The following is a 57,671-nucleotide window of genomic DNA, read 5'->3' as shown; positions in this document are numbered from 1 at the left end:
ACCCTTGACCCATTCCCTATGCGTGTTTTTCGTTCTACTTGCAAAAGGGGAAAAATCATCCCCTTTTGGGGAAGTAGTTCGCTTCGCAAGGCAAAAGAAAAAATGAAAGAAAAAATGAAAGAAAAAATCAAAACAAAAGGGAGTTTTGAAAAATGGAATTCATGTCAATCTTTGAAGTCGTTCGTATCAAACAAGAAATTAAGGAAACATCTGAACCATTTGCACAGTATGCTGTTCGTTCACCAGAAGATGCCCAAAAATTAGCGGCCTCTTACATTGCGGATGAAGACCGGGAAGTGCTTCTTGTGATGATGCTCAATACAAAAAATCAGGTGGTTGGGCTACATAGAGCTCATGTAGGAAGCTTGAACGCAAGTATAGTTCATCCTAGAGAGGTAATGAAATGCGCTATTCTCAATAATGCTGCATCCATTATTGTCAGCCACCAGCACCCAAGCGGAGACCCCACACCGAGCCGTGAAGATATCGACATCACCAAGCGACTTGCAGATGCAGGGAGAATTTTAGGCATCGAAGTCCTTGACCATGTCATCGTTACCCATACCGGGAAGCATGTCAGCCTAAAGGAGAAAGGCTATCTATAAAAATACCAAAACAGCAAGGAGGATATTTCCTCCTTGCTTGAAAGGAGAAATCAGACTTGATTATTATCGTAACTGATTTTTACCAAGATGAGGCGGAAGCAATTGAAAAGGCAAGTCTAAAAGATGAAATTGAATACCATGTAATGGAATACGGTTGCAAGCCAAAGAAAATTTATATCCTTCCATTTATTGAGGCAATGAGTGACAAATATAAACCCACAAAACATCAAATGATCTTATCAGTCTAAAAATTGAATCAAAAAACATCGGCCGTATCAGAGCCGATGTTGGTTCACGAATGGATAAAAAACATTCGTTTTTTCTTGATTATATGACGCAGGCATCGAGCCTGCTTGAAGGTTGCCGAAGCAACCTTTTGAAAGATGATTCGGAGAAGAAAGGAAACCATTTGTTAGGCAAATGGTCTTTTCAATAAATTATATGATTTGTACATAAGGTAGCTCTGAAGATGCACCGGCTATAGTCAATAATTGAATTAAACCATACCGTTATTTCCTATTTTACCATTCAGTTTGTTTTATCCAGCCTTAAAGCTGCTGTCTTTCTTTAGAAATCATGACTAAAAAAGAAATCCTTCAAAAATACATAGAACCTGCTTCTGGCGGCAGCACTACGGACTGATCAGTATCGCATTATATAAGGTAATGAATAGATTGAATAAAAAAGAAGCGGTGCTTAAATATGAAATAAAACGGAATTAGTAAATGCTGTTGCAGCGCAAGCTGAACTAACAAAGAAAGATGCCACAAAAGCGGTGGATGTTTTGTTTGAAACCATCTCAAATACACTTGCAAAGGAAGAGAAAATCCAGTTAATTGGATTTGGAACATTTGAAGTACGTGAACGTGCAGCTCGGACCGGTCGTAATCCACAAACAGGGGAGGAAATTCAGATCCAAGCTTCTAAAATTCCAGCTTTTAAACCAGGCAGGGAATTAAAGGAAGCTGTTAAATAATAGTTCGCTTATCTATAAACGGCTCTAGGGAATATTCCCTAGGGTCTTTTATTATCGTCAAATGGGAAGGCTATCAACCATATTCTGAACAAGTCTGTTTGAACAAATTAATACATTGATTTTACTACATTTCTACTTGTTCTTGCAGAGTGTACCCTCATTGAACACAAATGTGATTATTTAGTGAAAGTGTGAGGAAAGTCGGATTTAGTTTAGAAGTATTGGTATTTAACAATAGGGAAATAAACGTAAATTACGATGGAATGGGAAAGGCGCAAGCTTGCTTAAGCAACACTGCAGGTTTAAGCCTGCCTTATAGCCTTTAAGGTTATACCCGTCTAAAAGATATATAACTTCCTGTACTTTTATTTTAGACCAACTTTCAGACGGAAAATGAGAAAGAAAAGAAAGGAAAAATACGATATTTTTACAGTGTACCAAACTATAACTTTTAGATTGTTTTGCTGTTAATACTGTATATAACTGAGACTTGTCTTGAATAAGATTTAGGGAATATCTTCAACAATCGGGCTCTATTGTTAAAGAAGGATAAATAAAAAAAGGCGATTCCATTTTTTCTAAAAATATGAAATTATAAATGTTATAATAAATCTATGAATAACCAAATTTAGTTAAAAAGTGGTGACTTTATGCACATTGAAGATTTTATAAAGAAGTTTAAAAATCATCCTGTTCTTTTTATAGGTACAGGAATAAGTCTAAGATATTTAGAAAATTCTTTTACATGGGACGGTTTACTTTCGTATATCTCTCAACAAATGAAAGGTTCCGATGAGTATTACTACGATTTGAAATTTAAATATGAAAGAGAAGGGGAATACGATTTCCCTAATATTGCGAGAGATTTAGAAAATGAATTTAATGAAACATTAAAGAATGATAGGGATGGAAAATTTAAAGAAATAAATGATCAATTTTATGCAAATATGAAATCAAATATCAGCATAAGTCGTTTTAAACTTTATATATCCAACTTATTAAAGGATTTTAAAATAAAAAAAGATAAGCACTTCGAAATTTCTGAGTTAAAAAAAGTTCGTAAAAACATCGGGTCAGTAATTACTACAAATTATGATTCATTTATTGAGGATATTTTTGAATTTCAGCCTTTAATTGGAAATGCCATTTTGTTAAGTAACCCTTATGGCTCTACATATAAAATCCATGGGTGTGTTAATGATCCTGGAAAAATCATTATTACTGAACCGGATTACTGTATATTTAATGAGAAATACGAATTAATCAGAGCTCAGTTGCTTTCGTTATTTATTCATAATCCTATAATATTTTTAGGATATAATCTTGGTGATGATAATATAAAAAGTATTCTTAAAACTGTTTTTACCTATGTAAATCCAAATACAAAGGAAGCAGAGCAAATCAGGGAAAACTTTTTACTGGTTGAGTTTGATAAAGGTTCAGCAAATACAGAGGTAGTAGATCATGATATCGATATTAACGGATTTGCTACTATTCGAATAAATAAAATAAAAACTGATAATTTTTTAGAGATATATACACACCTTAGTAATTTGAGTCTGCCTGTCTCAGCTATGGATATTAGAAAAGTACAAACTGTTGTTAAAGAAATATACGCTGGTGGAGAAATTAACGTTAGCATTACGGAAGATATAGATAGTCTTAGGAACGGTGAAAAAATCCTAGCAATTGGCTCTTTAAAGACCATTAAATACGAATACCAAACCGCATCAGAGATGATGGAAAATTATTTTAAAATAATCGATGAGTCTAATCATCAATTATTAAAACTCATTGAGAAACATAAGATTCAAAAGAATCAATACTTTCCTATATTTGGTTTCGCTAACATACAACCAGATTTATCAAATCTGGAAGAACTAAAAGAAAGACAAAAAGAAAAAATTGAAAGTTTAGAGAAGGGATTAACTGATTCCAAAATAAATCATCGAAATATACAAGGACTTTTAGAGGATGAAGAAATATCTCAAAGTAAAAAGAATTTAGCTATAGTTTCAGGGGTTTTAAATAACGGAATAGACCTAACTGATGTGGAACAATATTTAAGGGATTATCCAGATAAAAAAACTACAGATTATAGAAAATTACTTTGTGTATATGATTATAAAAAATATGCTGTAGATAGAGCACCTCAAGTCGTTTCGAGAGAATCCTTAAAACTAAACTTATCTACATCACAGAAGACCGTATCATAATGTTAAGAAACATGGAGCATACCTTTTATGGGTTTGCTCTTTTAATTGTTGCTGCCTATGACATGAATCCTGCCAATACAGGTATTTGGTATAATTTGTCGAAATTGATTATGTAAATTTCTATTTGAAGGAGAAATTGTAATGAGTAATAATGTCCTTTTATTATTTGAAAAATACAAGCTTAATACTGATGCTATAGCAACTAATAGAGGATTCCTATATCAGTACCTAAAAACCTTAAAAACATGGGTAGGTGATGCTATAAATAATACAGAAAATGAAATTTTTTGTGAAACAGAAGATGATATAAAAGAAGTAAATTCTGATGTTAAAAGTTTAAAATTCACACAAGTAAAATGTTACTCTAGAAACTTAGGAACCCAAGACGAAGAGATTGAAAAAACCCTCTACAATTTCTTTATTCTTTACAATCTCTACCCAGATTACAATGGTCAGTTTCATTTTGAAACTAATACAAAGATAAAAGGCAATGACGAAATACTAAAAGACTGGTTTAAAGATCAAGAAAATATGAGTAATGACCTTATCATTAAATGTAAATTAAGAGTTCAAGAAATATTGAAAGGTATGACAGAGAAAAAAAAGAAATCAGAAATTCAGAAAATAGAAAATAGGATTGCTAAGCTAGATCCTGATTTGCTCGAAGAAATAGACTTAATTGAAAAGGAAAAGGATACTGTAATCAAAGAATTTAAACAATTATTTGATCGAATTAACGAAGACCACTGTCTAGAATCTTTTGTGAAAAGTATTAAGTGGAATTTTGAACAAGTAGAAGGAGAAGAAGCTGTCCGAATTATAAAACAGGAGTGTGAAGATAGTTTAAAAGGATATACAGATAAATATACTTATTTATTATTAACTCGATTGTTATCTGAAATATATCTTCGTTCTTCAAATACTAAAGTTGATGATAGAAAATTGAATAAAAGTTTACTTGACGAAATAATTAAAGAATCCGAACAAGAAATGTCGGTTAAAAGTAATAAAGTCATAACAGATTCTTTAAACCAAATAACCGGAAAAATTGATGAAGTTAAAGTTTTAGTTAGTGACGGATTTCAGTCTGTGAATGAAAAGCTGGATACATTAATAACTGAAACGCCAAGTTACGATTTTGAAAAAATGATTAAGATGTATTTAATTAGGATTGAGTCTTTTCTCAAAAATAATATGGCTCTACCTTTTCCATCTGAATTAGATAATGATTTGATAAATAACTCCTATTTTAATAATTTTTTTAAAGATCCAACTTGGAAAACAAAAATTATATTACATATTAGTGAATTTGCAAGGGCTTACGGTGATAATAGCTTGGTAAGAGAGAAAGGAATAATTGATAAACTTTTGGAATTTAATGGTTTCGATATTTCCTACGACGAATATCGGACTAGTATGCGTAAGAAGATCAATTTAATATTGGCGGAATTACCAGATAATGAAATCACAAAAAGTTTTAAACCATCATTATTCCAGATATTTACACTTTTAAACGAGAGATTTAACAAAGTCCTTATGATTACCGGTGAATCTGGAGCAGGGAAGACCCATTTATTAAAAACTATCTTATCATCTCATAGTATAGAAAAAGAAATAAATAGCTATTCGATTAGAATCCCTTTAACCGTTAGTGACATAAGAGAGAAAGGATTTGAAGAAGCAGTATTATTTAATCTTAACCATTTTTTAGATTGCAAATTTACTAGTTTGTCTGAAATTAATAGTTATGTAATTAATCTTGAAAGAAAGGGATTTAGCTTTAGGGTCATTTTTATTATTGATGATCTACACGTTTTATGTATTTCAAATCCAACGAATTATGATTATATAAAAGAAACAATAAAGAGTTATACGAACAATGATTGGTTAAGCTGGTGTATATCAATAAATGAACTAGATCAATATTTGATAATGGACAATAGTGATTTCTTGAAAGTTTATTGTTTTTCAAATAATTCCGAAAATGACGCTCTTAATTTATTTGTTAATATGAGTACAGTTAACAATAAAAATAAAGTGTGTTACAAAATACTAGGCAATCATGATATAGATACAAATGTTATTGATGAACTTCCTGATAATATAAATATTAATAATAATATTAAAATGTTAATGCAAAATCCTTTGATTTGCTATGTTTACGCAAATACTGTTAGTGATAACGAAAAAGAATTGTATAATATTTGTTATTTCGATTTTATAACAAGGTACTCTAAAGTGAAGAAAAATCAAATGATTCAATACTCTACAAGGGTTCTGTCGTTTAATGAAAAAGATGCTAAAATCGATAATGAAATTGATCAAGTTGTAAGTTTTTTAATTGATAATAAGAAGTTGACATATATTGAAGAAGAAACAAATAGCTTATTTCAAAACTTAAATCATAGTTATGAAGAATTGCGTTCAGTACACCTTGCAAGTAAAAGAATTATAGAAAGAAAAGGTTTATTTCAGGACCGTAAAGATATAGTCATTGAATTCGTTTTTCCATTATATTGGGCTTTTAAAATATTATTGCATTTTATAGGGGAAAATGATTGGTCGGCATTTTCACTATTAAGAAAATCATTTATTGAGTTAAAAGATGAGTTATTTATTTATGAATTACTTTACTTAGACACAGATATTGAAAATAATATTGAAATGTTAACTCAAGAGATTTCAAACGGTTTAAACAGCGATAATGGAAAAGAACAATTATTCTTTGTTGCAATAAAGACAAGCGTTAAATGTCAAGGGATAATATTCCGTAAATTGTTAGAAAGTGAGGAACTCAACTTAAATAAAAAAGAAACTTTCGGTTTATTGTACTTTCTTTTGCATATTAATGCTAGGACTGATAAAAAGTGTAAAGTTCTAGGAAGAAATTTAGAAAGAATTTCAGAGTATGAATTAGGTGTATACCTTGAGAGTTTATGTAAAGTAATGTTTAATGACTTGAAAGATTTTAAAAAATTTAAAAAGTGCATATCTGAGTTTATAAGTACAGAAGATACAAGGATTAGTGAAACAATTGGAAAAATTGCAGCAAACTACTTTGCTAGACTTGTTGAGGGGATGCCTATGGAAGATGTTATTCATACTCACCTTATAAACTTCCTATCTGACAATCTAGAAAAAATAAGTGAAAGTAAAATTGGAAAAAATAATACTTATATAGATTACTTTTTGCGCTATTTATTCAGAACTCTAATTGAGAATAGTACAAACAATAGATTTTTATTACACGAAATATTGTTAAGCAATAATTTTTATCACTTAGAAGATAGAGATGAAAAGTTCAAACCTATTGAACATATTTTAAGAAGTAACAGCGCTATTGCTTATGGGTCTTATTATAAAGATCTGAATTATCCTAAAAAAGAAATCTTCAAGAAATTATATATTGATTGCATCACAAATCTTTTAAAATCAGATCTAACTAGACTGAGAATCTTAGCGTATCATTTTATATCTAATACTTTAATTGATCCTGAGGACCGGAACTCAACTCTGGAAAGTGAATTTATCCCATTATTGAAAATAATTTATGAAGATAATCAACTTAATAAATTTAATAAAGGGCGAGAGTGGTTTTATTATAAGAATCTTAATCCAAGTTCCAAATAACTCGAACACTCACAAAGAGCGTACTGCCTCCTTGCGTTTAGCATGGAGGCAGTAGTTTTTTTACTAGATAATAATACTCACCAATACTAAGAAACTTTTTTTTAAAAGTTCATCACTATAAATTTTATTTTTAAAAATATTGTATAATTATTAATAATTAGTCTAAAAAAGGAGGGTGGTTTAACTTGATAAGCGTTTCACTTTGGGAAAATGCCTACGATTCGTTACAGCATGGTTTGGAACATTTAGAGCGGGCAGAAAAAAATGATAATTTAACAACTGCAATTTATGATTATAAAAGGGCAGTTATGGATTTTTGTCATGCAGCAGAGATACTACTTAAGGAAATGTTGTTTAGAATTGATCCAATATACGCATTTGATAAAAATAATCTATTTGAAAAATGTATTAATCCACTTAAACCCACGATGGAGGAATTATATAATTGTAAGTCTTTAGAAGTATCAGCTTTGTGTAAAGCCGTAAAGAAGTACGTTCCAAACTTTAAAGGTAATACAAAAATATACTCCGAACAGGCTGCTCGATTAAGAAATAAAATTCAACATTTCTGTTTTGAAGTAAACAGAAGAGAAGTTCGTGAGATTCTTTTACGGTTGAGCCATCATTTGTTAACTCCTGCGTTTTATTATCTTAAAACTGACAGAAGTTACTCTCCTATTGATCGTAAATTGAGAGAAATATTTACAATAGATATGGGGTTAGAACAGTATCTGAAAAGCATTAATTCTGAATATAAGAGGGGTGTTTGTTACTCATGTGGCACATACAGTTTTTATATAGAATACAACAATCTTCCTTATCCCCAGAGGTGTTACTGTACAAGCTGTAATTATGAAAAATATAATATTCAAAAAGAAATTTATTATAAATGTCCCGAGTGCGGGTATGGTTCATTGCTATTTTGTGAGGAGCTAGATGGCGGAATATGTTTAAACTATAAATGCGCCAACCAGAGAGATGGTGGAATATTGACAGCTATGGAGTATTGCAATTCATGTCATGTCATGATTACAAGATTGAGGAAATCTGTAATTGTGTGGGGGAAATTGAAGTTTAGTATCCAATATTCGGAATAAATTAGAGCCTAATAACAATCTATCTCCAATAAAAAAGGCATACGACTTCCATTTCTGTAAGCCTTTTTTTCTGGGAAAACTTATTCTAAATCATAAATCAGTAATAGCTAATTGTTTACAACTCATTTTTTTAAGAGTTATAAACAGCGTAATTAACTCATAGGGTGATTAAATGGTGGAATACATTGACCATGATCACGAAACTAAACTATGAAATCTTGAATAATTCGTATAATATCGAATAGTTTGTTGTAGAATGAATTAACTCTCCCTTCCGTTTTTCATGCTTACACTTGTTCATTATATTCCATTAAAAAAAATCTGCCTGTTGGTCCGCAGCAACCCACCATCAAAGTAAGACTTACTTTCTCCTTGTGCTACGAAATTCTGATTAACATTCACAATAACTTCACTCACTCTGTTTTCCCCCTACTTTTTGTTTATCTAGTCCATTTTCTTTGGTCCAATTATTTTGGGGCCCATATAGTATATGATAACCGCTTCTTTAACCCATGGTATATTGGCGCAGACCAATTTTTAAAAACTTTAATTACTTTTGAAAATTGATTTTTACTAATCGTAAGAAAAAAGACTGTCAACTAATTCGAATTTGTTGACAGTCTGATGCAACCAAATTGGTTGTTTTATTTTTGTTGTTTTAATTAAAGTGTAACGAATATAAATTCAAAAATAACGAAAAAAGACTTTACTACTACAAGAGCGCTCCCACCCTTACAGTAACAAAGTCTTTCCTCGGTTAGCTTAAAAAGCCGTTGTTAAAGTTTGAGTTCCTTCATTGTAGGATTCAATGCTGTACCTTCGAGCATAAGCTCTGGGTGACGTACAACTTCAATCTCAACAAAAGGTCGTAACTCCTGCCTTAGAAAAACTTTTTTACGCTTACGCTTACGGTTCCGTGCCCTCATAGTACAAGTCTCCTTTCGGAAGTCCCTTTCCTATCTGTCACGATTCGTAAGTTTCATGTCATGGGCTTTATGTCGGCAGAGCCCACCCATGACTGGTCCTTGTCACCTGGACCTCGAACTCCGTTACTTTCTTTATCCCATCGGCTGCGCTCATTCAATTGAACCATCTCCTTTGGTTAGGAAAATTGTACAAGGCTAGAAGCCCTGCTAATCTATATATACCCCCAAAGCTCCCATCAAAACCTCTCTTTGAGTTCTTACTGAGCAAAAATACAGTTGCTTTTTATTTATTTCAGATTTTATATTTCAAAAGCGAACACGCAGTTCATTTTCTTCTTTTTTGTTGTACAGAAAATCCTCTAACTTTTAATTCTCTTATCTCATATTCTGCTAAATATGTACGTAATCCAGAAACGGATTTTAAGACCTTACATATTTCTTTATCGTCCAATACCTGACCGGCGTTTTCATGGCAAGGATCAATTCACCTTCGGTATAGTAATTCGGGGGGTTAGTTGTTTAACGGTTACTTGCTCCAATGCTGCGAGATAGGACATTTCCTTTTGTATTTGTTTCCACCAGTGATAAGCAACAAATTCCGGCCGCTTACCTCTTAGTGGAAGACTTGCTCTCTGCATTAACTTGCTGCTAGCCTTGTAGTGTATTTCAATTGTCACATTCATTACGTATCCTTTTTTCTTATAATTTTTGAATGGGACGAGTCTAGAATCATGTTAAAAAAATGCATCCATCTTAATTAAGCGACAAAAAGGATCGCCGCAGCAATCCCGTGTACAAATTAGTTGCATATGTAACTAATACTTTTTGCTGGGAGTAGCTCCTAGCAGCCTTAAAAATAGACCTTAAAGACTAAAAGAAGAGCAAACTGTTATATCTTTTTCCCTTACGTTGAGATTGCTTTGTATTTTACAGATTTTATCCCTGTTAGGCTATAATCCTATTACTTTATTAAAACAATAGCCAACTTAAGACAAACTTAAAGCGAAATAATTAAAGTACAATCACCCTTTTCTTTTACAAGCTGTTTAAAAGACACAAAACAAAAACCATCCCATGGGATGGCCTCAGATTGTAGACAAAAGGCATCCGGAAGATCTAATCCGGGTGCCTTTTTACTGTTTTTTTGCTGGAAAGAGCAAAAGTTAGACCTATTCTATATCTATTATTAGGCCATTTCTGGACTTTTCCATGTCCAGGTGGCCATCTTTTTTAAATTCATTGCAGCAAAAGTAAGCATCGCCTGCATGGACAATTTTTTTAGGCCTCTTAAGGTTGTCCAACGCATACCATGCTTTTCCTTAGCATCTGCAAAAACACGTTCAATTGTTTCTTTGCGTCTTGCGTAAATGCTTTTATTCTCTTGTGTAGAACGAAGGTATTCGGCTTCTTCTATATAGTGTTCCCAGACATGACGCTGAATGAGTTTTTTATGTTCTTTACTTTGCGTACATTTTGAAAGCAATGGACATTTTTCACATTTAATCGGATTAGAGAAGTATTGACGATATCCTTCTTTCGTCGTAGTTGCATATTTTAATACTTGTCCTTGCGGACAGATATAACAATCATAGTATTCATCATAAACATATTCATATTTTTTCATGTAACCCTCTTTCGTACGAGGGCGAGTATAAGGTAAGGCTGGCGTCATATCATTTTCAAATATGTATTGGGCAATAGCAGGTGTTTTATATCCGGCATCAGCAGCAACCGCAGAAGGTTTCCCTTGTTTCTCGATAACCTTTTCCAACAGTGGTTCGAAAATGACACTATCATGGACATTCCCTGGTGTTACAATTGCCCCTAATACAAAACCATTTCGCTCAGAGGCTGCATGGAATGAGTACGCGAACTGTTTCGTACGCTCGTCTTTTACGTAATAACCACTATCAGGATCAGTAGTACTTTGTTTTATTTCCTTAAATTCCTCTTTCTCAAATTTATCAGGTGGAAATGGTTTTTTATCATGTTCTTCACGATCTTTGTTAATCTCTACTTGAAGTCTCGCTTCATATGCCTTCGTTTCTTTTTTAACTAATTTCTTCTCGAATTTATGTTTATTTGCACTTGCTTTAACATGTGTTGAATCAATAAATACATGCTCGCTATTAATCAAATTCTTATCTGAGGCTTCCTTCAAAATCCGATAGAATATCTGTTCAAATAAATCTGTATCTTTAAAACGTCGTTCGTAATTTTTACCGAAGGTAGAAAAGTGAGGTACTTTATCATAAAATCCAAAGCCTAAGAATCAACGATAAGCCATATTTGTTTCAATTTCTTCAATAGTTTTGCGCATAGAGCGAATACCGAAGGTATATTGGATGAAAGCCATTTTAATTAATATCACAGGGTCAATGCTTGGACGTCCTCTTTTAGTGGAGTACATTTCTTGGACCAGTGGATAGATAAATGAAAAATCAATAGAAGCTTCTAACTTGCGTACCAAATGGGTTGGAGGTACAAGTTGTTCTAAAGCTATCATTTCTAATTGGTCACGATTTATCTGTGTATTCTTACTTAGCATTTCATCCACCTCAAATACTTATCTATACCTCAATTATACAAAAAGACTGCCAGCAAACCCATAATTTTCTGGATTTGTCGACAGTCTGAAACCATCCCATGGGAGTTAACAGAGATGATGTTTTTTTTATGTTTTAATTTTAAGCTGTTTTACTTTCTTCTAAGGCATGTTGCCAACTTGGGTAGTAATACAAAGCACTCCGCATTAAATCAGGATATAGTTGTTTTACCTCTTTTTTCTTTAGAGATTGCCCTTCGCTCTGTAACTTCTGGATGTGAGTAATGACTTCCTTTGATGTTAATGGAACATTCATTTTTCATTCCTCCTTTTCCAAGTTCTCATGATTATCTTCCCCATTGGCTAACAACTGTAAACATATTATAGACATATTCGTCGCCCTTATGTTTCAGCAAAGCTTAATTATCCGGCTATGCCGGATCATCCAAGAATGGGAGTAAAGATATCTTAGCACCAAGTAATGAACAAAGTATGAATGAATTGTTAAGGTAGTGTTTAACTTGAATTTAACATATTTCTAACAAATAAGAGAGTGTTGATAAACCATTTGCCTGCCTGATATTTAGTACAGGTTTGTAGGGGCAAATGACATAGACATGTTAAGACCTTGGGCTCCTCGCCCAAACCCAGCCAACGGAGCCCGTTGGATCGCATTATACGCTCGGGCCCTAGTAATCTCCTTCTTTGTTCTCTTTATTTTAATCGTTTGCTCATAAGGGCAGTCAAGGGTGCTACGCTAACGCTTCGCAAACTTTGTGAACTTTTTTAAGAAGAGCGCTTAAAAAACTTCACAAACTTCAAGCCCGTTGCTATTGCAATTTGAATCAATTCTTCTCTTAATTGATTGATTCGGTCGTCTAATTTCTCGATCTCGCTAACCATCATCCAATCCCCTATTTTTCTTTAACTGTTAAATTCGATAAAATCGATTTTCTACGCAATTATTATTATGCGAAAAATTTTACACAATTGGAATACATATGACAAAACAACCTAAAAAGTTACAAAAAATGAAGAACTAAGGACTAAAAAGAAGGAAACGAGAGCCCTTTTTAGTTGGTACGTGTCGGGTTCTAGCGGTTTCCACCTGCGAAAATACTGCATGTAAGTCTGTTTGCTGTTTAGCGGTACATGTCATTCTATTTCGTGCTTTCCAATGATTATGTAATGCCAATGCTGAGTTATTTCAGCATGAAAGCAGAAGGTAAAATGTAGCTTCAAAGGAGAAGGAATTCTCTTTTTTGTTTTTTATATTTTGTATGGTTTCCTCTTATTTAGGGCATGGATACCCATTAAGACGGTTTCATCATGCTGGGCATGAACGCCGCTTAAAAAACAATATATTCACTGTTTTGATGTTGACTAAGTCAATATTTTATTTTATGATTGTGTTGACTAAGTCAACAGGAGGAGATTGGGTGAAGCGCTCCACTAAACGAATCGTTGAAAAGTTCCCGAAATTTAAAGGTAAATTAAAAGCTTATGAGAACATCTTATTGATGGAAGAAGCCATGAAAGGATTAACAGACGTTGAAGCTGTATTTTTAAAATTAGCCTGGTTCTTTGAAGCACCCGAAAAGGAAAGCTTTAATATCGGATTAATATATCACCATTTAGAGAATGAATGGCTTGAATTTGCGTTAGAAATAATGAGTCAGTTCTTTAGAGAGGATACGTATTTAATTCAAAAACCGACCCACTCCATTCTCCAAGAAACACCTGCTGATTATTTTAATCAGAAGCAGTTTGCTGATTTTTTATCGGAGCATGGGCTAAATTATGATAGACGAAAATTAAATGTGTATTATACTCGAGGTAAATTGCCAAAAGCGGATGTTAAACTTGCAGGTATCCCTTATTGGAGTAAATCAACAGTTCAAAAGTTTTGTGAACAGGAGAAGGAACGATTGAAAGAGGATTAAGGTGAAGTTGTTAACGTTTGTAGCTTGGATTTCCAAGCTATTTTTCTATCTTTAGTGTGAATGAATAGGTGAAGTTCTTGGATATTCTAAGGATTTCCAAGCGGTTTACTATTTGGCAGGATAGGAATTAACAGGATAAAAAGTAAAAAGACGAGATAATCCACACATGACTTAAAAATATTTCGTAATACAAAATAAAAATTACTAGTTATCTATCCTAATATTCATAATTTTGTTAAAATACTAATAAAAGTTAGTTAAATAGAATCTTAACATCATAATGGATGCTTTATCTTTGATGGTTGCAATAGGAGGTATTTTCTGAAAGGGGGTTAATACATGTGGATTTGGATTATTGTTTTTTCTCTATTTATCGTTCTTGAGGAGGCAGGCTATTATCTTTTTAATCAATATTTATACGGGTTTAAATATGAAAAAGAACTGAAATGGAGGAAAGAAAGTTGCCCCTTTTAACTTTAATTAAGAAAAAATTACAAATCAACATACATCAAGCGAAGAAGGAATAGAGTTCATAAGGAAAGCCATCTAGGAAGGAAAGGGCACTAACTGTACTTCCCTGTGGAGGGGAAAATGATGTTCAAGGCAAAAGAAATAGCTGAAATGGGAGATTGTATTCTTTTTAAGATAGCAATCAAAGGGATTGTTCAGAAGGTAAATGAAAATTCAGTCATTGTAAATATAACAGAAAATAAGACTCATTTTAAATTTGAAGGTAATAGAACTGTGGTGGCACATAAGAATTACAAGGTTTTGATTGTGCATGATGTGAAAGCAAACGTCATTTATACTAATTTTAAATAAATGGATCCCTTTGTGATGTAAAAGTGTTTGACCTGGGGGGACAGAGGTTGGACTTTGCCCACTTATTCATAAAATAACAACAAATATAAAACTATAAGTTTATTTCTGAAAATTCAATTAAAATTTGAAAATGTAAGCGTTTTCCGTTATAATTGATAATGGGTTGGATGGCATGCGTGGCCGTCAGCGTATCTGGCGTAGGTGGGGCCAATACAAGGGGCAGATGTAGATTGTCCTTATAATAAAATACTTACATGCGTTAAATAGGTGAAAAATGGTGAAGGAAATCCATATTAATCATACGCACTGGAACGATTACAGCGATATCCAGTTTTTTATTGTGAATAGGTAATACTTCGATTTTTCGGATGTCTATTACGACACCGTTTATTCTCTAAAAATTTAAGATATGAAATGGGAAACGCTGGGAAGGATTATCCTTGTGGTTAATCCTGTTTGGTTTGCACTCAACCATATAACAGCCCTTCTCAACTAAGTGTCTAATGTTTACATTTTGCTAGAAGGGCTAAATGATTTAACTAGCGGAAACACTAAAAACTGTTCACCGTTATATTCATTATTTTATATTCATTATCTTCATTTTCCATTTGATCTAATGTACTCCTTGTGAATTTATTGGAGAAAAGTAACACTAGGATGAAAAAAATCAAGCATCCGCCCATTACGAACAAGAAACATTGCAACCCTAAAATAAGAACCGAAAAATCCATTCAAATCCCCCTCGTTTAATGACTTTTCTCCCAAGTATTTCTATAAAATGCAAATAAATTCCTCCTATTCTAGCGAGATAATGTAAATTTCCATAATAGTCATTCTATCTCTTCTATTTTCGTTGTTCCTGGCAATTAAATGATGTAGGTTTTGGCAGTATGTATATTAATCATTTTGAATTATTACTTAAGGGAAATCTATATAGATGCTTATATTTATGCATAATTATCAAGCAGGGCTTATTGTATTAAAGGGAGTCTAGTTAAATAAAAGTTATTCTTCTATTGGACAAATATGGTAAAATTGAGGTGACTACGGAGGGAATGAAATGAGGAAATTATTACGGTTTCTTTTAGTCTATTGGTAGTTATCCTTGTGGCATGTCAGCAAACAAAAGAACCATTAATTTTATTGGGGAAAGTGAAAACTGGATAGCTAAAATAGATTTAGAAACCAGAATGGTGAAAGTGAAATGAAAAATTTCGAATTAAAGTATAAAGGAAAAGATAGTAAGGCTGCAAAAAAACTTGAGTTTAAATTAAAGCGCCAAATTATTCTTGTGGTATGGGGTGTATTGAATTACAAAAAAATGGTTCATTCAAAGAAAATGAAATCCACCAATAAAAGAATCAACCACAAGTTCAGATATAATGAATATTGAAGTCAAATGGAACGGAAAAGTAGAAAATTTCACACTTGAAAATAACAAGTAATAACTATTCTTTAATGTTCTTTTCTTATTCAACAGGGTGCATTACTGGAACATCGGTAATGTTTTTTCTTATTGAACTGGCAGTTTAGTTCCAGAAGGACAAATATATAGCAATAGATTACGTGAGGGGTGTATGCCATAATTTAGGCATTAAAGGAGAGGGATTTATTTATTTGAAACAGAAAGATGTTTTGTTAATATCTTCCATAATTTGGATTATGTTGATGTAAAAAAATTATATGTAAATCAAGAAGTAAGAAAGTTTCTTGGTGGCATACGTCAGGAAGATTCGATAAAAGATGTATTAGACGAAATGCTTATTTCAAGTGATGACTCTTTTTATTGGGTTGTTAGAGAAAAACAAACAGATAATTTTATTGGTTTAGTTTCTCTTGACCCTCACCACGAAGGCGCTTACCTCGAAAATTCATATCAATTTCGACCTTTTTGGTGGGGGAAAGGTTATGCAACTGAAGTGGTTCAAGTGTTAATTAATTTTGCTTTAAATGAACTAAATCTTTCAAAAGTAGTTGCTGAAACACGAACTGCAAATAAGTCTTCTTGTAAGCTCTTGGAGAGAATAGGTATGGAATTAGAAAGAACAATAATTAGATTTGGAGCCGAACAAGCTATGTATTCCATTAAATCATCATTATTACTAAAGAAGTTCTTCTACAACGAATTTGGCAGTTTAGTAAAAGAAGAAGTATGAAACTGAAGTGTCAGATTTTTAATTAGATCTCCTTTTGGGCAGCATTATTGACATATATTTTATGTATTGGTCGAGCTCTTGGCTCAAATCGAGTGCTTATTTGCTATTTAACCCGTATTGTTGTCCTCCTTTTAGTTTTAGCTAACTTATTAAATTTTGGTAATATTGAGTAAAAAGGAGGATAGTCATTTCAACAAAAGAAGATTTTGATAAGAATCCTCTTCCTGAAGAGTGGATTGAATTAGTAAAGGAAGCAATGAAGTCAAGTATAACGAAAGAAGAATTTAGGGAATTTTTAGAAGACAAGAAGAGAGAAAGGAATTAGATGATTGAACATCTAATTCCTTTTTTATTTTGACATAAGGGATTGTATATACAAAAGGGCACAACTGGAACGACATAAATTTATTTTAAACCGTAATAAAAATAGGATAGCTGCCGAATTGTTTAAAATATATATATCGTTAAGACATATAAAGGCGGTCTCCAATGGAAAAGTATATCGTAAATATTGCAGGAGCGTACATTTACAAGGATATTAACAAGCATAAAGAATTACCTATCGCAACTTCACAGCATGCAAGCAGAGTAATATACGAGGTACTTACTGTAGGTATGCACTGGGGAGGAAGAACGCCATTAGCTACTGTAAAAGAAGGTGATAACGCAGTAGCGTATATTTTACCTATGGACCTTTACGGTTGGGTTGAGAACATTCTATTAATGAGTATAAACGGTCTTATGGTACCACTTCCAGAAAAGATTGCATTCGGTGTCCTTAATGGCAGACCTTACGCAGAGGCTCTAATAGAGTATTCTGAGCGCAGATACGGTTAATGCGTAGGGACTCTTTGTATTTCTCTAAATTCAATTCTTTCTCTAAATCTTTTATCGCTAGCGAAATAGCACTATTATCATCATTACTTGAAGCAAACCCTACTATTTTTTCATTACCATTTGGAAAATAAGAAGAAAATGCTTTATAAAAGTTATTTTCTAATCTGAATACAACTGTTCTTATCACTCGATCGGACTTGTCCTTTGTTTCTATATAATAAAAAGTATCAGAAATCTGTTTTTTATTCATCATTACAGCCACTCCCTGTAATAAATCATATAATAAATAAAATTTGATTTCATTAATAAAGTAACTAAACAGTACAGATTAAATTTCCATTTTCATTATGTATGCAATAATGATCTTTTACCTAAACCTAATGAAAATTTTATCATCTATTGTTGTCATTAATTTACGAAAGTTTTTGATTTATTAGTCTGGTAAAGCAGGCGGTATATACTTTTAGTATATTTTCATTTTGAGGTGAATTATGAAATTATTTCAAAAACAAAAGAGAAAAAGATTTATTGTAACCATGTAAGGTAATGCCCTTGAAGAGCAAGCTGTAATAATAGCAGCAAGCAGTGAAGAAATGAAAATAATGGTAAAAATATTGTATAGACATGTAGTATTTGACAATATCGGAGTATTTTCTGGAGAAATTATTTATATAGAAAGTGAACTACTGTAATAGTTAGAAAACATTCTATTTAGTACTATGGATGCCGTTAGAAATAAGACTAGTTTTCCAAACTAGGCTCTAATAAAAGCACATATAAGTCTCTCCTTAAAAATTATTGTTCTTAAGCTTACTGATGCAATACCTGTACAATGGGGGTAGTAACAACCCTTTTTTTGTTGAACTAAGGGGGCCATTTTTAACTTTTGCACCCGGTCAGGTAAAACAAGGGATCGAATTTATGAGCCTATTGACAAAATAAAAGGTCGGTTAATGACTAACCGGCCTTTTATGGCATTTTCAAAGGGTTTAGGTCTTTTTTATTTTTTTAGCGGATTGTTTACTTAATTATTGCGAAAGAAGAACCAGTGGATACACTTGCACTGGAATTCTCAAAACTATCGGTTCTCTTACCATCTACGATTCCGGAGACCGAGACATTATTATAATCTTTGAATGTACCCTTAGAAAGCTTGATGTACTGGTCGAAATCGATCTGTACATTTTTCTCAGAGTATTTTGAGGTAGAATAACTCTTTGGATTGAATGCCCAGGTAAGATTGATAGACTTACTACCAGCAGGAGTTTCATCGCCAGTGCAATTTCCTTCTTCATCGCAAATAAAATCAACTTTATTTACATCTACTATCGTATTAACCTTGGCCGTACCTTTGTTAACATCAAAAATCACATTAGTTGCTGGTACTACAGCGCTGCCATAATAGTATTCTTCTTTTTCATTATCGTAGGTTTGGAAATAGAGGATGTAAGAATCCTTTTCTTCAAAGTTAGTAGAAAGGTCTACATAGGTATCGACAGTACCCTCTGAACCGTAGAATGAAGCACCTTTAAAAGAGCTTTTGTTTAAAGAGGAATTGCTTTGCGCCATTGCTGGCAGAGCCATAGTCAAAAGAAACACAACCGTCAGAATCAATACTTTCATTTTCCTCATAAAAAACCTCCAGATTTTGGAAACCTAAACCTTGTCCTAATTGTACAATATGGAAGACAAAGTGTACTCAGTAACCGTTCGACAATTTTCACAATTTGGAGAAAATTTTTATCTATATTGACGCTCTTATTCGACTAACTGGGCAGCATTCCTGAAAGGATATAGTCTGAAAAGATAGCTTTGTGAAGACAGCCTTTTCCTTCTTCAACAAACGGGGAAATTAGTTCAATAAAAAAATCACTGATTAAGCCTCAGTGATTTTTTTAATAGATTTTCTATTTAATACTTTACTAATTAATAGTTTTCTAACTAATATTCCTGCTGAAACCATTACAAACAATATTCCTAATGTGCGGAAAATATAAGCAGCAATAAAAATGTTGGTAATATCAATATCAAACAAACGTATCCCTAAAAACTTAATGTCAACCAAACTATTACCATTCACCAAAAGTCCGTTTCTTTCCAGAGATATGTACCGTTCATATCTCATAAGTTCATTGTACTTATAAATACAATGAATACCAATGACTAAAATCAAATTTTGAAATAAAACGGATTTAATAGAAATTTAACCCACCCCATATTCATAATTTTTCCAAATCATAACACATAAAAGGACAAAATAAGAATGGATTTACATAAATTTTACATATCAATTTCTTCTGCTGGGGTATGTGATTATACTGCCGTTTATAGCATTTTTAATTGCCAAATACATTTCGTTTCATCAAGATTAGGTCTTGGAGTTTTATGAGGATCCTCCTAAAGATCCTTCAACATTTTTATGGATTCCGGCATGAAGGCCATTCCATTGCCTCATACCATGAATTTAATGAACTTTATTCATTATTTCCCCCTCTTCTACATACTTTAGAAACGTTTGTTCCCGTAATTTAGGGAGTATGTTACAAAAACCTTTGATATCACTTTGTCCCTCTACAGCCTTTTCCAATCGTGCAGCCTTAAGGCTGTGTTTTTTCATCAGAAATAAGAAATTTATCATCTTAGGTAAACAGTAAACCGAAGACTTTGGGCGGCAGCACTACGGACTGATCAGAAAGGAAAAAGCACCCTTTCTGTCATTCCGTACGTGTCGCTTCGGTATTAAATGGACCGATAACCACGGTCTGTACGGCTCACGCCTACATTCCGTAGGTTCCTGTTCCCTTTACGGCTGACGCCGCCATACCGAACGAGCCGAAGTTCGGAAAATCAAAAGATTAAAAGATCAAGAGAATAAAAGACAAAAGGAGAGCAGCCGGAACGGCTGCTTTTATTGTTGATTTTTCCTTTTGCCTTCCGAATCGTAAAACAGCGCAAGTCTTCTAACCTTCCAGCCGGCAGGACACCCGAACCTCACCGGCTGGAAGCTAAGAAGGCTAGTCAATCGGTCAAGGGGCAAAAAAGTTTTTTGCTTAAGGGCACTATCGCAACAGCAAAAAACTTTTTGTGCCAAGAGCACCCTTGACCCATTGCCTATGCGTGTTTTTCGTTCTACTTGCAAAAGGGGAAAAATCATCCCCCTTTGGGGAACTCACTCGCTTCGCAAGTCAAAAGGAAAAAGAAAAATTAAAAGCAAACATCTAAACCCATTAAAAATCAAAGGAGGAAAAGCAAAATGACAAAAGGCGTTTATGAAATCATTACGGAAAAAATCATCGAAAAATTAGAAAAGGGCGTCGTACCATGGCGCCAGCCATGGACCAATTCCAATGCGGTTAACTGGAAAACACAGAAACCATACCGGGGAATCAATGTTTTTCTGGTGGATCCAGGGGAATATGCTTCCAAAAAACAAATTTTAGAAGCGGGTGGAAGAATTAAAAAAGAGGAATTAAAAAATTCCCATGTCATTGTCTATTGGCTTTGGAAAGAGAAGGAAGACGAGGAAACAGGGGAGAAAAAGACTTTTGCCAAGCCTTTCTATTATCGAGTTTGGGAGATAAATAGACAGTGTACCGGCTTAGAAAGTAAAAGAAGGATTGAAACTTTTGACCATAACCCTATCGAAAAAGCCGAGGGAATTTTTAAAGGATATATCAACGCACCAGACTACACATTTAATTCGGGTAAGGCAGTCTATTACCCGACATGGGATAAAATTAATTGTCCCCCTATCAAAGATTTTAAGGTTCCGGAGGAACATTATTGCACCCTTTTTCATGAAATGGTGCATTCTACCGGACATCAAAACCGTTTAGCTCGTCCAGGCATCACGACACAAGGTGTTGCATTCGGGGATGAGGTTTATTCTAAAGAAGAGTTAGTCGCTGAGATGGGTGCGGCAATGTTGTGTGGTATGGCCGGAATTGATAACAGCACTATCGAGAATAGCGCTAGCTATATCGATTCATGGCTGAGAGCTCTAAAAAAAGAAAGTCGATTGGTTTTACAAGCAGCTGCTCAAGCACAGAAAGCAGCCGATTATATTTTAGGGGACACCAAGGGAAAGTCAGAAGACGAAAACTAAAAGGAAATACTCACTCATTAAATCAAAATCCCACCTTTCACCGGCTGATCTGCAGCCGGTGAAAGGATAAATCTAAAATCTTATTACACTAACAAAAGGAATGAAAAAATATGAAGGTTTTTCAGCTTGTTTTTTGCAAAAGGCTTCCAAGGATATCATTTTTCGTGCGCCAAAAACGAAGAACAAGCAAAAAAAATGGTTTCTAAAGACTTTAATATTGAAGATCATTATAAATTAAATCGTTTCAAGAATGTGAACTATTCGTCGAAATATCCATACGGAAGTGATTGAAGTTGTTTGATACAAGTAATAAGAATCCAGATACCTAGAGTACTTTTCATTTTAATAATATAAGAGAACAACACAGGCTATATTGTAGCCGGTGATGCTCTCGGATGGTGGAATTAAACATTGGTTTTTTTCTTGATGAAAGCAGGCATAAAGTTTGCTGGATGGTTGCCACAGCAAACTAAAACCCTTCATAGATGATTCGAGGAAGAAGGTGATGTTTGTTGGACATATGCTGAGCTGAAAACCTTTAAGAGTATGAGATTTAAAGAATTAAAGATAGAGAAAAATCAACCAATATTTTCCCTGATGCACCTATTCGTATCAGGAATAGGGAAGGGGATTTCCCGATTGAGTAGAGAGTTCAAAAAAACAGGATCAAGGAGAGGATTGGAATTGAAAACTTGTCCATATTGCGGCAGTCATGCCGAAAGAATAGATCATCAGTATTACTATTGTGATTTTTGTTGCATGAATATTGATATCAGGATTGTGAAAGAAAATCACGAAAGGTTATACGTTCGATTTCGTGATTTTGCATTAGATGGCTTTATTGATAAGACCACACCTGAAATGATGAAATTCTCTACCTTTGAGCTGTTGAATTTGCTGAAAATGATCCGAAAAGAACGAAATAATATGTACCATCTTATGAACGTTTTTCACCAGGCAGGGAAGGAAGGAATTACAGAATATATAGAGGTGGAAAAAGAAACAGGCCGTGATTATATGTATTACACAAAAAAAGCATTTGTGGTAGAAAATATTATTCGGACCCGTTTAGGGTATGTACCTGAAAGGATTACGGAAAGTTATCTTGTAAGGTATCTGCAAAACATCAAAAACGGCAAAAAAACAGGTCCTATGATTATTCGGAGACAGCGGAAGGAAACAAAAGTCAATGAAAAGGGGTAATGTTCCATTAAAAACATATGGAAGTCGATATACCTATTTTATTAAATCATGTACTTGAGTTTTGTATGTTCTCTATTGCTCCGACTAGTTCAGTTTTTTTCTTTTTTTGCCTTTTGTAAATTAAGAGTTTTTATGTGTAAATTTATACTTTTATATAATTTTAATAGTTCTTTATAAGGTTTTATGTGGCTTCACCCTTGAGTTGTCTTTATGGAGGCTCGTCATTACATTTCACCTTAAAAGTTCTATTTGATAGGAAAATGAGGTTAATGAAGAAAAGAGGGAGAGATATAGGACAACCTGGAGAATGAAAATTTTATGTAATTCGAAGTATCCTAAGGGGTGCTTTTTTTGTTCCAAACAACACAATTATAATTGAAAAACTCCATCAAATTTTGAACCTATTTAATACATCAATTCATCTTCACTTTCAATGAAAAAAGTGGGGTATTAGTAAATAGGGAGATAAGTGTGCAATTGACCGGGAAAAGTGGTAGGATTCTTATCAAACAAAGACAACCGATATTAGTTAATGTTTAATATTTGATCACCTAACATCATGATTATAATTACTGTTGATGGAGAAGGTTATTTAAATATCATCAATGAATTACAGAAAGCATCAGAAATCTCCGTATAATTTAAGTGAATTCATAAATTTAAACGCTTTTTAAAAAATTAGATTATAGATCAAAATATTTTGCTAGACGTAATTCATATTTAATAAATGAAATACGTCTAAAAAGATAATGATAAACCAATCAAATGCTTAATAAAATTAAACCTATCAGATTAATCTCTATTAATAGATGATATTAATCAAGAATAAAAGGGAGTAGTAAAAGAAGAAAAGCGTACTAACAACTATAGAGATTCAATTAATACGCTTCTCGATCTTCCTTCATTTTTTGAATTTGTCTTAAAATATAATCGGTATTTCTATTTTTAAAATCAGCTAAAACCTTTAACAAATCTTCAGTGTCTGTGAGAGAGTCCTTTTCATTTTCCATGTATTGTTCGAAAAGTGCTCCTTTTTGAATCAACCTTCTTGTTCTTTCCCGGCGATCTTCATTAGAGATTTTATATTCTAAGGCTTTCTTTTTTTGCTCCAAAGCTTTTATTTTGTTCTCAAGTTTATGTAACTCATCATTTGACATTTTATCACCCAAAGGTTTAATTGTTCGTTTCATCTGTTTCTGGCTCTTCGTTAGAGGAAGCAACCTCGTAATAAACCTTTACTTGGTCTTTAAATAAATCAATTAATATTTTGGCTTCACTAACATCTTGAATTCTCCAATTATCCATTAAGTACTTACCAATTTCCCTTTGGGAATTGATAAGTATTCGTTTTTGTTTTTCTTTTAATTTTTTGATTTGCTCTTCGATGTCAGTTATTTTATTCGTTATATTTTGTTTTGGCATTTTAGCACCTCTTTTTAGATAGTTTACTATATTATAGCATTTGAACCAAATGATGGGAAATGATATAATGGTCCCAATAAGGGAGATAAGAGCGCACTTATATACCATATTCATGGTATCGTGCGTTGTCTCCTTCTTCGAAGGCGACAAGTTCGTGAAGCGTCTGGAAAATTCGCTATGCTCATGTGATTAATAATTTGAGGTGATGATTACTATGGCCATCTATCATTTCTCCAATCAGATCATTTCAAGAAAAAAACAACAAAATACGATTGCAGCTGCAGCCTATCGTTCTGGTGATAGATTGATAGATGAAAGAACGAATGAGGAAAAGTATTATAAAAGAAAAGTGAAACCGATTACACATATTCTTGCGCCTAGTCATGCACCTCAGTGGGTTTATAATCGTCAACAGTTATGGAATGAAGTCGAGAAAAAAGAAAAACAATGGAACGCTCAACTGGCCCGTGAAATCAATGTAGCGTTACCAAAAGAATTATCTCATGTGGAACAAGAGCAATTAGCCATCCAATTTTGTACTGACATTTTTGTAAATGATGGGATGGTGGCCGATTTATCGATCCATCGTGATGATGAAGAAAATCCTCACTTTCATGTAATGTTAACGATCCGTCCATTCAACGAGAATGGATCATGGGGAAATAAACAATTGAAAGTGAAAGAATTAATTGATGGAAAGCAACAAGTGAAAGCTGTCCATTTAACAGATTGGAATACAAAAGAAAAACTCATGTATTGGAGAGAACAATGGGCTCAGTATGCCAATCATTTTCTAGAGAAGAATGGATTAGCTGAAAGAATCACACATTTATCAAATAAAGATAGAGGGTTAGAAACACTACCAACAATTCATGAGGGATTTGTTGCAAGGCAGATGCAACGTGAAGGCAAAGAATCAGATAGAATAAAAATTAATTCTGACCGTAGAATATACAACAAAACAGTCATTGAACTTGGAGAGGCTAGGAGAGAAAAACAAAGAAAAGAAAGAACAGAAAAGTTTGTGCGTCGATTTACTCCTTTAGAGAAAAAACAATTAAGTGAATCTGCAAAGTCCTTAAGAATGTTTGTAAACTTTGAAAATATTAACATTCGAAAAATACAATTAGAAAAATGGCAATCTCGACTTGAGTTTCATCAAGATTCAATTGGTAAATATAAAAAATTAAATCGAATTGATAAAGAAATAGAGCTGATATACCGGGCAGAAGAAATTTTAGAAAAAGAAGCGAATCGATTTTTAGATCAATATTATCCTAATTTAAATAAAGAGGAATTATCTAAAGATCAAAAAATTGAACTTGTTGAAGTAACTGTTTCTCAAAATAAAATGGTAAGCAACAACGAAATTGAAACCGTGCTGAGGGAACTTGAGAAAAAGCAAATTGAAAGAAATCTTCAGGGTTTATTAAATAATCGTTCCTATTTTATTTTGGCTCTTCACAAGAAAATGAAAAGTTCAGAAGATGAGTTTAGACAATTGAGAATTACTAATGGTATTAACTTTTCGGATGAATCAACAATCAGAAATGTTTCTGACGAAGTTTTAAATAGAATGCGATTGTTATTAAATCAAAAAAATAACATGGAAAAATCCTTGGAGTTAATGGGGCGCCTTTACGATCATCAACTTGAAGAAATGTATCCTCATTGGGAAGGCCGTCATTATTTGAATCTAGAACAAAAAGAATATTTTGTTATGGCTAAAGAGTATTATGGAAAAAGCATCATGACAGAAGATTTTTCAACTCCACCAAGAAAATATTCAAAAGAAGATCAGCAAAAAATAATTTTTTCTTTGTATAGCATGAATAATAGAGATGAGAATTCTACTGTTCAAAATCAACACAGAGAGTTTTTGATAAATAACTATCCTGATTTTCAATTGGATAATGAATCCTACATGAATATGTTTTATCATGAATGTAGAAAGTTTTCTGATGAAATTGGATTTGAAAGAATGGATCAACTTAATTGTGTATTCGATATTAAATCATTTGATAAAGTGGAAGAATCACAGTTTGAAACTGATAACACCAATGCACCTCATGCCAATAATTATCAAAGTTACCTCCTACCGGATGGCTCCGATTTCTTTTCAATCCTTGAAAGTGCCATTCGTGAAGCTGATCGCAAATGGAGGGAAGATGAATTTGAACAACAACATAAAAACAAGAAGAATAAGCGACAAAAAGGTATGGATCGTTAGTTAAACCACCCACTGATTATTTACCTAATAATCTATTTGCGTTACGGGATATTCCCTTTGAACAGTTCATGAACTATTATTACAAAAGCCAGAAAAAAGTGGTCATCATATAGATAGATATTCTTACCTATAGAAGATAGATTATTTGTTCCATGTATACCGTAATGAGGTCTGGAACATCCAGTCCAAAGCACTCAAAATGGTTTACCAGAAATAGGATTCTTGTTAATAAACGTGTATGTTCCTGTAGGTGTTGGTGACACAATTTTTCCAACTGCAATTGGGGAAGTTTTTAAAATCCTGTTACGATTTCAAAAAGTTTTAACTGGTGTTTTGATGTTGATACATCAATTCATTTCGCCATGAAAATATACTCCATTTTTTGAAACTGTATGAAGTAAATCAGGCATGTGTTAAATATCAACAATTGGTCGATAATTAATAAGAAAAGAAAACCAAGCTAAATAATGTTTTAAGGCTCATGGTTGCTAGGTAGAGAAATCAACGCAGTGTTGCGCTTCAACGTTTTGAAGTGAAAATCTGACTTTTCCATTCGCCTGAACTTGCTTCAGCAAGATGTAATCCCACGTGACATAATGGAGAGTTTCCATGAGAAAGACCGTCTGCTGGGGAGCAAGTGCTTTTTAAATTTTAGTGAATGGAAAAAATACATCTTATTTAGTAATATAGCCAAAACTTGCATTAATCTTACTGAAAAAGCGATAATTCCCTTTTCCTTTATCTAATTTAATTAAGTGACAAACATGTAGAACGTATGTTATGTTTTTATCCCTACATAATTTAAAAATAAAAAGAAGAGGTGTTTGATTATGAATAAAACAGAATTAGTGAATGCTGTTGTAACCCAAACAGAATTAACAAAGAAAGATGCTGCAAATGCGGTCGATGCATTATTTGAAACCATCTCTAATACTCTTGCTAAAGAAGAGAAAATCCAGTTGATTGGATTTGGCACATTTGAAGTGCGTGAGCGTGCAGCTCGAACAGGTCGTAACCCACAAACTGGTGAAGAAATTCAGATTTCAGCTTCTAAAGTTCCAGCTTTTAAACCAGGCAAGGAATTAAAAGAAGCTGTTAAATAAGTTTGATAGTTCTAAAAAATTTGGCTCTAAGGAATAATCCCTAGAGCCTTTTTGTGTTTGAAATAGAGTGGTCTAACGAAGGAAGGCATTCTTTTCCATACGGCAATATTATTAAAGAGATCAGGGTGAATTAGAAAACTAATCAAAGTAGATTGTGAGGAATTTCAATTATACTAAAGGAGAAGTTGAAGAAGCATTACTAATTTAGCTAAATTTACGCTTTAAATCAACATAAAAATATAGGGTAAGCAGTAGATTATACATATCGTTACAAACACGATTATAAAAGTAATTTTTGGTGAGTTAACTTGTTATAGAACTTAATAAGGACAATACCAACAAAGATTAATATTAAGACAAAAAGGAATGGTGACATAATAACATCCCCCAGCGATTGTAGTTATTTTAACATATATTGGGTTTTCCCCCTTAACTTTATCGATGGTTATGCAACTAAACCAGCAAATAGTTTGTCAACATTTTTCAATAAAAAGTTTATTAGACTCATGATATTCTAAAAAAGTCCATGCCAAATAACCTTCCGATGATTGTAATTGGAAGGTTTTGTTGTATTTAGTTAGCCGTTGATCCTTTTAAATAGTCTAAAGAAGTAGTAAGAATCATCTATACCCAGTGAACTTGATATTTCCATTATTGTATAATCCGTCAAATCGAGTAATTGGCCAGCGCGTTGGATTTTCATGCGTAGGAAATAATCAATTGGAGGAAAGCCTGTTTCATGCTTTTTAGATGAGTCAAATGTTGGATGGATAATCCGGCCAACTTTGCAAGCTCCGAAAGCCTGATGGAAGAATCTATCTTATCGTTCATAAAGTGAATTGTATTTCCAAATAAAGTTCTTTCTTTCCTTTCCGCTTGTCGGGTACGTATACTTGCTAAACCGAGTGAGCTAAGTAGATATCGCATGGTTTGTGAAATTTTAATATGATGAAGCTGTGAATAATGCTTGTCACATAGTGATAAATATAAATAACTTAATAAGTTTTACATAGTTGCTTATTGGTATTTGTAAGGGTCCCTCACTTAAACTATTGATAAAAGTATAACCTCCCGGTGAAACCAATAAATGCTCCACGGATTTTGTTATCAGCACCATACCGATAACCCAGCTTATGGTTCGTCGCGTAACACAAGAATTAAAAAATCGTGGATGGAAGGTTAACCACAAAAGAAGTACAACGTGTTATGCAGGAGCACCACTTACAGGCATTTACAAAGAAAAAAAGTAAATACAACTCTTATAAGGGGAAAGTTGGGAAATTTGTACCTAATCGGCTGAATCGTCGGCTTAAAACAGATAGATCTTATCAAAAGCTTACAGTAGATGTTACAGAATTACGCTGGGGAGATAAATCCACTGAGCACCGCTGTTATCTTGAACCAGTATACCCCTTTTTACTACTGTGAGATCCTTGCCTTTAACATTCGTCTACATCTTACTGTGGAATCTGCCTTTAAACCGTTATATGAAGCCTTGGAAGCAATTCTTGAACTTCCTTACCGGACAACTGTTCATTCGGATCAAGGATTTCAATTTCAACACCATAGCTGGGTCAAAGAGCTTAAAAAACATCGTGTTTTCAAAGTATGTCACGCAAAGCCACTTGTCTGCATAACTCAGCAATGGAAAGTTACTTCCACCTATTGAAATGTGAAACAGTTTATTCCCATGAATATCAATCTTATGAGGAGGTAGCTCAGGCTGCATCAGATTGGATAATTTACTACAATAACTATCGGATTAAAGAAAAGCTCGGTGGAAAGAGCCCTGTAAAGTACAGGCTTCTTACCACCAAGCAAGCATCCTAATATTTTAGTCCAGCTTTTCGGGTTTAGATCATTTTTATAAACTACTTGCATTTTTTTACTTTTTAAATTCATTAAAGATACTGTTATAAACATAAACAGCATTTGTTAATTGCAAATACACAGAAAACAGGCATAACACCGCTATGCCTGTTTTAATAATATATGCTCTCCCTAATGAAGGAGCTTCTATTAGTTTTTTATTCCATTTTCTTGCTGTTCTGTCGTGCTTTGTATAGGAAAGTTTTCTCTAAATCGACTGAATAAACTAATAAGATACTCATTAAGTGTAAATCTTTCTTCCTTAACAAATTCGCTGAACAGAATTTCACTTTTTTTCAATTTTCTCTCCCCTTTATTAATAGGACACTTCTATGGATTTTGCTCGTTATTAAAGTAAATTTATTTGAATGTACTGGCCCATCTTCGCTGTATACAATGATGGCCACTTATGTCATCCGCTTGTATTAATCATATCAGAAAACGTTTTCATTTTCAAAGATTACCAATATTCAAGTTTCGACAGCAAGTTATTTCAATATTTAGCATGATTTTTAATTTTATAAGATTAAAATTTCATATTCGAGTGGCGTTACATGACCACTGTAAAATTAAATTGCAGCCAGCTTCCTTTATTACTTAAGAGTTTTTAATGGCCCAAAAGATGTTCAAGGAGCATGAGCCCAAACCAAAGCCGATAGTTTACTAACGTAAGAGGTAGAAAATTGACGATTTTTAAAACTATGTCAGGGTTGGGTTCATTTAATCACGGTGGCAAGGGTAAAATCCAGCTGCCAATAATGGAAGCATTTTTCTTGGGTGTGCAGGTGTGCGGACGAGCATAGGTCGTTTCATATAGCCTCCGAGTAATAACTAGCCATTCACTTGATACGAGTCTTGGTGGACTAAAGGTGACTTGAGTCTTTAAGCTTAGACCGTTAGGTGGCGGGCGGAAAGCCTAAGGGTTGAAGGGATTGGGATCCATAATGTTTAATTAGGCCGAGAATTGATTTGTAGGAACAAAAAAAATTTAGATCAATAAACTCCATTTTACTTTGATACCCATCATTACGCCCCATCATAAGAATTCACAAGAATCAATGGAGAAAAAAACCTTTGCCAAACCTTTTTATTACCGAGTTTGGAGATTAATATACAGTGTACAGGCTTAGAAACTAAAAGAAGCAGCGAAACCTTTAATCATGATCCTATTGAAAAGGCGGAGGAAATTTTTAAAAGGATATATCAACGCACCAGATTACACGTTTCATTCAGGTAAGGCAGTTTTTGCACTCCGATGAATGATTTTCAGATTCCTGAAGAATATTATTGCACCCTGTTGCATGAAATGGTGCACAGTACTGGACATAAAAGCCGATTTGTACGCCAAGGTATTATGAACTTAAGGTGTTGCGTTTGGGGATGAGATTTATTCAAAAGAGTAATTAGTCGCAGAAATGGGTGCCGCGATGTTGTGCGGAGTGGCTGGAATTGATAATAGTACAATCGAAAATAGCGCAAGATATATCAATTCGTGGTTACGAGCTTTGTAGAAAGATAGTCGATTAATTTTACAAGCAGTTGATCAGGCACAGAAAGCAGCAGTTATATTTTAGGGGAATTAAAGGATCAGTCTATAGACGAAAACTAAAAGGAAAAAATCCCTCGATAAATGACAAGAACAAATCCTTTCACCGGCTGATAGATCAGCCGGTGAAGATGAATGGAGGAATAAAACATACTTTTTTTCTTGATAAAAGTAGTTATCGAGACTACTTGAGGGTTACTGCACCGCCTTAAAACTTTTGTGGATAATAATGGAGGGAAAGGAGATATTAGGATGCAGGTTGGGCTTAAATCCTTTAAAATTAAGAGATTAAAAGAAAAAGAAATAAAAGGAAAACTGAATTTTTCGTACTGTTACACTTGGACGTAATTGGAGCAATGTATTTTCCCTTGGGGAGTATATTCAAAAAACAGGAACAAAGGAGAGGAACAGAATTGAAAACGTGTCCATATTGCGGAAGCAAAATCGAAAAAATAAATTATGACTATTACTTTTGTGATTTTTGTAGTATGAAGCTTGATGCAAGGATTGTTAAAGAGAATCACGAACGCCTAGACGTTCGATTTCGTGATTATGCTATGGCATCTCAGATTGAAATGACGACACCAGAAATCATGACATTATCCACCTTTGAGTTGTTGTATTTGCTTAAATTGATCCGGAAAGACCGCCATGACGTTTATCATTATATGCATGTGTTTCGACGTGCTTGTGAAGAAAGCAATGATTTTAAAGAAGCGGAAAAGGAATCAGGCCGGGAATATTTGTATTTCACAAAAAAGGCGTTTGTCGTGGAAAATATCATACGGACCCGTTTAGGATATGTACCGGAACGGATTACGGAAAGTTATCTGGTAAAGTATCTGCAAAACATAGAAAATGATAAAAAAACCGGTTCTATGTTGATTCGGACAAACCAGAAGGAGTTAAATAAAGACGCCTTAATTAAGAATAAATCTAAATGAAAATAATGTAGGAAAAGGATTATATATATATAACTTTGTTATAACTTTCTAATAGGGAGTTTTTTTATGAGCATTATGTCAATTTTTGTAGCGAAATTTATATCAAATATCAAATTGCAAAAGCATGGCTGAATCTATTGTAGATGACATTAATATTAATAATTTCCAGGAGCGTGTTTATACTAAGACTTTGCGTAAAGTAATATAATAGTCACGAAGGGGGAAGTAAACATGATGACTTATGATGAAATTGAAATAGGGATGTTGTTGAGAATAGAGAAAACCCATAAATATGAACCGAGTTATATTGTACAAGTTATCGGTAAATCAGTTGAAAACATCAACGGATTTGAAGCACAATTTATAGTGATAGAAGATCCGGAACGCCCGAATAGATTAATTAGAAAATCGCCTTGTCTCTTCTATCCATATTCTGAACATACTGATGCAACTTCTCAATTAAAAGAATTCGAATCTCATACTAAGATGACCTATTAATTAGACATGCGACTATATTAATATTGTTAATTTTATTTTGTCAAAAGCGAAAACAGAAATATAGAACGTATCTACTCAAATAAAATACAAAAAATTACATAATATCCATTAGCCTTAAGGAGTAACTCCTAAGGCTTTTTTTATTAATGTTAAATAAAATGAATATTTTATTAGTTATAAATTTCAAAACGAGTACTTTAATACTTACTTGAGGTGATCTTTAATAAAAGGTATTGAAATAGACAACCATCATTCTGATTGCATTTAGGATTATTTTTTTCTCTGATAAGCATTCTTCCTATTCTTCTCCGTGATTTACATCCGAACAGTTCAAACATAAAACACTCTTTCTTATAAATCGTATCTATTTGTATGAATAAGAATTTGAAAGTTAGATATCTGTATTAACCACAAAGGTTATTTAAACGTATCCCAATCTCGACAATTTTTTTGCTTCAAGAATGGAAAAGCCTTTATAAGTAAGGGTTCATACTAAAACTAAACAAACGTTTGATTAACAAAGGAAAAGAGAAAAAAGGTCGAAGAATGTAAGAATACGATGTTTTTTTCTAATTTTTAAGAATTAAGCAGAAAACTCCAAATATCGCGTGACAATCTTTTTATTTGCTAGGATGGAAAAGTCTCTTATAAGCAAGGATTCACAACAAATTTAAACAAACGTTTGATTAACAAAAGAAAAGAGAAAAAAGGTCGAAGAATGTAAGAATACGATGTTTTTTAATTTTTTAAGATTAAGAAAATAATTCTAAATAAATACACAGATAAATTGTGACAAAATAGAAATTAGCTCAAGAACAACTTGGCTGCAAAACAACTTTCTAATTTCAATATGTGCTAAATTCACATTAATTATTATATATACGCCCGGACAACGTTTGGTTTATAATTCAAGCAACACCACCAAACGGTCAGCAAGGAGGGTTTATTTTGAAGGATAATATAATAAAAGAAAAAGAGGTAAAGTCACGCAACCGAGATAACTTTTTAATCAAGCAGCGTGCGTTTGTGAAGCTGTATTTGCTCTCTTGGATCGAGCAGGGGAGACCATACGGCCAAGAGATGTTGGATGATTTTTATAAAACATTTAAGCACTTTAATTATAGGCCCAACCATTCTGAGGTTTACAAAGGATTACACGAACTCCTGGATGAAGGAATTATCACAAGGTCTCGCATTATAAAAGAGGGGTCAAAGCGCCAAGAGCTTAAGGTATATGAAATCGCCAATAAGGATGAGGCTAGACGGTATAAGAAGCAAGTCAAAGAAGATTTAGACCGCAGCATAGGCCTTTTAAATAAAGCAGTTAGAGATAATTATGCATAAACGAGTATATGGTAAATGTCTCCATATAATTAGACGCTCCTTACGATACCTTATCTAAGAACAAGTTGATAAGAGTCCGGATGAAGTCGTAGTTACAGACAACCGAGAAACGTTTTACATCGTTCGTATCTAGCGACGGTGCCCTTTGCTCCATGGCAATTGAACGGGACCCTGGATATGGGGAAACCGTGATTGATGATTACAATTTACGGGAAGATGATTTGCTAATTATTGTTAATGCTTATGTTATAAATGCTGGAACCATTGATGCCCCTCTTGAAGCTAAACGACGAGATGGAAGAACAATTGCTGTTACTTCCTTAGAGCATGCCCAAAACATACCACAGGACCATCCTGCCAGACATCCAAGTAAAAAAAATTATATGAGCTTACAGATGTATTGGTAGATCGTAAAGTGAATTTTGGTGATGCGGTGATCGATATTCCTCGTTTAGACCTGCCCGTTGCCGCCATGTCTATGTTTGCTAATGCCTACATACTGAATTGCATTGCCGTTGAAGCCGTCAGAATCCTTGTGAATCAAAGGATCAATCCTCTAGGGTTGCTGCCATGTTGCTGCAGCAGTGGCAGACGCTTCAATGGAAACAGGGGTTGCCCAACGAATCATCAATCCTGAGGATATCAAGCAACGTTTATTAGCATTACCTGAAGAAAAACAACCAACTCTCATATAGTTTTGTCTAACAAATTGCTAACCGTTAAGAAAGACTATCTCATTCGAATGGGATAGGTTTTTCTTTACAAGGGTCCTATCTTTATTGTTGATTTTGTTCATATGTTTATTGTATTAGAAGGAACGAGACTCCCTGAAAATGCGATCGCGGACTGAATTCCAGCTTGCTATCAATCTTCTGAGGGAAAAACAGTTAAATGGAGGCCCCGTAGGCGCATCGCGCAGAGGAGAATCTCGAACTGCCCACAAGGCAATTTGGAACTTCTTAAAGAAGGTACAAGGTACAATAGATTATTTCACTTTTAGTTACCATATGTCCCAAAGGACAAAACACTAAAGAAGTAGATCAAGGTAGGTTAACCTAAGGAAACCTCCTTTTCCGTCCGCTGGCACCTATTTTTCTTTTTCCCTTCGTTTATCTAATGCTTCCGCAGCTAATCTTGCTTTTTCTCTAGTTGTATTAATGTACAGCAATGAAACATCTGAAGAAGTATGACCGAGTTGCGACATAATTAATGGAATATCCCCATTTGTTTGTTCCGCAAGGTTGGTAGCGTATGTGTGTCTCAGTTTATGAGGGGACATCCTTTTATCAAACGCTTTTGTATATTTGTAAACAATATCTTCAATGGCTCGATTAGTTAGTGGTTTAGGTTCATTATTGTATAATTTAACATATACAAACTCATTATCCCCGTTTCGAACTTTATATCTTTCATTTCTAATGGAAAGATAGTTTTGTAGGTCGTGCATGCTAGAAGGGGTGACTGATACCGTATCTTTTTTATTTCCTTTTCGAATAACACTAATCTCTTTAGAGGTAAAATCGATATCTTTAATCCTTAAGTTTGATAATTCATTTACCCGTATTCCGGTACCTAGAAAAAGTGAAAGAATACTAATATTCCGTTCTCGATCGCGTTTAAAGTACTTCAGTTGAGAAGGGGAGAGGGAGCTCTCATATTCACCCTTAATATAATCTAAGAACTCTAAATCCTTATCTCCAATAAAAATCTTATCCGTTAATTGCTTCGCTCTCTCATTAAAAGTCTGCTTTACTTTGGTTACTTCAATTTTTTGCATAACATTCCTGTGGAAATAGGGTTCATTATTTTCTATTTCCGCTTCAATTGTCAGGTATTTAAACAAGGAGCGAAGGGAGGACTTATGCCGATTTACAGTCTTAGCACCAATTTGTTTGGTTTCATCATCAATTTGAGATACCTTAAATTTTTTCCTCGCCAAAAATTTAAAATAACTTCTTGCTTCATCCAGACTTAGATCTGCTAGTGTATCAGGAGGGATATCCATAATTTGTTCACACTTAGCAATTCCTTCGGATATTAACCAATTAAAGAAATCACGGAAATCTCTAACGTAATTAAAGAGCGTAAGGGGGGAGCGGATGTCCTGTTTAGCATCCACGTATTCCACCACGTAATTAGGCATTTCTTTTAGCAAGATTTCTAATTGGTTTTCGTATTGTTCATGTTGTTTGGAAATTGCCATAAAACACCTCAGTAAAATATATTATACTTTCATTATAGAACAAATGTTCGTATAATACAATTCTTACGAATAGTAGTTTACATAATTTTATTATGGTTACTCACTAATATAAAATTATGGTTTTAGTGAACTGCATAAAGTCCACTAAGTGATCTTCAAGTATCTTTTGTAAAATTGTTAAGTTAATTTCTTGATAATCATGAACTGCTATATTTCGAAAGCCAATCATGGCCTTCATCTTCTTGGAGAGTGAAGAGGGTATAATACCGTGTTCTTCTATTAATGAAAAGGCATCACGACTATTTTGGGGAAGCCCTAATTTTTTCTCTGCTACAATATGCATCGCAAGATCAATACTAGCTTCACATGCTCTCTGAAGGTTAAGAATAATAGAATCTTGTTTTGTGAAATTTTGTAAATTGCTTGGATTACTATCATACTCTTCATGAATTCGCTTAATGCAACGTTCAATAATACTTACCTTGTTCAATATAATATCATTTTTCATACACAGCCCCGCTTTCATCAATTCTTTTCAATACAGGAAAACGCTCTTCGTTCAACTTTGTATACATTTTCAGGGTTTTTAGTTCAAATTGTTGCCTTTTTTGATCATCTATACAGTAGATCACCTTTCCAGTATGTATAATCTGTGCCTGGAACACCGTACTTCCTTGATTAAGGTCTATAAGATCAACGTCCCGGCCAAGCTTAGCTGCTAGTTCTTGTGATATCATAAAGATTTCATATCTATCTAAACCTTTTTTATCACTAAGATATGCAATATCAATATCACTTTCATTATGGGAAGTTCCTTTGGCAATTGATCCGAATAAAACGATAAGAAAAGGGGAGAGGCTCTTAGTTAATACATCAATAATGACTTGTTCCATATTTGTACTCAATACCCAAAAACCTCCATGTTTTTTCTTTTATTATAACAGATGTTTCTATCGCTAATCAACTATTCGTAAAAGAGAGATTATACGAATAGTTGAATTTATTCAAAAGCCTTCCCTTCAAACGAAAATATTGAACTGTCCGATGAAGAGAATCCCTCTACATAAATGAAGAGAATACTATTTATATCCCCAATTAATATAAGCTCTTTCACTATAGTGACTAAGAGGTGAAGTCAATTGGTTAATCTTATTATTTACACTAAATTGTGAAACCGCAGCACTGATGCATTTTTGTCGAAATGGTATATGAATACATGTTGCCGTATTATTCGTAATTCTTTCATAAAGTGCTTTTGACCACTTATGAGCTAAGGCACCGGGGGTCAAAATAGTCAAACCCCGCATAAGCGACAATAATGGGAATTTCATAATAATCGTCCGCTTTTTCAATCTCGAAATTCAACATCCCTCGGTCCCAATTCGTATCATCCGATATTATTAATAACATGTTTTTGGAGTTTCTCATTCGATCTAATAGTCTTGCCTGTAACTTCTTTTTAAACTAGTATCCTTCACTTGATACGTCTTTTTATGACTATCGCTGAATTGTAAATAGAATTTATTCGAAGCATTCCAACTCTGTAAGAGGCCATAATATTTCATGTCACCCTTAGTTGGATCAGTTGTTCCGTTGCCGTCAAATGCAACATATGCCCCGCTTCTGTATGCCATCAAACTAGCTCCTTTAATTTATAAAAATTGATTTTATCCTTTTTCGACTCGTGAATAACGATGGACACCTTAGAAGGATAAGTGAATTTGATTTTGCTAACCTTAAACGACCATATTAATAATTCAAGCAACTCTTGGTCGGTAATCATCTCGTATTGTTTAAACCTTGTCATGCCAGAACCCAATAATGGAATCGAAATCGGTCTCCCGTTATACACAATGTCTACTTCATTCCAAAAATTCAATAAAAAGTTCACATAATCATTCATTTGCAAAAAGGCTTTATTATTCTGGTCAAATTTTGAAAAAGCGGTCAGTAAAAAATCTTCGTCATTGTGAAATATAGTGCCGAGCTTATATACTACCTTTTTCCCTTGCCGTCTACCTTGATTAAAATCAATTTTATTATCATTCAAATGTTCATCTTGTTCGATCAATTGATCCAAAGCTCCGACATCTGGTACTTTTCTTTTTATGTACATTCCATTTAGTGTTTGCTCGGAGATAATTTTATTATCCACTTGGGTGTCAAAGTATTCATTAAAAGCGATAACCTTTAATCCTGGTTCTGTGAAAATGTCCGCAACTTTTATTTCTACGGTTGAATTATTGATGGTGAGTTCCATTTTATCCATAATATTGGCCCTAATCCAAAAGACAATATAAATCAGTAGAATAATAATAATTATTGTCACAACGGTTGCTGATTTGTAGTTATCGGGGATATTAATCGCAATTGAAACAAATGAAAATATAACACTAATAATTGATAAAAAGGCCAAGTAATCCTTAATTAAACCTTTGTCGAAAAATCCTACCTTTATCTTAGATCCCATATTATAACCTCCAGACTCTTAAATTTGCAGAGAGGGTCCAATAATAAAATCTCCTTAGCCTCTTTTATCTTAAAATAGCCTGCTCTAGCATTTTTTCAAGACCATATAATAGGTCTAGAGGATGATTCTGTTTATTTTGTGTGTATAGCCTTTGCCATTTCAAAAGATCAAATTGGTTAATATCACGAAGGTGGTCCATATCCAATTAATACTTAATAGTAAGGTCTTGCACATTTTCGAAGAATGTAGTAGTTTTGGAGAACTAAGGCAGAAAGTGGTTGATTATATAGAAGAGTACAATAACTACGTTACCAGTGGGGATTAAATAAGATGACCTCGGTACAATACCGGGGTCACCTGTTAGCTGCGTAAGCCCTTTTATTAAACTGTCCATATTATGGGGTACAGTTCTCCCCCCTCTTTTAAGCTCTCTTTCTAAATGGATCTTCTCTATAATCAGCTTTGCGTTTGTAAACTACTCTTCCTTGCTCTTCTTTTCCTTTGGAGAGCACCACTGCTCTTACTCCTGAAACAGCTTCTCCAATTTTATAAGATTCCGAAATAGGCTTAGAGTCTCTTGATAAAATTGTGCTTTTTCCACGAACTAATCTACTCATGTAGAAACACCTCCAAAAAGATTATTTATGGTATCTAATAAATCGTGATTATCTAAGAAAAATTGATCGAAATCATTTTCAGACAATTCAACTCTGCCGGTTATTGCAACTGTGATTACCAATTGATTATCTATAGGATAGCACAGAACATACGTGTTATCAAAACTAGTTTTATTTTTAAACAAAACCAATTCCTCACTATTTAATAAACAATCAATTACAATAATTCTTTCCCCGGCTTCTTTATTATCATTTACATTAAATTCGTAAAATTTCCCTTGGCCTTCGTTACCCGCTATCTGCCTCAAACCATCGTTGCCCTCTCTCTTCCATATACCTACTCCTTCAACAGAATACGTTCGCGGTACTTGGTAAGCATTCCAAACAGCTTCATATAAGTATTCATACCGCTTAGATGGGTCAGTTAAAAGTCGCTTAGATAATTTACGTAATAAACGGATAATGGCATAATCTTTTTCTGTTTTTATTTCTGCTTCCGTCAACAGTTTTGCAGGATCTTGATAAACCCCTAATTGGTTAATTTTCCTCTTAATGGCGCCACAAGCAACATTAACAGCAGCATTAAAGTTACCATCGGTACGAATTTCATACTTTAGAACAGTTAGTCCTTCTATATCGGAAGGAAGACGAAAACCTTCTACTTCATCATTTTGGGGTGTCTTATTTGCAACGATATAAAAAATGCGACCTCTTTTTAACCTTCCCCAAAATAAGCCCATTTCAAACAATGTATTGTCTCTCATAGTAAAAGTTGTTTTGCCCCGAATATTTAAGATGTCATCAGGAGAAAATACAAAGACAGCAAAATCATTTTCTTCCAATTGTCTTTCTAGGCTTTCCATTGGATATTCTAGTGCAAGAAAAGCTCCGGCAGACCAAGGAGTTACCTGGGCATAATGCGAAAGTTCCTCTTGGATAGCGGTCACATAATCAATGGATTCTCTTGAAGATCCAATAAATACTTTTGGTTTTATTACGGTCATACTTCCTCCAAAATAACTGATAATTTATATATTTTCCTAAACATCCTGCTCATATTCTTGTTAAATGTTTGGATTAAGTTATTTTTTATTGTTAGTACAGGGGCTATTTTAAATTATTCGATATCTATCCTATTATTCCTTCAAAACTAATCCTTTTTGTAAAATATAAAGATTTTATATTATATCTCTGCGTAGCAGCTTAAACTAAATATTTTGCATTTCCTTCTACCAATCTCGAGACCCAGCAGTTCCGTATTGATATGTCCTTCAATAAACAAATGGTCTCTCAATGTTCTTCACATATTGGTTTTGGTACGGTTGTAAACAATATAAGTTTTGCTTTGTTAGGCCAAGAAATTACAGATATAAAAAGCCCTTTAATATAAAGCAAAAAGTAAAATTAATTCCTTAACATCAATGTTTTATTTACTCTTGTTTAACAAAACCCATTAATATTCCTTTTAGTATAAACAGACATTTTTAGTGATGAATTATAATATTACTGTAGATGAATATCTTTATATTCTTTAAACATTTCTAATTCCTTGTTTAAAGTGTCCTTCATTTTCTTTCCGCAATTCTCACTACAAATAGCAAATATCCCATCAGTTCCTTGTAATTTTGCTTCTGAATTTGAAGCGGTGACAATCATCGGAACATTAGTGTTCCGTGTACGGAGACCTATTTGAATTATTTTCCCCTCACTTTCAGTGTAATCTATTCCTTCAACAAATTTAACACTTAACCCAAATACCGGCTTGGTATCACTTATTTTTTTCATACACCAGGCACATCTTAGCATATAGATATCCTCCATTTCTTTAATATTTCATAAATTATATTATATGTTAAAATTCCTATGGCGAAATTTTCATTTTGGAAATTTTATTTTAATATCTACACCTTTTTGTTTAATTTTATCATTTCCTTATTCCTTAAACATCACCAGTAAGATCATCTCGATTTCGGTGTGGATGTTACACAACAATTTCATTTAGCCAGAGCTGTTAATTTTCTTGGCATGGTAGTCGGAAATCCACAACATGTCAAATATCTAGAGCAGAACAATTACCCTCTTAGAGAGGTAACCTTATGAATAATTTTTTAATTTTTGGAACTAGTATAATTCATCGCAATATCATAAGCTATTCTTCATGGAATTATTTACGTTTCTTTTACATTTTTTTAATAATTAAAAAGAATCTTTTTAAAATCTTTTTGCATAATGAAAATGAACCAAGAAACCTAAAACCCCAAGGAACTCGGCAATCCCCTCAACCCATCTATTGAAAAAGGATGGGTTTTTTTGTATATATTTTCTATCGCATTTGAACAAAAATAGACGACATTGAAGTATCCTTAGATTGTTCTTTTGGACGTAAAGCTACTCGTTAGCATCCATGAATCGCTAAAAAACAGCTCTTCACCACAAAGAATGAAAATGTATTGAATCTGTCCATACTTGTTCTAAGGCTGGAGAGGAAGGTCGATGAACTATGGTGCCATAGAGCCCATCCTTTAGTCTGACTCCAACGACCACGGTGCATCACAAACTGTCGCTCCCTTACGGGAAGCACTCATGGTAGATTAATCCTTATTCTGATTGTTGCACCAGCCTCCAATTTACAAGTCTAGAAAGGAAGAATTTCAATGGATGTAATCATTGAAAGAGCATGTGGAATGGATGTTCATAAGGATAATATCACTGCGTGTATTATGACACCTGATGGAAAGGAGATTCAAACGTTTTCTACTAAAACAGTGTTTCTACTCAAGTTAATCGACTGGGTTAAAGAACGTGGTTGTACCCATGTCGCAATGGAAAGCACGAGTGTTTATTGGAAACCTATTGTCAACCTACTAGAATCTGAAGGGATTGAGTTTCTAGTTGTAAACGCCCAACACATGAAGGCACTCCCAGGTCGCAAGACCGACGTTAAAGATGCCGAATGGATTGCACAACTTCTTCGCCATGGTTTACAGAAAACGAGTTTCATTCCAAATCGGACTCAAAGAGAATTGCGAGAACTAGTTCGCTATCGCCGTAGTATTATTGAAGAACGAGCAAGACAACATAATCGGATTCAAAAGGTTTTAGAAGGAGCCAATATCAAACTAGGTTCTGTTGTTTCTGATATTATGGGGGTTTCAGCAAAGGATATGCTTCGAGCTATTGCAGATGGCGAAGATGATCCTGAAAAGCTAGCAAACCTTGCTCGTCGTACAATGAAAAAGAAAAAAGAGGAACTTGAATTAGCACTTAAAGGCTATGTAAATCCACATCAACGATTAATGCTCAAACGATTTTACCTCACATTGATTTTAACTGAGCAAATCGAAATGCTAGATCAAGAGATAGCTGAACGAGTTACCTCTTATGAAGAAGATATTGAAAGACTGGATTCAATTCCTGGAATCGCCAGAAGAATGGCTGAACAAATTTTAGCTGAAATCGGTACTGATGTTAAAAACCAATTTCCAACTGCGGCACATCTTTGTTCATGGGCAGCTCTCGTACCTGGACATAATGAAAGTGCAGGGAAAAGAAAATCGACTAAATCCAAAAAGGGAAATAAGTATTTAAGATCAGCATTAACTGAAGCAGCTCAATCAGTCAGGGGTCAAAAAACTATCTTGGTGCATTGTATCGAAGAACAGCTGGACGAAAAGGCAACAAAAGAGCAGCAATTGTAGTTGCACATGCGATATTACGAATCGCATATTACCTGTTAACTAGAAAAGAAATGTATGTAGACTTAGGGCCGAAGACTACTTTGATAAAAAGAGACAGGCATCTATTGTAAGCCATTCAGTTCGAAGACTAGAAAACTTAGGCTATTCGGTTACAATAACAGAAGCTTCCTAATTCATTAATCAAGTACATATACACCATGGATCAGACGCTCCTCCCCTTTTTAAAAAAATGAATGAGCTGCGTCTATTTAAGTATTGCCATTTTTTGGATCTCGCAGAAGTTAATTTTCATGGTAGTTTAATAAGAAAAAAAGGACCGCAGTTGGTACGCTCCGCCTAAAACTCTTGTACCCGTTAGCTGAAGTAAAATGTTAATTTACATCTTGTAATACTTCCTCAATATATTCCTTTACTTCCTCTTTTATTTCTTCCACTGATTCATCAAGCAGTTCACCGATTATCTTGCTTCCAGGAATGTTTTTTGAAATCGGCATACCAAATAAGGAACGTTCGCATTCCCATATTTTAATTATATGTACATCAATAAGTTCATCGTTTTTGTCAGAAATCCCTATCGAAATAGAGGAACTGTATCCAGGCTTAAAAGGGTCATTGCCAACTTTATCGAAGCCTGCATCAAAAACTAATTTTTTCTTAGCAAAAACAGATTTATTTTGGCTTAACAATTTTTCGATATAGTCTTTTAAAGCCACTTCGATATTTTTAATTTTTCCTTCTAGTTTTTCATCGAAATCCTTTTGTTGATATTTCATTTTACAATCACTTCATCTAATAGGATAAATGAAAAATTCGCCAAGATATAGTCAAATCCTTCTTCCACTAACCTGCCCGTTACTTCAATAAGGAAAAAGCGATCCTTCGTTATTGAAGAATCGCCCCCGTTACTTTAAGTACACTACTTCACATTCTGCTTCATTAAACGGGAACCAAAATGGCGATTCCTCGTTTAATGAATTGCAATCGAAAATCAAATCCTAAATAAAATGTTTTTCAATAATTATATTTACTCTTTCATCAAGTTTGGATGGTAATTCATTTATGGAGAAATATTTTAAATCCAAACTTTCACCGTCATTCATAGCTAACTCACCACTTGTATCTTCTGCTAAGTAAACACAAATAACGTTATACACTTCATCACCGTTAGGATATTTATAATAAAGATTGCTTCCTGACAAAACATCAATGAACTTAAAACTCTTTGCTTTTAACCCCGTCTCTTCAAAAAGCTCACGTTCAGCTGTTTGCTCTAAACTTTCACCAATTTCCATTGCTCCACCAGGCAACCCCCATTCCTTTGTGTCAGAACGCTGTTGAAATAATATCTCTTTTTTATCATTCATAACAATGATAGTTGAACCAACCAAAATTAATGGTCTACTCCCTATAAGTTCTCTAATTTCCTTTGTATATTCAGCCATATTCCCCAACTCCTGTTTTATTAAGATGCACGAGTCGCCGCAGCGACAATTTATTTATACTCTCGCACCCGTTAGCACAACAAGACATTCTTAAATTATTTAACCAATTTAACTAAATACGGTTCTAATGCTATAAAATGTGGCATCCAGCAGTCTGAATTTTCGGTTCCTATTTTGTGGTTATTTACGCAAACCCTGTTTAAACCATCTAAGCCGTCATAACCACAACAACCATTTAGTCTGCTTTGATCTGAGTGATAGCTTGAATTAATTAAATCCTTCAAATTAATAATAATTGTGCCTTTTGTTCCAATAGCTTCTTCATCTTCAGCGACTATAAAAAAACCTTCAGGTATGTAGGCTTCCCCATCATTTTCGTTAATTAATGATAAATCATCCAATTCCGTAACTTGTTTAGAGATTTCTACATTACACTTTTGGCAAATTATTTTCATAAATATGAACACTCCAATAACCAAACAATTAATCAAAATATAACACATTTTCAAGTGTTCCTTTTTGCACTAACCTGCCAGTTACTTCAATAAAAAAAAGCATTACCGTGTTCCAGTAATGCACCCGTATGTTGAGCAAGATTATGACAATGTATAATTCTTATTTACTTTATCTTTTTAAAAAAGAAGTCTGGTCCATCGGTACAAAGCCTGATATTAAAGCCGATGAGTTTTCTATCCTATTTTGTTCTTCAGCTGGTACAACTACCGTAATAGAACCTACTTCAGTAGACGATACGGAAAAAGCTGCCTTTGAGTTTTCTATCCTATTTTGTTCTTCAACTGGTACAATCACTTTAATAGAACCTACTTCAGTAGAAGATACGGGAACTACCTTTTTAATTGCTAAGGGAGGTTGAGAGAATGCCTCGGCTTTGTTTAAACCTATAATATTGATAACAAATGGCAACGTAAAAGCACCTCTAAAACAAATCGCTGCAAATTTAGTGAGTTTTTTCAATGAAAAATCCTCCTAATCAAGTTCTAAATAGCTTGTACAACTATTTATATTTTACCATAATTTACAATATGTTACTTTTATTCACCTTAATTAATTGGATTGTCCTTCTTCAACTATACTATCACTTTAGTACAATAAAAAAACTGCCCAATGGCAGATGGTTCTTAAACATAAGCACCCGTTAGTGTAAGTACATTGTTTCACAATCTTTTGTTCTGACTTATTTACCAATAAGATGTTCTTCTTTTAATTGTCCAAATGGGATAGTTTTAAAACAATTATCTCAGGATGATTGAATAGCCTCTGAGGAAATATGCTATTTCCTAGCCCTCTGTTAACGACCATTGTTGAATTTCGATTTTTGTACTTTCCAGAAGAATACTGAGGAAAATACCCCTGATTAGGAGCGATTAATCCTCCAATTAAGGGTAACTGAATTTGTCCTCCGTGGGCGTGTCCTGAAAAAATTAAATCAAGTTTTAATTGTGTGTATATCGGAAACAATTCAGGTCGATGAGATAACAGTATCTTAAAGCCTCCTTGATTTTCCATACTATTTAATGCATCTTGTAATTCAGCTCTAACAAGTTTATTTCTCATCACCATTTTTTATAGCTGGGTCATCTATGCCGATTATATAAATATTATCATCACCAATATGAACCTTTTCCGAGCTATTTCTTAACACCTTAACACCAAGAGTTGTTAATTTTTTTTGAAGTGGATTAAACTTTCTTGACCACCATTCGTGATTTCCAGTCACAAAATAAACTGGTGCAATTTTATTTATCTCCCTCATTAACCATAGACTTGTTCCTTCGTCATAATCCTTTTGATCAACTAAATCCCCCGTAAATACGATTAGATCTGGTTTTAACAATTTTATTTTTTGGCATATAACCTTTTGATTTTCTCCAAATTCCTTACTATGCAAATCTGACAAATGTACTATCCTAAATCCATTAAATTTCGATGGTATTTTTTTTGAACTATATTCCATTGTAGTAATGTCTAGTGAGTTGTTTTCGTTATAGAGATATTTCGATTCTGCTTGTACTTTAACTATTTTCAACGAAAAAAATGAAATTAATATTATTACTAAAAAACATAACCGTTTCATAATTCACCTCTGAATTATTCTTCCTTTTTGGTTATGCCCTTATTACGCTAATCTGCCACTTTAGCTCAACAAGAAAAAAGAGCTGCTGCCGCAACTCCTTCTTTTGCTCAAGCACCCAGTTAGTTGAAGATTATCATAATTGTTCAATTTCTACATTTTCTGCTATTATTAAAAACTCTGTAAGAGGGCAATCAAATAATACATGTAGCTCAAAATATGTGTCATTGCAATAATTAGCTTAATAAGAATCCCTTAATTTAAATCCCTGTTAAAGAAGTGCTGTTTGTTCATTTGCATTTTCTGATACCCATATGTAAATTGGAAGATCCTCAGGGATTGATAATACTTGAAAAATGACTTTCGGTAAACTTTCTTTATAAAATTCAACTTCATATTCATTAGATAAGTTGTTTTTTAACCAATCAAATCTATCTGTTTGTCCCTTTTCGGTATCTAAACTGGATATAGGAGCAATAGAGAAATTTTCGTGGAAAGCTATAATAAACTCTTTTTCAAGGATGTTTAATTCTTTTAATGTTTGTCTTAAATATGGATATCCAAATTGTATATGGATTTTTTTGTAATTACTTTTTCCAAATGGGTCTGGGTCTGTAACTTTTGGATATAGAATTTCATTGAAATTTCTTTAAGATCTTTTGCCAACTCAACTGAAGAATTCTCTTTATCTTCCAACAATGCAATCCTGTATAAAATAAATTGCAAGTAAGCCCTTACTTCATGTTCTGGCAGGTCCTTTACTTTATCCTTTATATCGAAGAGAATATCCACCTGAAAACTCCTTCTATAATCAATCTAAAGTATTAATCATAAATAAAAAAAGGTTCTTTTTGAATTTATTTTCTCCAATTACTCTTAACCTAAACTATTCATAAAAAGCTGCCAATTTTGGCAGCCAGAAGTTGAAGAAGCATTGTTTGTTATAAATACAACTTTTAATCCCCATAAAAACCAACTCTGACTACTCTAGGGTCTGAAAGTTTTTTAATTAACAAATAAATTTTATCGTGATAGTCCTTATTTATATATGGTAGATAAAGTTTTAGGTCTTCGATAAGACTATTAACTTCATTGCCCTTAAATTTTGCATCACCATAGTAATTAATAAGCCTTCTAAGGTAAATATAGCTACGAAAATATTTATTGTGATTATTAAAAATTGCTTCGTGTAAAGATTCTGACATAGTAAAATTGTCAATTATATTATCATTTACATCATAAAAAAAGCATTCTAATGCCATATTTTTACCTCCTTGGCTTTTTGAAGTTAAGGACCCTTACTTCAGAAAGGATAATGAAATAGAATTCTCAAAACAGCCCATACAAGTAACCTTGCAAAAATAACCAGAACTGTAAACAAAGTTAGAAAAGAGGCCGTTTTTGTTTCGTTATTTACGATGAATAGGGTCAAAAATCATACTGTATATATCTGCCTAGTTAGATCAATAAGAAAAGCCACCGAACGGCAGCTGAATCTTCAACTCTTGCACCACCTTAGTTTAATAACCAAGGTACATTTAACTGGAATTCTAATTGAACCAAGGGTTTTGGTAAATCCTCATCTGGGGGCATTGCCAGATTATCAGTAAATGCTATTTGGATACCGTTAATTGTTTCAAAGTTCGGCATTGAACCTTCCTCAGTCTGTACCCAAAAATCGGGTCCGCTTATTATCTTTCCTACAATAAAATAAAAACCACCATAAATATGAGAACCATCTTCATTCTCTGCATATTCATTTACTTCACCTTGTTTACGAGGGTCTATGCCAAGAGTATTAAAAAAATCTTTGACTTCTTTAGAAAACGTTTCACAGGCTAGAACGTAATTTTCTTCAAAAACAGAGTCCCAATTTTTCGTTATTAAGGGTTGTTTAGCGTAGTAGGCTTTTGTCTTGTTAATATCAACTTCAATAGTCCAAGATCCAATCTTTAATTGATCCATAATATAATGAGTACCTCCTTAATGGAGTTTCTTTAGACTAGTATATTACAGTGGTTATTAAGTTTAACTCCCCGTTAGTGGATAATGGTTACCGAATCAGTAACCGTTATTTAACTCTTCCCTCCATTAGCTTAAGTACATTTCTTCACAAATTATCCTTCATAATAAAAAAGGGGCTACGCAAAACAAAACGGGTTCTGTTGTAGGGGACAAAACGACGTTTTTTATTAAAACTACCTAATAAATAAGTCATTTTGTTCAATAATCTCCCTACATTTTGTATAACCTATTTCAGATTTAGAATAAATAGAAAAGCAGAGTTCGTGATAGCCGATTATCACTGTTTCAAGAGATGGAAAGAAGAAATTAACGAAAAATATCTCATTTACTGATAACTTTGTTAAAAACATAAGACTTTCTAAATCCCCAATTTTATAAATCCCCTTTTTAGTGGAGAATAATTTCCTAAACACATTCGCCTCATATTTACTCAATTGACTTAATATATACCTTAAATATTGCTTACTAACCCTTTTATAAATGTTTACATAAACATTTCCACATTCAATATTATAAAGCAAATTAAAAGCCTTATAAAATCTCTCTCCATACTTTAAATTGTGTTCAGGATAGCGAAGTAGGTCAACTGCTTCTTGAAAGGTAAGGGCACGATTAAATACATCCATAATACCAATATAATCGAACAATGTATTTGGTTCTTCGAGAAAATGAACATTAAATTTCTTGAATTTTGAATGAAGAAAATTAATTTCTTCATTTGATGCTAAAGTAAGTTTCATATTATATAACCTCATTTGATAATTTTAACTATTATGATTATCTCAAAAAAGGTAAAAAATGTTTATTGGCAAATATTTACTAATTTAACGAACTGCCCCGTTTGTGCAATAAAAAAAGGATCGCCGCAGCCATCCCAATATCTTACTCAAGTACCCATTAGTGTAAGTGGGTAAAAGCATAAACACTAAAACAAAAACAAAAAAGGGCAAAAATAAATAACAATGTTTTGGTAATCTGATATGGCAACAGTCTCAATAAGAAGACAGCGAATAAAGTGATGATGGCACCGATGATTGAATCAGCTCCAGAAGCATATAAACCATCATCTTCGTGTCTTTTTTTATTATAGGAGAATCCACCATATAACGCTATAAAGCCAATCAAAACAGCCATTGCACCCAATAAATCCATTATCCCACCCTATTAATAGCGATACCTTAATTAATAGCTTAATTATACCTTACGATAATGTTTTTTGTAACTTGGGGAAATTCACCTTTTTCAACTAACTGCCCCTTTAGCAAAATAAGAAAGAAACGACTGCCCTTATTGAACAATCGCACCAGTTACTTTAAGTACATTTCATCACAATCTTGCTTATTTCTTTTTTCTCATAAAAAGAGAATAAGCTACCAATAGTAATCCAATTATTATAGCTGGCGTTGCATTCAATATAATCACCTCTAAGTATATTCATCAAATTACTAGATTACATAGTTATTGAACTATTCTGACTAGCTAGCTGAAAAAGAATCATTTAATTAGATTTTAATTCATCATCCTCATCATTTACTCCAAAAGATTTACGCATCCTGTACATTGAAGATGTAGAGAAATACATAAAAAGAATACTGATAATTATGACCAGTAAAGATTGTACTATTGTTGCTTGTACTGCGATGGATAAAACAATACCACCAAGTAATCCACTAACTGTATCAATTAGTATGAATTTTTTGATGAACTTTTTCTCTTTCCTTTTTATCCTTGATTTTATAATTTGAGAAACAACAAACTGAATTATTAAATACGGAATAAAAATTAACCAGTATCTATCCATTTCTAATACCTCTCCCTAAGTAGTTCATCATTTCTAAAACGATTATAACTTTTATAAAGGTATCATCAATGGAAATCAAACGAATTTGTTATCCCTTATTGCACTGACCTGCTTCGTTAGCACAATAAAAAAGGGAATCACAACAGCCATCCCGACATAGCACCCTTTAGCTTAAGTGTAATAATTCTAGCTAAGAGTCTCGTTTAATTTCTAAAAATTCTTGTGCTTTGACATATAACCCATATATAAAGATTGAATTACTTTTAATTTTTCTCTTAACTCCATCTACTGTTAGGTAGGACAGTATCTCCTTCTTTACTTCATTTTCAAATGATATGAGAAAATTTGTATCTAAATTCTCAATATTTATGGATGGAAGTTCTTTACCATTTGTCTTTACATATAATCTCCAATTAGTATGCCAATGTTTGTATGATACTTTAATAGGTTTTTCTGCAATTTCTTTAAATATGAACCCGTAGTTAATGTAATAGGTGTAATTATCATAACCTGATTTTTGAAACTGAATAACTGCGATTACTTCTTCTTTTTCAAGATAGTAATCATTATTTTTCCTCTTAAATCCCATCTTTTTAACAAGTAAATCAGTCATTATTTCCCTAAACTCTTTACTGTCCATTTTCTTAATTCCCTTCAAGATAATATACTTTCTTTTTATTTGCCTCTTCAACAAACCTGCTGCGATAGTTTAAGTTCGATACTTCACAATCTAATAAAGAACAACTAGTGAATTTCTCATAAAAAAGGTCGTCCTTTGACGACCATTCTAAATCCTCTTCTGTTTTAACAGTAAGCTAGAATATACTATTACCTTTTGGGTGCTTGTTCAAATGTTTCTAATATTTTTTTGATTTCTTCTACGGTACACCCTTGGCTAGACATCTCGTAAATGACCCCGTTTACCTTTGTAGAAAATAAAGGATCATATGGAGCATGCTCATAAGTATGGCTGTATTGAATCCATTTCAAGCCATTGGAAATAAATTCTCCGAATTTATGGTTTGGATCATACTGAAAATCACCATTATAATCAACATGGTTTCCTTTAATAATCCCGTCTTGATATCCTTCAGGATATTCTTGTATCCAGATAAATTTTTCAGTGATATGGTCATCACCTGGTATTGTGACTGTTTGCCCCATGCTGCTTTCGGGTGTAGGTCGGTACTCAAGTTTTACATGATAGCGAGAACCGTCGTTACGTAAAACAATAGAGGTTCTCTTTAACTCAGGAGACTGTAGTATTCCTAAAAACGGTACTACTTTGCGGATGTTTTGATAAGCCGCCTGAACCTCCGTTGGATCATTCTTTCCGCCGAAAATAGACTTTACATCCGGTTTTTCCACTAATTTTGCCCGTTTTAGAACCTGATAATACTCGATAGTCCGCTTCCTCGCAGTACCTCCCAGTATTTCAACTGCAATATATTTATCTGGTGATTTATCCTTAATGGAATAATAGTTGGAGTCTGGAGGATATTGTGTAGTATCGCCTTCCCGTAAAAACTCCCAATCCCCAATACGGGAGATTGTGCCTAGTTTTGAAGCTAATTGCTCTTTGGATACTCTCTCAACTGTAGGTATATAGTAATGAGCATCGTGAACAAGGTATTCTGAATAAAGATGAGTGGGTTGGTCGCTTGTCCCAAAGAGCTTAAGCCCAGCCCAGCTTGGTGTAACATTCGGAACCAACAGCAAGAAAAGAACAGTTAAAACTACAAATATGACCGCCTGTTTCGAATTAAACCGTTTTTTCTTTTTTAAGATGCTTTCAATATTTATTTCTTCTGGAAACCGGATTTGACGTTGAACGAATTTCAATGTGTCTTTTAATTCTTGTTCCATGTCCATCCCTCCTTTAGAGATAGATCTCCATGTGATGATGACAGTAATTGTTTCTTAAGCTCGCCTCTCGCGTGATGAAGTCGTGATTTAACTGTTCCCTCACTAACGGTAAGTATCGAAGCGATTTCCGAGATAGATAAATCCTGCATGTAGTATAAAATGATAACGGTCTGATGTTTCAATGAAAGTTTATGAATACACTGATATAACTCCTTTTGGTTTTCCTCCTGAAGATAAATGTGTTCCGGCTGCCAATCCCTGGACTTGTCTAAAATATCCTTCCACGGATAAAAGAATCGTTTTCACTTTGCTATTTTCCAAATTACATGCAGCAAAATTTGATGGAACCAGGTTTTAAACGATGCAATTTCAGGATTAAATCGATGTATGGATTTATATGTACGAATTAGTGCTTCCTGAACCGCATCATCTGCTCCGGCTCTTTCCCTTAGAAGCATATACGCTACCTGATATGCTGAAGGGATATAGGGTTTCAATAGTGAATTGAATGCATGATGATTCCCTGATTGAGCTTTGATAAGTTCTTCATGTTCCGTCACGTCCCAACCTCCTTTATCTACCTACTTATTCCCCCAAGGATAGTAAATGGTTCATTTTTTCGTAATTTTTTTCTAAAAAGTTCTAAAAGAAAAAGCCACCATTAGGCAGCCGTATTTTTATAGTAATTTCGCTTCACAGAAAATTTTCCTTCTTGAGGTAACCTGCCACGTTACTTTAATAAGAAAAAGCATTACGGTTGTTCCAGTAATGCAACCGTTAGTTCAATAACTTCCTTAAATCAATTCTTGTATAAGTTTTGTTATAAGTCGTACCACCATCTTTAAAAAAAATAGCTTTTTTCAAATATGGTTCTGAAATAGGTTCGTACCCTAGCTTGCCAATTAATTTTATCATCTTAGGTTTTTCTATTGGGTCAACACTCACAAATATCTCAGAATATCCTAAATCCTTTGCAAGTTTTTCTCTATACCTTATTAAACCTGAACCTATACCTTTACCTCGATAATCCTCTTTTACATAAAGATCACTTAATTTTGGAAGAGTAGTACCATTTAATTTAAGAACTCCAAAACCATATATAAGAGAATTTTGTTCAGCGATTGCTAAGTATGCTTCCTTTTTAGCATATTGCATTAAATAATTCTTGAATAAATCTTTATTATTTCTAATCTTGCTAAACCAGATAAGTTTGTTTCATTAGCCAATCTTATACCCCTTTAGTTGAAGAACAAAAGGAATCGCCGCAACTCTCCCTTTTTCAACATAAGCAACTCGATACTTAAAAAAGAAATCCCCTTTGGGAAGCCCATTCTTTCGCCCTTTTAACTAAATTATTAACAAATTGCTGCTTTACCTCTTGATACTTATAATGGTCGTCAGGAAACTGTTTTGCCAAGTTTATTTTTAACTCTCCGTACTTTTTAGCTTCTATAGGATTCTTTATCAAGAATTCTTTAAAATCCAAATGAATTTTTATAAACTCGCTTCCAACTTGAAAAATATGTACGTGATGTGTTCTATTATCCTTACCTTTTGTAAAATATCTTCTCCCAGCAATCCCATTCTCGCCTTTCGGTTCATACGCCAATGTCGACATTTGGCTATTGTATAAATCAACGTTCTCAATATTCCTTACTACAATTAAAATATCTATTATCGGCTTTGCGAAACCTATTGTTGGTATAGAGGTACTTCCAATGTGGAAAATATCAACTAATTCATCCTTAAAAACTTCTTTCAATTTTTCCTCTTCTTGGCTGTATGATTTTTCCCATTCATCAGTCCAAGAATCAATTTTGGATTTCCTCAATGCTTTCCCTCCCTTTTAACGTTTTATTATTAAAAATTCGCCTTTATTCTTCAACTATCCTGCCAGTTAGTACCACAAGAAAAAAGGATCGCCGCAGCAATCCAATTTCTTTAACTCAGTACCCAGTTAGCTTAATAAGGATTATTGACATGATACACTTTTAAATTATTCCAAATGGATTCCCAATTCTTTTTTGTAACTCGGTTTTCGTAAATCTCTTTCCGTTCATTAGTCATTGTAAAAAAATGAGTGGGCTTTACCTCAAGATTAACAACATCACTAATTCCACAAGGGGCTGTTAATATCACATTATCTGTATCCTCCAATTTTACCCCTAAAGCTGTTGCAGTTTCTGGAAACTTAGAAATAGCATCAACGGAAGAAGAATAAGGAGGGAAATTACTTTTTATATGCATTCTTGCTTCATTCTTTACTGACCAAGGGATGAAAGGCATAAGGGTTTTAAGCTTTACCTCAAGTTTCTTTTCCTCAAATTCATTAGTGGGGTCAAAAAAAATTACATCTATATCTTGGAGTGGAGTTCTTTCACTGAAATTATGTAAGGTATCCCATATTTTTGAACGAACAAAACCAGCACAAACCCACCAATCAGGCAGCTTCAATGATTTTGCAGCTTTTAAAATGTCCATCATCCATATATCTTCTGTAATAAGCTCAATTATTTTTTCTTCATTTATCACTGTAAAATTACTCCTTAAAAATGTGTAATACATTAATAATTCGTTAGCCTTGAACACTTATCCTTCTTCTACTATCCACCCCATTAGCTCAACAAGAAAAGAGGCCGTCGCAGCGACCTCCATCTACAACTTTAGCTGTGCTTAGGTATCGTGTCCATAGTTCATCCTCCTGGATTTTAGATAGTATAATAGCATCTAGAAAGACAATTTAAAATCCTTACTATTGCACTTGTTATTTAGCTGAATGGCAACTTACTTTAAGCAGACAAAAGCACAATTATACCAATAATCACCGGTCTATCTCATCATGCACTTAGTTATCTTTTTTTCCTGTTCAGCTTCAAAATAAGCCACAAGAGAAAGTTTAAGAAGAAAATGCGATTACTCATTTCCAGTAATCGCATTCAGTAGGCTTAATAAATAATATTACTTATCTAATCTTTAGCTCCAGCATATATATAATTGGTTTTTATCAAAAATAGACATCCAACCAGTTAGTCCAACCCCTGTGCCAGTTTTAAAGTTAGTCACATTACTTCTTAGTAAAATGAATCATATCAGCTACTTTAATGAGATCATCACTACTTTCTCCACCTGAGATATAATAGAGAAATTCATTACTTACCACTATTAACTTAGGAGCCCCATCAACTTCGGGAGATTTAACAAGAATGGCTTGATGACTTCCAATAGTTAACAAAGTTCTAAAATCAGAGTACTTCTTTACTAATGAATCGTATGCAAGCTTCTCAGAACCCTGTTTATTAATAGCCGTATCAATGGTTAGGAATTTATCTCCTTTTACAGGGTAAGTTACACTCACGAGGACACGATTATTTTCTTTAGTTACGTTAATCTTTGGTTCCCCTATAACTGAAGGAATCAATACATCAGGCGGGATAACCGCTTCTTCTGATAAAAAGAGGTCCTTATTGCCGTTTACTCTTTCGACTAAGTCTTGTTCTTCTCTAGTGAAAGTAACCGATACATCTTTATTTTGGATTTGCTGCTCTGATGAGTTGATTTTATTAGGGATAGAACCGTTTGAAGAATGGCCTACATTGAAATCTTCCTGTTTAACCATTACAAATGCTATGAAAATAACAGCAGCCACTACACATATCCTTACAGGTAACCCCATTATTTTAGCGATTTTTGACCTGAAGGAAAGTTTGTTTATATCTGATAATAATTTATTTTTCAATTCGTCATTTTGGGAGTCTTTCCATACTATATCTTTCTCTAAATTAGATAGATCAGCAACCAAAGTATTAGTTTTATATTGTTTTCTCAAGCAAAAACCCCTCCTGTATCAATAGCTTTTCTAATGCAGGGATAGCTCTATGAAGTGTTGACTTTACCTTACTTTCAGACCAGCCCAATATTTCTGCCGTTTCTTCAATAGAAAATTCTTTGATTTTCCTTAAAATAATAACTTCCCTATATGAATCTTTAATCGCCCCTAATGCTTTATAAAGTTCATATGAACTTTCCTTAATTTGAATCAACTCTTCAGGTAACGGATTGGAATCCTTCTTGAACAAAAATGCCTCTTTAATCAGCAATAATGGCTTGCGTTTTCGGATAAAATCAATTGTTAAGTTATGAGCTATACTAAATAGCCAGGTTTTTGGAGTGGATTTTCCCCTATATGACCCATAGTGAACATACGCCTTTAAAAAAGTCTCGTGTCTTAAATCTTCTGCCTGCTGGTAATCTTGAATCATCATAAAAATAAACTTAAAAATGGGTTCATTGAAATCCTCGTACCATTTTAAGATTTCTATACTCCTATTATCCGACACTTCCATCCCCCTCTTTAAAGAACTTTCCATGTTTAGACGTTTATCTATAACAAAAGTTTTACTTATGTATTTAAAAAGTTTTAATTAGCCAATAACGTATCCTTAAGTTGAAACCAAAAAATCCGGCAATAATAGCCGGATCTTCAACCTCAAAGAATTACAAATGTATCTGGTCAATATTGTTCCTCTAATTAGTTCTATTAAAAAGAACAAAATCCTTCTATAACAATCACCCTTTAAGCGCAAGGAGGATGGTTGTATCGAAAGCAGCTTTTCTCAATAAGAAAAAGGCCACCAAGAATGGCAACTGTTTAATTTTGTCAACAAGTAAATTTCATAAAAATGAAAAAACAATAACAACTATTCCTAACAACATAAGTAGTATTCCAACCATAAATATTCCTGTCACATATTCAAATATGGTAAAGAAAAAGGCTATCTTGTTTATCTTACTTCTCTCTTCAAATAGAAATTTTAAACCATCTTTAACTTCATAATAACTAAGTGAGCTTAAACCAAATCCGACAATAATAAAGCCAATTCCAACAAAAAATGATGTCATAAGTTATTTTCGTCCAATCTTTCCAAATGGTTGAATAAAAGCCTGAGTAGCTAATGTTCTTAAACCCTTTTACCCGTACCTGTAACAGACAGGAAGAGTGAATTAGAACAAACTAAACTAATCTCCAATAGCATAAATATGTTTCTTTTACTTTATGGCATTTTCACAAAGTTTCATTAATTCTTTTGCAAAAGTCCTTATTTTCCGTTCTCTTTCACCAGTTATATTGTATTTATTAATTAAGGCATTGCATATTAATAGTAAATCTGGAATCTTGTCTCTAGATATTATGGTTTGACGATAAGGATCAAGATTCAAAAGAAGATCAAAGTCATTGCCATACTCCTTTTCCTTTAAGTAAGAGTGTATGTTCTCATTAAAATGAACATATCTTTCTGCCTTGGATGCTTCTTTATCGGTTACTCCGATTACAAAATCTATTCCACACATAGCTATCACATCCATAAAGCTTAATAAAAGTAATATAATAAAGAATACCAATCCTTATTCAGCAAACCTGTCCGATATTTCGTGCATTCCT

Annotated in this window: 61 protein-coding genes and 7 pseudogenes; 25 read left to right on the top strand and 43 right to left on the bottom strand. The window is 33.5% G+C overall.

Going from position 1 to position 57,671, the window contains the following annotated elements; translation table 11 throughout:
• Nucleotides 1–152: 152 nt before the first annotated feature.
• The 6 genes and pseudogenes from ACZ9EE_RS01035 (at nt 153) to ACZ9EE_RS01010 (ending at nt 8,524) form a co-directional block, all read left to right on the top strand.
• The gene (locus ACZ9EE_RS01035; protein ID WP_476024822.1) at nt 153–605 is read left to right on the top strand and encodes a JAB domain-containing protein; all 453 of its coding nucleotides are present in this window, start codon (nt 153–155) and stop codon (nt 603–605) included.
• 56 nt (nt 606–661) lie between these two features.
• Nucleotides 662–853 (top strand): hypothetical protein, encoded by a 192-nt coding sequence (locus tag ACZ9EE_RS01030; RefSeq protein ID WP_476024821.1) that lies wholly within the window; start codon nt 662–664, stop codon nt 851–853.
• 458 nt (nt 854–1,311) lie between these two features.
• Nucleotides 1,312–1,581 (top strand): annotated as a pseudogene (locus ACZ9EE_RS01025) (HU family DNA-binding protein); the annotation flags it as partial.
• Between the two features lie 650 nt (nt 1,582–2,231).
• Nucleotides 2,232–3,797, top strand: coding sequence for an SIR2 family protein (locus ACZ9EE_RS01020; protein WP_476024820.1), 1,566 nt, complete (start codon nt 2,232–2,234; stop codon nt 3,795–3,797).
• Nucleotides 3,798–3,938: 141 nt separating this feature from the next.
• Entirely contained in the window at nt 3,939–7,427 is a 3,489-nt protein-coding gene (locus ACZ9EE_RS01015; RefSeq protein ID WP_476024819.1) for a dsDNA nuclease domain-containing protein, read from the top strand.
• A gap of 185 nt (nt 7,428–7,612) precedes the next feature.
• Nucleotides 7,613–8,524, top strand: a complete 912-nt coding sequence (locus ACZ9EE_RS01010; RefSeq protein WP_476024818.1) for a hypothetical protein — start codon at nt 7,613–7,615, stop codon at nt 8,522–8,524.
• Nucleotides 8,525–9,300: 776 nt separating this feature from the next.
• Here the strand turns inward: ACZ9EE_RS01010 and ACZ9EE_RS01005 are convergent.
• From ACZ9EE_RS01005 to ACZ9EE_RS00990, 4 genes and pseudogenes are all read right to left on the bottom strand, one after another.
• On the bottom strand, nt 9,301–9,450 hold the full coding sequence (locus ACZ9EE_RS01005; RefSeq protein WP_215041814.1) for a hypothetical protein: 150 nt from the start codon (nt 9,448–9,450) through the stop codon (nt 9,301–9,303).
• Between the two features lie 479 nt (nt 9,451–9,929).
• Nucleotides 9,930–10,133 carry a hypothetical protein gene (locus ACZ9EE_RS01000; protein ID WP_476024817.1) on the bottom strand — a complete coding sequence of 68 codons (204 nt, stop codon included), beginning with the start codon at nt 10,131–10,133 and terminating at the stop codon, nt 9,930–9,932.
• Nucleotides 10,134–10,636: 503 nt separating this feature from the next.
• Nucleotides 10,637–11,998: pseudogene (locus ACZ9EE_RS00995) on the bottom strand (IS1182 family transposase).
• A gap of 139 nt (nt 11,999–12,137) precedes the next feature.
• Nucleotides 12,138–12,311 (bottom strand): hypothetical protein, encoded by a 174-nt coding sequence (locus ACZ9EE_RS00990; protein WP_215041816.1) that lies wholly within the window; start codon nt 12,309–12,311, stop codon nt 12,138–12,140.
• Nucleotides 12,312–13,434: 1,123 nt separating this feature from the next.
• Between ACZ9EE_RS00990 and ACZ9EE_RS00985 the strand changes: the two genes are divergently transcribed.
• The 6 genes from ACZ9EE_RS00985 to ACZ9EE_RS00960 all read left to right on the top strand — a co-directional run bounded on the left by ACZ9EE_RS00985 (nt 13,435) and on the right by ACZ9EE_RS00960 (nt 17,753).
• A complete protein-coding gene (locus ACZ9EE_RS00985) occupies nt 13,435–13,938 on the top strand; it encodes a hypothetical protein (RefSeq protein WP_476024816.1) in 504 nt (167 codons plus the stop codon).
• Nucleotides 13,939–14,277: 339 nt separating this feature from the next.
• Complete coding sequence (locus tag ACZ9EE_RS00980) at nt 14,278–14,412, top strand: hypothetical protein (protein ID WP_476024815.1); 135 nt, start codon at nt 14,278–14,280, stop codon at nt 14,410–14,412.
• A 117-nt stretch (nt 14,413–14,529) separates the two neighbouring features.
• A complete protein-coding gene (locus tag ACZ9EE_RS00975) occupies nt 14,530–14,760 on the top strand; it encodes a DUF2187 family protein (protein ID WP_476024814.1) in 231 nt (76 codons plus the stop codon).
• A 1,655-nt stretch (nt 14,761–16,415) separates the two neighbouring features.
• Entirely contained in the window at nt 16,416–16,916 is a 501-nt protein-coding gene (locus ACZ9EE_RS00970) for a GNAT family N-acetyltransferase (protein WP_476024813.1), read from the top strand.
• Nucleotides 16,917–17,097: 181 nt separating this feature from the next.
• Nucleotides 17,098–17,241: an anti-repressor SinI family protein gene (locus ACZ9EE_RS00965; RefSeq protein ID WP_476025047.1), complete on the top strand. Its 144-nt coding sequence runs from the start codon at nt 17,098–17,100 to the stop codon at nt 17,239–17,241.
• Between the two features lie 164 nt (nt 17,242–17,405).
• Nucleotides 17,406–17,753: a hypothetical protein gene (locus tag ACZ9EE_RS00960; protein ID WP_476024812.1), complete on the top strand. Its 348-nt coding sequence runs from the start codon at nt 17,406–17,408 to the stop codon at nt 17,751–17,753.
• On the opposite strand, the gene ACZ9EE_RS00955 is transcribed toward ACZ9EE_RS00960, so the two are convergent.
• From ACZ9EE_RS00955 to ACZ9EE_RS00945, 3 genes are all read right to left on the bottom strand, one after another.
• Nucleotides 17,695–18,006: a hypothetical protein gene (locus tag ACZ9EE_RS00955; protein ID WP_476024811.1), complete on the bottom strand. Its 312-nt coding sequence runs from the start codon at nt 18,004–18,006 to the stop codon at nt 17,695–17,697. The two genes, ACZ9EE_RS00960 and ACZ9EE_RS00955, sit on opposite strands and share 59 nt — an antisense overlap.
• 767 nt (nt 18,007–18,773) lie before the next feature.
• Nucleotides 18,774–19,385, bottom strand: a complete 612-nt coding sequence (locus tag ACZ9EE_RS00950; protein WP_476024810.1) for a hypothetical protein — start codon at nt 19,383–19,385, stop codon at nt 18,774–18,776.
• A 244-nt stretch (nt 19,386–19,629) separates the two neighbouring features.
• Nucleotides 19,630–19,878, bottom strand: a complete 249-nt coding sequence (locus tag ACZ9EE_RS00945) for a hypothetical protein (protein ID WP_476024809.1) — start codon at nt 19,876–19,878, stop codon at nt 19,630–19,632.
• A 1,128-nt stretch (nt 19,879–21,006) separates the two neighbouring features.
• On the opposite strand from ACZ9EE_RS00945, the gene ACZ9EE_RS00940 reads away from it, so the two are divergent.
• Both ACZ9EE_RS00940 and ACZ9EE_RS00935 read left to right on the top strand, forming a co-directional pair.
• Complete coding sequence (locus ACZ9EE_RS00940) at nt 21,007–21,858, top strand: ArdC family protein (RefSeq protein ID WP_476024808.1); 852 nt, start codon at nt 21,007–21,009, stop codon at nt 21,856–21,858.
• 639 nt (nt 21,859–22,497) lie between these two features.
• The gene (locus ACZ9EE_RS00935; RefSeq protein ID WP_476024807.1) at nt 22,498–23,061 is read left to right on the top strand and encodes a hypothetical protein; all 564 of its coding nucleotides are present in this window, start codon (nt 22,498–22,500) and stop codon (nt 23,059–23,061) included.
• An 878-nt stretch (nt 23,062–23,939) separates the two neighbouring features.
• On the opposite strand, the gene ACZ9EE_RS00930 is transcribed toward ACZ9EE_RS00935, so the two are convergent.
• The gene (locus ACZ9EE_RS00930) at nt 23,940–24,251 is read right to left on the bottom strand and encodes a DUF3847 domain-containing protein (RefSeq protein WP_476024806.1); all 312 of its coding nucleotides are present in this window, start codon (nt 24,249–24,251) and stop codon (nt 23,940–23,942) included.
• Nucleotides 24,235–24,483 (bottom strand): hypothetical protein, encoded by a 249-nt coding sequence (locus ACZ9EE_RS00925; RefSeq protein WP_476024805.1) that lies wholly within the window; start codon nt 24,481–24,483, stop codon nt 24,235–24,237. Before ACZ9EE_RS00925 ends, ACZ9EE_RS00930 begins: the two co-directional genes overlap by 17 nt.
• 214 nt (nt 24,484–24,697) lie before the next feature.
• Here ACZ9EE_RS00925 and mobQ point away from each other — a divergent pair, with 214 nt between their 5' ends.
• Nucleotides 24,698–26,713, top strand: a complete 2,016-nt coding sequence (mobQ, locus tag ACZ9EE_RS00920; protein WP_476024804.1) for a MobQ family relaxase — start codon at nt 24,698–24,700, stop codon at nt 26,711–26,713.
• Nucleotides 26,714–26,829: 116 nt separating this feature from the next.
• Here mobQ and ACZ9EE_RS00915 read toward each other — a convergent pair.
• Nucleotides 26,830–27,065: pseudogene (locus ACZ9EE_RS00915) on the bottom strand (L,D-transpeptidase); the annotation flags it as partial.
• Between the two features lie 478 nt (nt 27,066–27,543).
• Between ACZ9EE_RS00915 and ACZ9EE_RS00910 the strand changes: the two are divergent.
• Nucleotides 27,544–27,816 (top strand): HU family DNA-binding protein, encoded by a 273-nt coding sequence (locus ACZ9EE_RS00910; RefSeq protein ID WP_026568621.1) that lies wholly within the window; start codon nt 27,544–27,546, stop codon nt 27,814–27,816.
• 699 nt (nt 27,817–28,515) lie between these two features.
• On the opposite strand, the gene ACZ9EE_RS00905 is transcribed toward ACZ9EE_RS00910, so the two are convergent.
• Nucleotides 28,516–28,647 carry a hypothetical protein gene (locus tag ACZ9EE_RS00905; RefSeq protein ID WP_476024803.1) on the bottom strand — a complete coding sequence of 44 codons (132 nt, stop codon included), beginning with the start codon at nt 28,645–28,647 and terminating at the stop codon, nt 28,516–28,518.
• A gap of 336 nt (nt 28,648–28,983) precedes the next feature.
• Between ACZ9EE_RS00905 and ACZ9EE_RS00900 the strand changes: the two genes are divergently transcribed.
• Nucleotides 28,984–29,244, top strand: a complete 261-nt coding sequence (locus tag ACZ9EE_RS00900; RefSeq protein WP_476024802.1) for a hypothetical protein — start codon at nt 28,984–28,986, stop codon at nt 29,242–29,244.
• A gap of 180 nt (nt 29,245–29,424) precedes the next feature.
• Nucleotides 29,425–29,646 (top strand): IS3 family transposase, encoded by a 222-nt coding sequence (locus ACZ9EE_RS00895; RefSeq protein ID WP_476024801.1) that lies wholly within the window; start codon nt 29,425–29,427, stop codon nt 29,644–29,646.
• 189 nt (nt 29,647–29,835) lie between these two features.
• On the opposite strand, the gene ACZ9EE_RS00890 is transcribed toward ACZ9EE_RS00895, so the two are convergent.
• Nucleotides 29,836–29,985, bottom strand: a complete 150-nt coding sequence (locus ACZ9EE_RS00890; protein ID WP_476024800.1) for a hypothetical protein — start codon at nt 29,983–29,985, stop codon at nt 29,836–29,838.
• A gap of 955 nt (nt 29,986–30,940) precedes the next feature.
• On the opposite strand from ACZ9EE_RS00890, the gene ACZ9EE_RS00885 reads away from it, so the two are divergent.
• The 6 genes and pseudogenes from ACZ9EE_RS00885 to ACZ9EE_RS00860 form a co-directional block, all read left to right on the top strand.
• A complete protein-coding gene (locus tag ACZ9EE_RS00885) occupies nt 30,941–31,069 on the top strand; it encodes a zincin-like metallopeptidase domain-containing protein (RefSeq protein WP_476024799.1) in 129 nt (42 codons plus the stop codon).
• 31 nt (nt 31,070–31,100) lie between these two features.
• Nucleotides 31,101–31,196 (top strand): hypothetical protein, encoded by a 96-nt coding sequence (locus ACZ9EE_RS00880; protein ID WP_476024798.1) that lies wholly within the window; start codon nt 31,101–31,103, stop codon nt 31,194–31,196.
• A gap of 448 nt (nt 31,197–31,644) precedes the next feature.
• Nucleotides 31,645–32,175, top strand: a complete 531-nt coding sequence (locus ACZ9EE_RS00875; RefSeq protein WP_476024797.1) for a hypothetical protein — start codon at nt 31,645–31,647, stop codon at nt 32,173–32,175.
• Nucleotides 32,176–32,406: 231 nt separating this feature from the next.
• Nucleotides 32,407–32,673, top strand: coding sequence for a hypothetical protein (locus tag ACZ9EE_RS00870; RefSeq protein WP_476024796.1), 267 nt, complete (start codon nt 32,407–32,409; stop codon nt 32,671–32,673).
• Nucleotides 32,674–33,621: 948 nt separating this feature from the next.
• The gene (locus ACZ9EE_RS00865) at nt 33,622–34,017 is read left to right on the top strand and encodes a helix-turn-helix transcriptional regulator (RefSeq protein ID WP_476024795.1); all 396 of its coding nucleotides are present in this window, start codon (nt 33,622–33,624) and stop codon (nt 34,015–34,017) included.
• 146 nt (nt 34,018–34,163) lie between these two features.
• A pseudogene (locus tag ACZ9EE_RS00860) lies at nt 34,164–34,424 on the top strand (SIS domain-containing protein); the annotation flags it as partial.
• 680 nt (nt 34,425–35,104) lie between these two features.
• Here ACZ9EE_RS00860 and xerS read toward each other — a convergent pair.
• The 9 genes from xerS to ACZ9EE_RS00815 all read right to left on the bottom strand — a co-directional run bounded on the left by xerS (nt 35,105) and on the right by ACZ9EE_RS00815 (nt 41,092).
• The gene (gene xerS / locus ACZ9EE_RS00855; protein ID WP_476024794.1) at nt 35,105–36,220 is read right to left on the bottom strand and encodes a tyrosine recombinase XerS; all 1,116 of its coding nucleotides are present in this window, start codon (nt 36,218–36,220) and stop codon (nt 35,105–35,107) included.
• 103 nt (nt 36,221–36,323) lie between these two features.
• Entirely contained in the window at nt 36,324–36,728 is a 405-nt protein-coding gene (gene hepT, locus ACZ9EE_RS00850; RefSeq protein WP_476024793.1) for a type VII toxin-antitoxin system HepT family RNase toxin, read from the bottom strand.
• Entirely contained in the window at nt 36,718–37,113 is a 396-nt protein-coding gene (gene mntA / locus ACZ9EE_RS00845) for a type VII toxin-antitoxin system MntA family adenylyltransferase antitoxin (protein ID WP_476025046.1), read from the bottom strand. The genes hepT and mntA overlap by 11 nt, the downstream gene beginning before the upstream one ends.
• Nucleotides 37,114–37,483: 370 nt before the next feature.
• On the bottom strand, nt 37,484–37,630 hold the full coding sequence (locus ACZ9EE_RS00840; protein WP_476024792.1) for a hypothetical protein: 147 nt from the start codon (nt 37,628–37,630) through the stop codon (nt 37,484–37,486).
• A gap of 23 nt (nt 37,631–37,653) precedes the next feature.
• Nucleotides 37,654–37,854, bottom strand: a complete 201-nt coding sequence (locus tag ACZ9EE_RS00835) for a hypothetical protein (protein WP_476024791.1) — start codon at nt 37,852–37,854, stop codon at nt 37,654–37,656.
• Nucleotides 37,854–38,690, bottom strand: coding sequence for a macro domain-containing protein (locus ACZ9EE_RS00830; RefSeq protein ID WP_476024790.1), 837 nt, complete (start codon nt 38,688–38,690; stop codon nt 37,854–37,856). Before ACZ9EE_RS00830 ends, ACZ9EE_RS00835 begins: the two co-directional genes overlap by 1 nt.
• Before the next feature lie 422 nt (nt 38,691–39,112).
• Complete coding sequence (locus tag ACZ9EE_RS00825) at nt 39,113–39,307, bottom strand: hypothetical protein (RefSeq protein ID WP_476024789.1); 195 nt, start codon at nt 39,305–39,307, stop codon at nt 39,113–39,115.
• Nucleotides 39,304–40,311, bottom strand: a complete 1,008-nt coding sequence (locus ACZ9EE_RS00820) for a TIR domain-containing protein (protein WP_476024788.1) — start codon at nt 40,309–40,311, stop codon at nt 39,304–39,306. Before ACZ9EE_RS00820 ends, ACZ9EE_RS00825 begins: the two co-directional genes overlap by 4 nt.
• Before the next feature lie 499 nt (nt 40,312–40,810).
• Entirely contained in the window at nt 40,811–41,092 is a 282-nt protein-coding gene (locus tag ACZ9EE_RS00815; protein ID WP_476024787.1) for a hypothetical protein, read from the bottom strand.
• A gap of 869 nt (nt 41,093–41,961) precedes the next feature.
• Between ACZ9EE_RS00815 and ACZ9EE_RS00810 the strand changes: the two are divergent.
• Nucleotides 41,962–43,177 (top strand): annotated as a pseudogene (locus ACZ9EE_RS00810) (IS110 family RNA-guided transposase).
• A gap of 199 nt (nt 43,178–43,376) precedes the next feature.
• Here the strand turns inward: ACZ9EE_RS00810 and ACZ9EE_RS00805 are convergent.
• The 22 genes and pseudogenes from ACZ9EE_RS00805 to ACZ9EE_RS00700 all read right to left on the bottom strand — a co-directional run bounded on the left by ACZ9EE_RS00805 (nt 43,377) and on the right by ACZ9EE_RS00700 (nt 57,595).
• Nucleotides 43,377–43,778 carry a hypothetical protein gene (locus ACZ9EE_RS00805; RefSeq protein WP_476024786.1) on the bottom strand — a complete coding sequence of 134 codons (402 nt, stop codon included), beginning with the start codon at nt 43,776–43,778 and terminating at the stop codon, nt 43,377–43,379.
• A 222-nt stretch (nt 43,779–44,000) separates the two neighbouring features.
• The gene (locus ACZ9EE_RS00800; protein WP_476024785.1) at nt 44,001–44,447 is read right to left on the bottom strand and encodes an NUDIX hydrolase; all 447 of its coding nucleotides are present in this window, start codon (nt 44,445–44,447) and stop codon (nt 44,001–44,003) included.
• A gap of 95 nt (nt 44,448–44,542) precedes the next feature.
• Nucleotides 44,543–44,902: a hypothetical protein gene (locus tag ACZ9EE_RS00795; protein ID WP_476024784.1), complete on the bottom strand. Its 360-nt coding sequence runs from the start codon at nt 44,900–44,902 to the stop codon at nt 44,543–44,545.
• A 169-nt stretch (nt 44,903–45,071) separates the two neighbouring features.
• Complete coding sequence (locus ACZ9EE_RS00790; protein WP_476024783.1) at nt 45,072–45,422, bottom strand: hypothetical protein; 351 nt, start codon at nt 45,420–45,422, stop codon at nt 45,072–45,074.
• Between the two features lie 246 nt (nt 45,423–45,668).
• Nucleotides 45,669–46,542 (bottom strand): annotated as a pseudogene (locus ACZ9EE_RS00785) (metallophosphoesterase).
• A gap of 268 nt (nt 46,543–46,810) precedes the next feature.
• Nucleotides 46,811–47,041, bottom strand: a complete 231-nt coding sequence (locus ACZ9EE_RS00780) for a DUF1835 domain-containing protein (protein WP_476025045.1) — start codon at nt 47,039–47,041, stop codon at nt 46,811–46,813.
• A gap of 44 nt (nt 47,042–47,085) precedes the next feature.
• Nucleotides 47,086–47,331: a hypothetical protein gene (locus ACZ9EE_RS00775; protein WP_476024782.1), complete on the bottom strand. Its 246-nt coding sequence runs from the start codon at nt 47,329–47,331 to the stop codon at nt 47,086–47,088.
• 164 nt (nt 47,332–47,495) lie between these two features.
• Complete coding sequence (locus ACZ9EE_RS00770; protein ID WP_476024781.1) at nt 47,496–47,801, bottom strand: hypothetical protein; 306 nt, start codon at nt 47,799–47,801, stop codon at nt 47,496–47,498.
• Nucleotides 47,802–48,054: 253 nt separating this feature from the next.
• Nucleotides 48,055–48,504 (bottom strand): hypothetical protein, encoded by a 450-nt coding sequence (locus ACZ9EE_RS00765; protein ID WP_476024780.1) that lies wholly within the window; start codon nt 48,502–48,504, stop codon nt 48,055–48,057.
• A 233-nt stretch (nt 48,505–48,737) separates the two neighbouring features.
• The gene (locus ACZ9EE_RS00760) at nt 48,738–49,304 is read right to left on the bottom strand and encodes a hypothetical protein (protein ID WP_476024779.1); all 567 of its coding nucleotides are present in this window, start codon (nt 49,302–49,304) and stop codon (nt 48,738–48,740) included.
• Between the two features lie 157 nt (nt 49,305–49,461).
• Entirely contained in the window at nt 49,462–49,716 is a 255-nt protein-coding gene (locus ACZ9EE_RS00755; RefSeq protein ID WP_476024778.1) for a hypothetical protein, read from the bottom strand.
• 346 nt (nt 49,717–50,062) lie between these two features.
• Nucleotides 50,063–50,365 (bottom strand): hypothetical protein, encoded by a 303-nt coding sequence (locus ACZ9EE_RS00750; protein ID WP_476024777.1) that lies wholly within the window; start codon nt 50,363–50,365, stop codon nt 50,063–50,065.
• A gap of 190 nt (nt 50,366–50,555) precedes the next feature.
• Nucleotides 50,556–51,056, bottom strand: a complete 501-nt coding sequence (locus ACZ9EE_RS00745; RefSeq protein WP_476024776.1) for a DUF4304 domain-containing protein — start codon at nt 51,054–51,056, stop codon at nt 50,556–50,558.
• A 137-nt stretch (nt 51,057–51,193) separates the two neighbouring features.
• On the bottom strand, nt 51,194–52,231 hold the full coding sequence (locus tag ACZ9EE_RS00740) for a hypothetical protein (protein WP_476024775.1): 1,038 nt from the start codon (nt 52,229–52,231) through the stop codon (nt 51,194–51,196).
• Nucleotides 52,216–52,791: pseudogene (locus tag ACZ9EE_RS00735) on the bottom strand (RNA polymerase sigma factor). The gene ACZ9EE_RS00740 and the pseudogene ACZ9EE_RS00735 overlap by 16 nt, the downstream one beginning before the upstream one ends.
• A 217-nt stretch (nt 52,792–53,008) precedes the next feature.
• The gene (locus ACZ9EE_RS00730; protein ID WP_476024774.1) at nt 53,009–53,386 is read right to left on the bottom strand and encodes a GNAT family N-acetyltransferase; all 378 of its coding nucleotides are present in this window, start codon (nt 53,384–53,386) and stop codon (nt 53,009–53,011) included.
• 145 nt (nt 53,387–53,531) lie between these two features.
• A complete protein-coding gene (locus ACZ9EE_RS00725; protein ID WP_476024773.1) occupies nt 53,532–54,062 on the bottom strand; it encodes a GrpB family protein in 531 nt (176 codons plus the stop codon).
• 131 nt (nt 54,063–54,193) lie between these two features.
• On the bottom strand, nt 54,194–54,796 hold the full coding sequence (locus ACZ9EE_RS00720) for a nucleotidyltransferase family protein (protein ID WP_476025044.1): 603 nt from the start codon (nt 54,794–54,796) through the stop codon (nt 54,194–54,196).
• Between the two features lie 499 nt (nt 54,797–55,295).
• Nucleotides 55,296–56,057, bottom strand: a complete 762-nt coding sequence (locus ACZ9EE_RS00715; protein ID WP_476024772.1) for a hypothetical protein — start codon at nt 56,055–56,057, stop codon at nt 55,296–55,298.
• Entirely contained in the window at nt 56,041–56,574 is a 534-nt protein-coding gene (locus ACZ9EE_RS00710) for an RNA polymerase sigma factor (protein ID WP_476025043.1), read from the bottom strand. Before ACZ9EE_RS00710 ends, ACZ9EE_RS00715 begins: the two co-directional genes overlap by 17 nt.
• A gap of 328 nt (nt 56,575–56,902) precedes the next feature.
• A complete protein-coding gene (locus ACZ9EE_RS00705; protein WP_476024771.1) occupies nt 56,903–57,130 on the bottom strand; it encodes a hypothetical protein in 228 nt (75 codons plus the stop codon).
• 147 nt (nt 57,131–57,277) lie between these two features.
• A complete protein-coding gene (locus ACZ9EE_RS00700) occupies nt 57,278–57,595 on the bottom strand; it encodes a hypothetical protein (protein ID WP_476024770.1) in 318 nt (105 codons plus the stop codon).
• Nucleotides 57,596–57,671 lie beyond the last annotated feature (76 nt).

The sequence above is a fragment of the Bacillus sp. URHA0034 genome (assembly GCF_056280405.1).
Note: the sequence above shows the minus strand (reverse complement) of the source record. Positions and strands in the feature narration are given on the sequence as shown.

Coding starts and splice junctions, on each gene's coding strand:
- ACZ9EE_RS01035 (WP_476024822.1), top strand. CDS start 153: ATGGAATTCATGTCAATCTTTGAAGTCGTTCGTATCAAACAAGAAATT.
- ACZ9EE_RS01020 (WP_476024820.1), top strand. CDS start 2,232: ATGCACATTGAAGATTTTATAAAGAAGTTTAAAAATCATCCTGTTCTT.
- ACZ9EE_RS01015 (WP_476024819.1), top strand. CDS start 3,939: ATGAGTAATAATGTCCTTTTATTATTTGAAAAATACAAGCTTAATACT.
- ACZ9EE_RS01005 (WP_215041814.1), bottom strand. CDS start 9,450: ATGAGGGCACGGAACCGTAAGCGTAAGCGTAAAAAAGTTTTTCTAAGG.
- ACZ9EE_RS01000 (WP_476024817.1), bottom strand. CDS start 10,133: ATGAATGTGACAATTGAAATACACTACAAGGCTAGCAGCAAGTTAATG.
- ACZ9EE_RS00990 (WP_215041816.1), bottom strand. CDS start 12,311: ATGAATGTTCCATTAACATCAAAGGAAGTCATTACTCACATCCAGAAG.
- ACZ9EE_RS00980 (WP_476024815.1), top strand. CDS start 14,278: ATGTGGATTTGGATTATTGTTTTTTCTCTATTTATCGTTCTTGAGGAG.
- ACZ9EE_RS00975 (WP_476024814.1), top strand. CDS start 14,530: ATGATGTTCAAGGCAAAAGAAATAGCTGAAATGGGAGATTGTATTCTT.
- ACZ9EE_RS00960 (WP_476024812.1), top strand. CDS start 17,406: ATGGAAAAGTATATCGTAAATATTGCAGGAGCGTACATTTACAAGGAT.
- ACZ9EE_RS00955 (WP_476024811.1), bottom strand. CDS start 18,006: ATGATGAATAAAAAACAGATTTCTGATACTTTTTATTATATAGAAACA.
- ACZ9EE_RS00950 (WP_476024810.1), bottom strand. CDS start 19,385: ATGAGGAAAATGAAAGTATTGATTCTGACGGTTGTGTTTCTTTTGACT.
- ACZ9EE_RS00945 (WP_476024809.1), bottom strand. CDS start 19,878: ATGAGATATGAACGGTACATATCTCTGGAAAGAAACGGACTTTTGGTG.
- ACZ9EE_RS00940 (WP_476024808.1), top strand. CDS start 21,007: ATGACAAAAGGCGTTTATGAAATCATTACGGAAAAAATCATCGAAAAA.
- ACZ9EE_RS00930 (WP_476024806.1), bottom strand. CDS start 24,251: ATGAAACGAACAATTAAACCTTTGGGTGATAAAATGTCAAATGATGAG.
- ACZ9EE_RS00925 (WP_476024805.1), bottom strand. CDS start 24,483: ATGCCAAAACAAAATATAACGAATAAAATAACTGACATCGAAGAGCAA.
- mobQ (WP_476024804.1), top strand. CDS start 24,698: ATGGCCATCTATCATTTCTCCAATCAGATCATTTCAAGAAAAAAACAA.
- ACZ9EE_RS00910 (WP_026568621.1), top strand. CDS start 27,544: ATGAATAAAACAGAATTAGTGAATGCTGTTGTAACCCAAACAGAATTA.
- ACZ9EE_RS00905 (WP_476024803.1), bottom strand. CDS start 28,647: ATGAACGATAAGATAGATTCTTCCATCAGGCTTTCGGAGCTTGCAAAG.
- ACZ9EE_RS00895 (WP_476024801.1), top strand. CDS start 29,425: ATGTCACGCAAAGCCACTTGTCTGCATAACTCAGCAATGGAAAGTTAC.
- ACZ9EE_RS00885 (WP_476024799.1), top strand. CDS start 30,941: ATGAATGATTTTCAGATTCCTGAAGAATATTATTGCACCCTGTTGCAT.
- ACZ9EE_RS00880 (WP_476024798.1), top strand. CDS start 31,101: ATGGGTGCCGCGATGTTGTGCGGAGTGGCTGGAATTGATAATAGTACA.
- ACZ9EE_RS00870 (WP_476024796.1), top strand. CDS start 32,407: ATGATGACTTATGATGAAATTGAAATAGGGATGTTGTTGAGAATAGAG.
- xerS (WP_476024794.1), bottom strand. CDS start 36,220: ATGGCAATTTCCAAACAACATGAACAATACGAAAACCAATTAGAAATC.
- hepT (WP_476024793.1), bottom strand. CDS start 36,728: ATGAAAAATGATATTATATTGAACAAGGTAAGTATTATTGAACGTTGC.
- mntA (WP_476025046.1), bottom strand. CDS start 37,113: ATGGAACAAGTCATTATTGATGTATTAACTAAGAGCCTCTCCCCTTTT.
- ACZ9EE_RS00840 (WP_476024792.1), bottom strand. CDS start 37,630: ATGTTATTAATAATATCGGATGATACGAATTGGGACCGAGGGATGTTG.
- ACZ9EE_RS00835 (WP_476024791.1), bottom strand. CDS start 37,854: ATGGCATACAGAAGCGGGGCATATGTTGCATTTGACGGCAACGGAACA.
- ACZ9EE_RS00830 (WP_476024790.1), bottom strand. CDS start 38,690: ATGGGATCTAAGATAAAGGTAGGATTTTTCGACAAAGGTTTAATTAAG.
- ACZ9EE_RS00825 (WP_476024789.1), bottom strand. CDS start 39,307: ATGAGTAGATTAGTTCGTGGAAAAAGCACAATTTTATCAAGAGACTCT.
- ACZ9EE_RS00820 (WP_476024788.1), bottom strand. CDS start 40,311: ATGACCGTAATAAAACCAAAAGTATTTATTGGATCTTCAAGAGAATCC.
- ACZ9EE_RS00815 (WP_476024787.1), bottom strand. CDS start 41,092: ATGAAAAAAATAAGTGATACCAAGCCGGTATTTGGGTTAAGTGTTAAA.
- ACZ9EE_RS00805 (WP_476024786.1), bottom strand. CDS start 43,778: ATGAAATATCAACAAAAGGATTTCGATGAAAAACTAGAAGGAAAAATT.
- ACZ9EE_RS00800 (WP_476024785.1), bottom strand. CDS start 44,447: ATGGCTGAATATACAAAGGAAATTAGAGAACTTATAGGGAGTAGACCA.
- ACZ9EE_RS00795 (WP_476024784.1), bottom strand. CDS start 44,902: ATGAAAATAATTTGCCAAAAGTGTAATGTAGAAATCTCTAAACAAGTT.
- ACZ9EE_RS00770 (WP_476024781.1), bottom strand. CDS start 47,801: ATGGCATTAGAATGCTTTTTTTATGATGTAAATGATAATATAATTGAC.
- ACZ9EE_RS00765 (WP_476024780.1), bottom strand. CDS start 48,504: ATGGATCAATTAAAGATTGGATCTTGGACTATTGAAGTTGATATTAAC.
- ACZ9EE_RS00760 (WP_476024779.1), bottom strand. CDS start 49,304: ATGAAACTTACTTTAGCATCAAATGAAGAAATTAATTTTCTTCATTCA.
- ACZ9EE_RS00755 (WP_476024778.1), bottom strand. CDS start 49,716: ATGGATTTATTGGGTGCAATGGCTGTTTTGATTGGCTTTATAGCGTTA.
- ACZ9EE_RS00750 (WP_476024777.1), bottom strand. CDS start 50,365: ATGGATAGATACTGGTTAATTTTTATTCCGTATTTAATAATTCAGTTT.
- ACZ9EE_RS00740 (WP_476024775.1), bottom strand. CDS start 52,231: ATGGAACAAGAATTAAAAGACACATTGAAATTCGTTCAACGTCAAATC.
- ACZ9EE_RS00730 (WP_476024774.1), bottom strand. CDS start 53,386: ATGCAATATGCTAAAAAGGAAGCATACTTAGCAATCGCTGAACAAAAT.
- ACZ9EE_RS00720 (WP_476025044.1), bottom strand. CDS start 54,796: ATGTATTACACATTTTTAAGGAGTAATTTTACAGTGATAAATGAAGAA.
- ACZ9EE_RS00710 (WP_476025043.1), bottom strand. CDS start 56,574: ATGGAAGTGTCGGATAATAGGAGTATAGAAATCTTAAAATGGTACGAG.
- ACZ9EE_RS00705 (WP_476024771.1), bottom strand. CDS start 57,130: ATGACATCATTTTTTGTTGGAATTGGCTTTATTATTGTCGGATTTGGT.
- ACZ9EE_RS00700 (WP_476024770.1), bottom strand. CDS start 57,595: ATGGATGTGATAGCTATGTGTGGAATAGATTTTGTAATCGGAGTAACC.